The sequence below is a fragment of the Kitasatospora sp. NPDC001119 genome (genome assembly GCF_053598475.1).
This window is the reverse complement of the sequence record NZ_JBSFKI010000038.1, coordinates 1-57,671: the sequence shown is the minus strand read 5'-3', so window position 1 is coordinate 57,671 and position 57,671 is coordinate 1. Positions and strand designations below refer to the sequence as shown.

Here is a 57,671-nt window from a genome sequence, read left to right as displayed (position 1 = left end):
TTCAGCGGCTTCGACCACCGCCCACGACGGCCGGCGGCCGGAGTCAGCGGCCGGGTGCTCCTGGCCGCGTCGGCCGTTGCCACCACAGCCGTCGGCATAGCCCTGCCCGGCAGCACGCCGGCGAGCCTGTGCGTCCTCTTCCTTCCCGTCCTCTCCGGTGTGCTCCTGACGCGGTCGGCCGAGTTGGACATGGCCGCCAGGCCGAGGCAGTTGTTGCGCGACGAACGCAGGATCGCTCTTGTCGAAGCCGCACTGGTCGCACCGGCCGTCGCAGGCACCTCGCTGGCGTTCTTCCACTGGCTCAACGGCGATCCGCTGCTCATCGGTGGCGGCCTCGTCATCAGCTGGTCGTGCTCGGCCGTGGTTCTGATGGCCCTCAGCCGGTGGGGCCGATGGACCGCCACGCGCCTCGTCCTGGCGGGGAGGCGACGTCTGCCACGGGACGTACTGGGCTTCCTGGAGGACGGCCGCCGGTTGGGCGTGCTGCGGCGGGTCGGCGGGGTCTACCAGTTCCGGCACACCGAGTTGAGGTCACGGCTCACCGACGGGGCGCCGGGCGAAATGCCCAGCGGTGCCGCAGGGCCGCACGAGGTGGTACTCAGAAGCAGTGTGCGGAGCTTCGGGGCCCTGATGGCATTCGCGTTCGAACTGTTGGCACTGGTCGCCGTCTTCCTCCTGGTGGTCTCCCCGATGTCCTCGGGATCGGGCTTCCGGGACGACTGGTACCGGACCTGGCTGCTGACGGTGCGCCAGGGGCCTGTCCTGCTCGGCTCGCTCGGCGTCCTCGTCCTGGCGGCACTTGCCCTGCGGGTGGTCGCGACGCGGCTGCGCATCAACGGCGAGGGTGTGGAACTCGACGGTGGCCGCAAGCTGCGGCTGCGATGGGACGACGTGGCTGAGGTACGGGTGCTCAGGATCCGGTCCCACAGGAACAGGGAGACCGGCTCCCTCGGTCTGATCAGCTCGTACTACCTCGTGATGAGACCGATGCCCGGACGGGAGTCGCCGCGATTCCGTACCACCTCGGACGGCTGGGTCCGGGTGTGGGAGCTGGGCCCCACCGAGGTGGTGCCGCTCGACCTGGAGGTCGCGCTGACCCGGTTCGCCGGCGACCGCTGGCGCCGTGACGTCTGAGGTCTGAAGGCTGTGGCCCGCGCCAGGAATGCGCCGGCCCGCCATGATCGGACGCCCCGCGGAACCGACGGCGGCGGAACTCCCGCAGCTCGGCCCTGACCGTCCGCACAGCGCTCCGCGGCTGCTCGGGCCGCCTTGCCTCGCCGCCCTCCGGATGCCTCAGGATTTTCCGCGGAAAATTCCAAGGCATCCGGAGGGGCCCGAGCAGCACCAGGGTGTCGGGGTCCCGGTTCACGCGCTCGTGCGGGGGAGGCTGGACACGTCACTGCCGTGGGCGCACCGGGCACGAGGAATTTTCCGCGGAAAATCGTGCCCGCCTGCCGAGAGCCGCCCGGCAGGGCGATCCGTTCGGTACGGCTTGAGCAGCTGTCGCCACGTGGCTCTGTCGTACGGTCGGCGCCTGCGAGGACCGGCGCTTGGACGGCCGATCGCTAAGGACCGGGGCACTCGGCGGACGTGTACTCGTCCGCGATGTTGAACAGGCTGGCACAGCGTGGGCATTCAGCACAGCCGAAGAGATACCTGATCCCGGCGGCGAGTGCCTCCTGCCCGTCCCGGACGGCAGTGTCGTGCATCCATCGGCCGGTCCTCGAGAGTTCCTCACCGGCCGCCGGCCGCAGGTCACGTCGCTCCACGTCGCCCAGGTTCCAGTCCCGGATCGCCGAGTAGCGCCCGTAGTCACCGATGGCGATCGTCACCTCCGCAGCGCAGTGGGGGCAGGCCAGGTGGTAGAAGTCGTCGGTGCAGTCCCCCAGGGCGGCGCTCCAGTGGTACTGCGCATTGACCGCCAGCAGGTCGCGGAACGCCGCGAGGTAGTCGTCCGGCCGCGACGTCAGATACAGGTCCAGCAGCACACGGAACTCGGCGACAGCCTCGGCACAGTCGGCGAACAGATCGTCGCAGCCGTGGTGCCCTGCCGCGCGCCGTACGATCGTGCCGGCCAGTGCGCGCGCCCGCGGATCGCTCGACGCGAGCCGCACGAGGCGGGGAAGGGCTGCGAAGCTCGCGGGGAAGACGAGGTCGCCTTCCAGGCACAGCCGGTATCCGAGTTCCATCCAGGCCTCGGCATCGCCTTCCCGTTCCACGCGTTCCAGAAGCTCGGGAACGCGATCGGCGTCCCCGTAGCAGTCGTACATCCGTGTCCAGTTCGCCACCCGGGCATTCAATCGTCTGGAGGCCCGAGATGAATCCCCCGGGTACCGGTCGGCTCTCCTGGTAGCCGATCGGCGGGCCGACCGATGACAGGGGCGGACAGCCTCGACCGAACAAGAGCCGCAGAATTTTCTGCGGAAAATCGGTGAGGCCACGAAACGGCCGACCCCTCGGCGCCGGGAGTGGAACCGCGTCCTGCCGATCCGGGCCGGGCACGCATCGCGGTCTGCGGGCACTGTCCGTGCCCGTCCTTAGAGTGGGCTGATGTGAGATCACCTGAAGAGCTGCAGACGATCGACTGGCCGTCTTTGGGGCACTTCTTCGGCGACGGCCGTGACGTCCCTGGCTGGATACGCGCCCTGTACTCCGACGACGGGCACCTGGCGGACAGGGCGCTGTCCGAGTTCTTCGGCCGGGCGTTGCACCAGGGGTCGGTGTCCTCGGCCGCCGTGGCGGCCGTTCCCTTCCTCGCGCACGCGGCGGTGCACGCCCGCCACGAACGGGCGGACGTGCTGGCGGCTCTGGCCGGATGCGGAGGCACCGAAGCGGAGCCGAAGCACGAGGACGAGGTGCGGGGGTGTGCCCGGGTCGCCGCCGAGGTGACCGGGCTGCTGCACCTGTTGCGCGACGAGGACCCGCTGGTGCGCCGCAACACGGTGCGTGTTGCCCGCCGGGCCACCGGCGAGACCGTCCCCGTGGTGCTGCGTGAGCTGACCGCCTGCTACGTGTCCGACCCGGCCGCCGCTGTCCGCGCCGAGGCGCTCACCGTCCTGACGCTGCTCGACCCGGACGGCGGCGCGGCCCGCCGCCGTCTCCGGTCGGCCCTGACGGATCCGGTGCCGGCTGTCCGCGCCGCCGCCGCTCTGGCTCTGCTGGAACGTTCGGAGGAGCCCTACCCGGTCGACGTGGTCGCCGTCCTGGCCGAGGCCGGAGGCGACCCCGGATTCGACCTCGGCAGCCACGAGTTCGCGCCGGGCATCGGCAGCACCGACGAACGCATCTGGATCCTGACCGAGGACGCGGACGCCCTGGCGACCGTGGCCCGTGGCTGGATCGCCCAGGGGGACCACCAGGGCCGGGGCACGCGCCGCGCCCGACACCTGTCGGCGATGTGGCGCGACCGCGAGGACGAGACCATCGGTCTGCTCGCCGAAGCCCTCCGCCACGAGCACGACCTCCGGGACCTCGGCGGCCTGCTCGACGTGATCTCCCAGTGCCTGTTCGGGGTTTCCCGCCCCGACCCGGCACTCGCCGACAACCTCCTCCCCCACGTCCACACCGGCACCCTCGCCGGCCGCCGCGCCCAGATGATCCTCGGTCAGCTCGGCGATCCGCGCCTCCTCACCGATGTCCCCGAGCCGGTCCCGGAGGCGCTGGCCGCGCTGGCGGTCCGTACCCGCGACCCCGAGCACCAGCGCCTCGCCCTACGGCACCGGGACGCCACCCACCTGGACAGCCTCTACACCGATCTCTCCGCCGAGGAGGCCCGCACCCACCTGCCCGACCTCACCCGCCTGCTGCGCGACCGCCCCACCCGGACCCTCGTCCGCCGGTTCAGCGACTGGGCGATCCGGGACGCCGGACTCCTCGACCCTCTGGAAGCCCTCACCCACGCAACCGATGACGAGCTCGCAGTCGCGGCAGCCGTCACCACCGCCCTCCTCACCGACGGCCCCGCCACCGTCCTGCGCCTGCTGGCGCACCGGCTCGCCGAGAACAGCCGACACCTGGAGGAGGCCGGACGCCTGGGCGATGCCGCCGCTCCCCTGCTGCCGCTGATCGAGTGCTACCTCGACGACGGCTACGACTGGACCCGGCTGCACGCCGCCGAGGCCCACTGGCGGATCGCCGGCGATCCGTCCGTCGCGCTCCCCGTCCTGACCGCGCTGGTCGACCCGTCCCGCCCCGTGGGCGTACGGGCCCTCCAGGCACTCCACCGGATCGGACCGCCCTACCCGCCAGACCTGCTACCGCAACTGCCGCACTGGGCGACCAGTGAACGCCGGCTGCTGCGCGAGTACGGCACCGGCTTCCCGGCCCAGCGGCACCGCGACGACCAGCTGCGCGAGACGGCACACCGGATGCTCGACTGACACCGGCACCAGGGGAGACCGAGCCCGACCCTCCGAGGGGACGCCGGAACACCGGGCCGCCCCTCCGCATCCGCCCGGGTCCGCCGGGAGTGCCCTCGACCCGCACGGAGAATTTTCCGCGGAAAATCCGCGACCGCCGGTAGTCGCACCTGAGGACGTATGTCCTGCGGAGAGGCGGCACACTGCGGACGGCCAGTCGTACCGAGTCCTCACAGCTCTCCGCCCCACGGAATTTTCCGCGGAAAATCGGAGGCCCTTCCCTGAGATCGCCGCCGCGTCGGTACGCGACTGTTGCCGTTCGAGGAAGCTGACGGCCCGCCGTGGCGGGAAGGACAAGGGAGGGACGGCGCGGGGGAGGCGCAGTGATGCGGACGGCGCGGGTGGCGGGGCAGGTGGCAGCAGCGGTGGTGTTGGCCCTGGGAGCCGCGGCCTGTACGGGGCATGACGATGGAGGCGGCGTCGGTTGGGGTTACGGCACGGTGCACTCGCCGGCCGTCGTCGTGCGGCCGACGCCGACGGGGCACGGGGTGACACTGTCGGAACCGGCCCCGGCGTCGGCGCAGTGGATCGTGGACGCCACGGCCGAACCGGGTGCCAGCCCGGAGAACTGTCCGGTGCCGTCCCTGGCGGACATGATCGTGCTCGACGACGAAGCCGGACACAGCCGCGCGGCCGCGGTGTGGCTGGGGGACGGCGGCGTCGAGTGCCTGGTCACGATCAGCAATCGCGACGGCATCAACCAGATCGTCCTCGCGACATCGCTCGACTCCCTGGCGGACAGACCGGTCCCGCTGTGGCTCGGAGGATGGGCGATCTTCACCGTCTTCCCCGGTGACGCGGGACGAGTCGTGGTCAAGGACGACGACGACCGCGTCTTCGGCCCGCCGCACCAGCGGTTGGTGGACTTCGGTGGCGGCCGGGAGTTCACGGTCGTCGAGTACGCCTACCTCCGCACAGGCCCGGAGCCCGAGGATCCGGCCTTCTCCGTCCGGGCGCGGGTGTGCCCGGACAGCACCGGCCCGTGCCTCCCGGCGCGCTGGATCGCCCCGTCGGCCTCACCGCTGCCGCTCCGGTCCACTTCCGAGGACCGCCCGCGACGGCACGTAGGGGCGGCGGGGGTCCTCGTGCGGAATGTTCACGGTGGACCGTGCCGGTGAACGGGTTCCGAGAGCGCGGTCCACTCGAAGGTGGGGAACCATCGGGCTGCGGAGTGACGCCGTTGACGACGGTACGGCCGTCCGGAGCGGCGGACGGCGGTGGGGGTGAGCTGCCGGTCGATCCGACGCCGGCGGTGACGGCCGGTCGCCGGCGGCGCGCCGCTCTGCCGGGTGGCCGGTCCACTCCTTCGTCGATTCCGGCGAACAGGGCAACCACCGGATCCCAGGGGTGACAGGATGACCGTCCACATCACGTTCTGGGAGGGGAAAGTGACACTACGTTCGGACGAGTGGGCAGTACTCGAGTCCCTCGCTCGGAAGAAGCAGGGCTGGACGATCGGCGAGCAGCCGTTGGAGGACCGGTACCGGCCGAGCAGTATCGTGCGGACACTGTCGGAGAAGGGCTTGTCCAAGCTCGCCACCGCCCGCCGTCTCGACGCCCTTGCCAGGGACGGCGTCCGGCCCCCCTGGGCCGCGCGCATCACCCGGCTGGGCCGCAGCGTCCTGGAGTATCGGGCCCATCAGGAGAGCCCGCCCGAGCCGGTGCCGCCCGCCCCGACCTCCGCACCGGGTTCGGAGATCAACGTGCGCGCCGTCGACATGGACTTGTTCCGGACGACCCTCGCGGCCGCCGAAGCCGGCTCTCTCACCGACATCGACGTCACCGCGCTGCAGAGCGTCGTGTCCAAGGCCCGGCCGGTGCCGGGAACCCACCGCCATGCCCTGGCCCCGGACAAGGCCGAGCTGGCGGTGGTTCTTCACGTGCTCTTCCTGGAGTCCCTGTACCGGGATGCCTCGGGTTACCACCAACTGCTGCGGGAGCTACCCATGTCGTGGCGTAGAGGGAGGCGGCAGGTCGTGATTCGGACGCCGCTCGACCGTTCCGCCGCGATCACGGCCCTCTGATGGAATCAGGAAGCGCATGACCTCCCGGGGCACGGGCACCTCATCCGCCTTGGGCGCCCAGGCCGCTACCCGGCAGACGAAAGCGCGGTGGCCGTCAGGTCGCGACCGGCCGACCACAATCGCGCCGCCTCCGCCGGGACGGACGGGCGGGCCAGGGACGGGCGTCCTTGTGCGGACCGACGACGCTGTCTCCCTGAGGCAGTGGAATTTTCCGCGGAAAATCATCCGCCCCCAGCCTCAAAGCACCATCTGCAGCACGTTGCCGGGCTGGAAGTCCCGCTGCAGGAACCGCCCTTCGTAGCGCGGCGCGGGCCCGCGGATCACGTCGATCGCGGTGGCCCAGGCCGCGGCGTCGGCGCCCTCGGGGGTCACGACCGTGTCGGCGGTCGTCAGCGCCACGTACTCTCGGGGCCGGACGGCCGGCCGCACCGCGTGGATCGCCACGAGTTGACGGGCCAGCAGGGGCAGACGCGTCGCCTGCCCTCCGTCGTCGAGGACCGTCCGGCCCGGCCGGTGGGTCATGAGGAGCGAGGGGTACTCGCAGTGCGCGGCGGTCGGATCGACGGCGACGAGTCCGGGAGCCGGCACGCCGGTTCCGGCGAGCGTGGTCAGGGCGTCGGCCTCCCTGTGCAGGAGGTCCTCGGCCGGGCCCTGCCGGGTCGGGTCGACGAAGGAGCGCAGTACCAGGTACCGGGTGCCCCCGTCCCGCGTGCCGACGATCAGCCTCCGCATGTCGGCGGTGGCGCCGCCGTGCAGCACCTCAGCTCCGACGATCCGCTCGCCGGACTCCAGGTGTCGGCGCACCCAGGCCAGTGCCAACGGCCGGACGGTCGCCGCCTCGTCATGATCGGTCACCGTGCCACCTCAACATCCGGACGGCGGCACGCGCGAACCCTTCTGGGCCCGTCCGCACGTCAGTGCCGGTGGTGGGTGGGAACGTCAGGCGAACAGGACTGTCCGCACCCGCAGCGAGGGGTGGGGAACCTCAGGGCCGTCCACACATTTCGTGAAGGTCACGGGGGTGAGGGCGAAGAGGTGATCGAGGGTCGTCCAGGCCGCCGGTTCGGAGCCCCGGGGCTGCTCAGACCTCCGCACTGTGTACCGTCCATCGGGTGAATCGTCATCTTGCCGATGCGCCTGATGGGCTCTCCCGCCGGGCTCGATCCTTCGTCTCCGCGCACGGCCTCCGAGTCGGCAGCACGGGGGTCGAGCAGTATCGGAGCCGCTGGCTGGAGTGCGGGATTCCGGCAGCGGAAGTCGACCGGGCCAGGGCCTTCGAGGAACGTTGGGGTGGCATGCTGCTTCCCCCGGCGCCGATGTATGACGGCGGACCGAGAATCCTCCGCCCGGACACGCCGGAGCGGACGCCGACGGACGGGTGGTGGTTCGAGGCTGGAGACCAGCGGACCGCGGTGCCCTTCTCCTTCATGATCGGCCCCCGTGGCGAGTTCGGAATCCACGCCGAGAGATGGGTGCCGCTGCATGCGAGCGTCGAAGGATGGGTCGAGTCGGTCGCGCTCGCACATCACGCCGCCATGTGGGCCATGCAGATCACCAAGGTCACCGGCGAGGACGTCGACGCCCTTCGACTCGGGCTCTACGAACCGGTTCCGGAGGTAGGAGCACTGGCCGATGGATGGTGGCGAGGCACGGACTCACTGATCGCGGTCTACATGTTGCTGACGCCTTTAGTCGACACATAGCGGGGATAGTTGTCACCAAGATCTAAAAGGCCCAGGCGAGCTTGACCCGATCAACCATGCCTCTGGCGCGCGAGCCTCACCGAAGCAATATCGGGCCATCCCTGCTGTCCATCAGCAATCGGCGGATTGCCGCCAGGCGTGGCCGCGTGCTGTCCGGCCCGTCGCAGTACCAGCGCCGGGCCCCGGGCTCCTCTTGCACCTTGGCCGTTCTCCTCGGGCCGCGTTCCGAAGGGTTCGACCCGGCCGGCGCGCATGCATCTGTTCTCCGCCCGCCTGCCAGGGTGGACCAGGATGCATGCACAGCCGATGATTACCGGTGTCGGCGCCCTGCGGCAGCCTTCAGCCTCATGGGCAGCCAGGCGCGGTAGCGGCGCAGGGCCTGGCGCTGCTGGCGTTGCTCCGCGAGGAGGGCGATGGCCGGGTGGATGCGGGGCCTGGGCTCGCTGCCGCGGGCGATGCGGCGCAGTTGGCGGCGGACCTGGGCCATGCTGGCGGCGGAGGCGAGGGGCTTGTCCTTCCAGGTGACTGGTCGCATCTGGCGGTCGGCTTCGCGGCCGACTGCCCAGCGGTTGGGCAGGTCTGGGGTGACGGCGAGGGCGGTGCCCATGCCGATGATTGCGACGCCGCTGGCCAGGACCTGTTCGGCGGTGGTGCGCCGGGTGATGCCGCCGGTGAGCATCAGCGGGACGGGGCTGGTGGTGACCAGGTCCTTGGCCAGTTCGAGGAAGTAGGCTTCGCGGGCCTGGGTGCGGGTGTCGGTGGCGCGGCCGGTCATGGCGGGGCTCTCGTAGCTGCCGCCGGAGAGCTCGACCAGGTCGACGTCGAGCAGGGACAGCCACTCGATCACCTGGCGGGCGTCGTCGGCGTCGAATCCGCCGCGCTGGAAGTCGGCCGAGTTGAGCTTCACGGCGACGGTGAAGGACGGGGAGACGGCGGCGCGGACGGCGCGGACGGTGTCCAGGAGCATCCTGGCCCGGTTCTCCAGGGATCCGCCCCAGGCGTCGGTGCGCATGTTGACCAGGGGCGACAGGAACTGCGACAGCAGGTAGCCGTGTGCGGCGTGGACCTCGACCCCGTCGAAGCCGGCCTGTTCGGCGCGCGCGGCCGTGAGGGCGAAGCGCTTGACGGTGGCGTCGATCTGCTGGGCGGTCATGGTGGTGGGGCGGCCGAAGCGGCCGCTGTGCTTGCCCAGGTCGACGCCGAGGTCGGACGGTCCCCAGACGACGCCGGGCATGTCGGAGGCGACCTGGCGGCCGGGGTGGTTGATCTGCATCCAGATCGCCCCGCCGGCGGACTTGCCGGCCTTTGCCCACTCGATGAACGGTTCCAGGGGTGCGGCCTCGTCCAGGACGACGCCGGCGGGGCCGGTCAGCGCTTCGGCGTGGACCATGACGTTGCCGGTGATCAGCAGTCCGGTGCCGCCGCTCGCCCAGCGCTGGTAGAGCCCGATCAGCTGCTGGTCCGGGAGCTGGCCGGTGCCGGCCATGTTCTCCTCCATGGCCGCCTTGGCGATCCGGTTGGGCAGCACCGCCCCGGAGCCCAGGGGCAGCGGCGTGAACAGTTCGCTGGCCATCTGATTCTTCCTCTTCCATCGACTAGGATGTGTACAGCGTTTACATTAAGGCAAAGAATGTAGGCACCGCAAACATCGGAGAGGGTGACCCATGACACAGGCGAATGCCTCGTACCATCACGGCGACCTGCGCGCAGCGTGCCTGCGCGCCGCCCGGGAGCTCCTGGAGGAGGACGGCAGCGCCGGCCTGTCCCTGCGGGCCGTGGCGCGACGGGCGGGGGTGTCGGCGACCGCCCCCTACCGCCACTACGCGGACCGCGACGCGCTCGTCTCCGCGGTCGCGGCTCAGGGCTACGTCGAGCTCGCCGACCACCTGGCGGCGGCGCACCCCTCACCCCGCACGCCCGAGGACCTCGCCGAGGTCGCCGTCGCCTACGTCCGCTTCGCCCTGGAGCGTCCGGCGCTGTTCCGGGTGATGTTCGCCGAGCCCTGCGACCCCACGAACGACGAGCGGGTCGCGGCGACCGCCGCCATATGGGAGTACGTCCGCGGCATCGTCCACGGCGTCTTCCCCGATTCCGACCCCGAGGCCCTGTCCACCGCCGTGTGGGCCGTCGTCCACGGCCTGGCCTTCCTGCACCTGGACGGCAAGCTCGACACCTCCACCCCCGAGACGGTGTCCGCCCAGGTTCACGCCGCCGTCCGGGCACTGCTCGCCGCGACCCCGGCACAACCCCGGCCGGAGGCCGGGGTGGCGGATCAGGTCGGCGCCTGACAGCGCGGGACGGACCGCTCCGGCCCGTCCCGCGAACCGCGGCCGCCCCCAGAATGTTGACACTGCACACTTTGCACCCTAATGTATGCAGTGAATACATTGGCTTGCCCATGCGAACGGACTTGCACCATGAAGGCAATCACGATCAAGGAACCCGGCGGCCCTGAGGTCCTGGAGTGGACCGAGGTCGAGGACCCGACCCCTGCGGCGGGCGAGGTGGTCATCGACGTGGCCGCCACCGCACTCAACCGGGCCGACATCATGCAGCGCTGGGGCCTGTACCCCCTCGCGCCCGGCACCTCCCCCTACCCCGGCCTGGAGGCGTCCGGCCGCATCAGCGCCATCGGCGAGGGCGTCACCGGCTGGAAGATCGGCGACGAGGTCTGCGCCCTGCTGACCGGTGGCGGCTATGCCCAGAAGGTCGCCGTTCCCGAGGGCCAGCTCCTGCCCGTCCCCAAAGGCCTCGGCCTCGTCGAGGCGGCCGCCCTGCCCGAGGCCGTCGCCACCGTCTGGTCCAACCTCGTCATGACCGCCCGCCTCGAGCACGGCGAGACCCTCCTCGTCCACGGCGGCGCCGGCGGCATCGGCACCGCCGCCATCCAGATCGCCAAGGCCCTCGGAGCCCGCGTGGTCACCACCGTCGGCGGCCCCGAGAAGGCCGCCCGCGCCCTGGAGCTGGGCGCCGACCTCACCATCGACTACCGCACCGAGGACTTCGCCAACCACGGCCCCTACGACGTCATCCTCGACGTCATCGGCGGCGAGTACCTCCAGCGCAACGTCCACTCCCTGGCCCCCGACGGGCGCCTGGTCGTCATCGGCCTGCAGAACGGCCTCGAAGCCCCGCTCAACCTCGCTGAACTGGTCTTCAAGCGCGCCTCCGTCCACGGCACCACCCTGCGCACCCGCCCAGCCGCCGACAAGGCCGCGATCATCGCCGAGGTACGCGAACGGGTCTGGCCGATGATCGAGGACGGGACTGTCAAGCTCGTCGTCGACCGCACCCTCCCGCTCGCCGACGCCACCGAAGCGCACCGCCTCATGGAAGCGGGCGGACACATCGGCAAGATCATCCTCGTCAACGACTGAGCGAAGGAACCCCATGGACACCCGAATCGATCTCGGTGACCTGCCCGTCGACACGAGTGCGCCGGCCCTGGTCACCGGAGCCACCGGCTACGTCGCCGGCTGGATCGTGAAGGGCCTGCTCGACGCCGGGGCCACGGTCCACGCCGCGGTCCGCGACCCCGGCAACGCCGACAAGGTCAGACACCTTCTCGCCGCCGCCGACGCCTCACCCGGGACGCTCCGCCTGTTCGCCTCCGACCTGCTGCAGGATGGCTCGTACCGGGAGGCCATGCAGGACTGTCGGATCGTGATCCACACGGCCTCGCCGTTCGCCCGGACGGTCCGCGATCCGCAGCGCGACCTCGTGGACCCGGCCGTGCACGGCACCCGCAACGTCCTGAACGCGGCGACGGAGGTCGCGAGCGTCGAGCGGGTGGTGCTCACCAGCTCGATCGCCGCGATGGTCGGCGACGCCCAGGAGGTCCGGCGCCTGCCCGGCCGGATCGTCACCGAGGAGGCCTGGAACACGACCTCGTCGCTGACCCACGAGCCCTACAGCTACTCCAAGACCCTCGCCGAGCAGGAAGCGTGGCGGATCGCCCGGGCCCAGGACCGCTGGCGCCTGGTCACCGTCAATCCCGGCCTGGTGATCGGCCCCTCGCTCAACCCCGACCCCACCAGCGAGAGCTTCGCCATCGCACGGCAGCTAGCCAGCGGCGAGGCCCGCTTCGGCGCGCCCCGCATCGCACTGGCCGTCGTGGACGTCCGCGAGGTCGCGTACGCGCACCTGGCGGCGGCCTTCCTACCCGAGGCCGAAGGTCGCCACCTCGTCGTGGCGGAGACCACCGACATCGTCGACCTCGGCCGCAGGCTGCTTCCCGCCTACGGAGCCGCCTTGGGGCTACCGCGCCGAGCGGTTCCCAAGCCCCTCGCGGTCGCCCTCGCGCCGGTGATCAAACTCCCCCGCGAGTACCTACGCCGCAACATCGGCTTCGACCTGCGCAGCGACACCGCCAAGAGCCGTCGTGTGCTGGGCGTGCGCTACCGGCCCGCGCAGGAGTCCATGGAGGAGATGCTCGGCCAGCTCGTCGCGCCCGGAGCGCCGAAGCGCTGAATCGGAGCCGGAGCAGGGTGGCGGACCGCGGGCCGCCACCCTGCTCCGTTTGCCCAGACCCGACGGGCCCGGCCCGCGTCCGAGTCAGCCGGCCAGGTCGGCCACCATGCGCGTGGCGAGCCGTTTGGCCGAGCCGGGGTTCTGGCCGGTGTAGAGGGTGCGGTCGACCTCGATGTGGGGCAGGAGCGGGAGAGTTCCCTTGACGTAGTGGGCGCCGCTCTCGCGCAGCCGGTCCTCCAGGAACCAGGAGGCCTTGCGTCCGAAGCTGTTCAGCTTCTCCTCGACGTTGGACAGCGCGGTGATCCGGTATCCGGCGAAGGGCCAGGAGCCGTCAGGGTTGCCGGCCGCGAGCAGCGCGGCCGGGCCGTGGCACAACAGACCCAGCGGCCTGCCGGAGGCGAGTTGCCTGGTGAGGAGCGCCCCCGACACCTCGTCATGGGAGAGGTCCTCCATCGGGCCGTGACCCCCGGGGTAGAAGACCAGGTCGAAGTCGTCGGCGTCCACCTCGCTGAGGGAGGCCGGGGCGTCCAGTACGTCCTGGATCGTCGCGAGGTAGTCGGCGACCTCGCGCAGGGTGCCCGGCAGGCCCGCCGTACGGCCCATGCTGATCCTGTCCAGGGTGGGCCGCTTCCCGCCGGGGGTCGCGATGGTGATCTCCCACCCGGCCTCGGTGAAGATCTTGTGCGGCATCGCCAGTTCCTCGCCCCAGTAGCCCGTGGGGTGCTTCGTACCGTCCCTCAGCGTCCAGTACTCGGCCGCCGTCACGACGAAGAGGACTCGGGTCATGTTCTCGCCTTTCTGGGTGATGACGGGGCCGCTCTTCCGGTCAGCTGCCGTCGTGTTCCGTTCGCCTCGATCTTCGGCGCCATCGTGGGCGCCTGCCCGGTGAGAGCCGCGGTCCGCGGCCGGGGCTACAGGTTGCGCGTCGCGCGCGGGACCCGACGATAGGAGGAGGGGAGGTTCGGCCGGGGGTTCGTCAGGCGCGGCCGGTGAGGCCGCGCGAGCAGGGCACACGTGTGCCCGCGACATGGAGAGAACATGACTGAGCTTCCTCCGCCGCTTACCCCTTACCTGGAGCCCGCCGCAAAGGAGTTGTGCGAGGCGACCGATCCGCACCCGCGGCTCTACGAACTGCCGCCCGAGCAGGGCCGCGAGATCCTGCTCGGCCTGCAGGTCGACCCGGGCGTGCCCCGGCCCGAGGTCGACGAGGAGTGGGTCGAGGTGGCCACCGGCGAGTGGGGCACCGTCCGCACCCGTATCATCCGCCCCAAGGGCGTCACCGGGCCGCTTCCCGTGGTGTTCTACATCCACGGCGCCGGCTGGGTCTTCGGCGACGACAAGACCCACGACCGGATCTTCCGCGAGCTCACGGTCGGCGCGGGCGCCGCGGGCGTCTTCCCCGTCTACCACCGGGCGCCGGAGGCGAAGTACCCCACCCAGGTCGAGCAGAACTACGCCGTGGGCCAGTGGGTGCTCAAGCACGGCGAGGAACACGGCCTGGACACCTCCCGAGTCGCAGTGACCGGAGAGTCGGTCGGCGGCTGCATGTCGACGGTCTTCGCCCTGATGAACAAGGAGCGCGGCGGCATCGACCTCAAGGCCCAGGTCCTGCTCTACCCGGTGACCGACGCGAATTTCGATACCCCGTCCTACCTGCAGTTCGCCGAAGGCTACTTCCTCACCCGCGACGGCATGAAGTGGTTCTGGGACGCCTACACCACCGACCCCGCCCAGCGCGCCGAACACCACGCCTCGCCCCTGCAGGCCACCCTCGACCAGCTCAAGGACCTGCCGACGACCCTCGTCATCACCGACGAGGCCGACGTCCTGCGCGACGAGGGCGAGCAGTACGCCAACCGGCTTCGCGAGGCCGGCGTCGACGTCACGTCCGTCCGCGTCGCGGCCATGGTCCACGACTTCCTGCTCCTGGACAGCCTCCGCGACACCCGCGCCGCCAACGTCGCCCGCAAACTCGCCATCGACGCCCTCAGGACGGCGCTCCACGGCAACTGAGGGGCCCGCGCCCGCTGTTCAGCGGACGCCGAACGCCTTCATGATCTTGAGCGTGCCGGTCAGCAGCGCGGCCCAGGTCTCGGGGCTGATGCGCTGCGGCGGGTAGAAGCCCTGGATGCGCTGGTGGGCGACGGTCTGTGCCTCGGTGTACTTGAGGATGCCCTCGGCGCCGTGGCGGCGGCCGAGGCCGGAGTCGCCCATGCCGCCCATCGGCGCGTCGATGCTTCCCCAGGCGGCGGCGAAGGCCTCGTTGACGTTGACGGTGCCGGCGTGGACGCGGGCGGCGACGGCCCGGCCGCGGGCCCCGTTGCGGGTCCAGACGCTGGCGTTGAGGCCGTACGGGGTGGCGTTGGCCCGCGCGATCGCCTCCTCGACGTGGCGGAAGGAGTAGATGGAGACGACCGGGCCGAAGGTCTCGTGGTCGTACACCGTCATCTCGGGGGTGACGTCGGTGAGGATGGTCGGCTCGTAGAAGAGGGGGCCGAGGTCCGGGCGGGCCCGGCCGCCGGCCAGGACGGTGGCGCCCTTGGCGACGGCGTCGTCGACGTGTTCGGTGACGGTCCTGAGCTGGGACGGGGTGGTGAGGGAGCCGACGTCGACGCTGTAGTCGTAGGCGGCGCCGATCTTGAGCCTCTTCGTGCGCTCGACGAACGCGGCGACGAACTTCTCGCGGACGGACTCGGCGACGTACAGGCGCTCGACGGAGACGCACAGCTGGCCGGCGGAGGGGAAGCAGGCGTTGACCGCGCCGGCGGCGGCCTTGTCGATGTCGGCGTCGTCCAGGACGATCATCGGGTTCTTGCCGCCGAGTTCGAGGGAGGCCCCGATCAGGCGCCGGCCCGCGTCGCTCGCGATCTGGCGCCCGCTGGCGGTGGAACCGGTGAACATCATGTAGTCGGCGCCTGCCATCAAGGCGCCGCCGATGGAACTGCCCCGGCCGACCACGATCTGCCACACGTCGGCTGGCAGCCCCGCCTCGTACATGAGGTCGAGCGACCAGAGGGCGGTGAGCGCGGTCTGGGTGTCGGGCTTCTGGACGACGGCGTTGCCCGCCATGAGCGCGGCGATGGCGTCGCTGGCGGCCATGCTCAGGGGGTAGTTCCACGGGGAGATCACCGTGACGACGCCCTTGGGGTGGCGCAGTTCGGTGGTGTGGGTCAGCAGCGGGATCGCGCCGCGGCGGCGCTTGGGGCTCAGGTACTTGGCGGCGTTGCGCGCGTAGTAGCGGGAGACGATCCCGATGTCGACGACTTCGAGGAACGCGTCGCGGCGGGTCTTGCCGTTCTCGGCCTGCATGAGGTCGAGCGCCTCCTCCTGGCGGGCGAGGACGAGGTCGTGGAAGCGCAGCATGATCCTCTTGCGCTCCGCGATCGGCGTGGCCGCCCAGGTGGCCTGGGCGGCGCGGGCGCGGGCGAACGCGGCCTCGACGTCGTCGGGGGTGGAGATGGGGAAGTCGCCCAGGGGGTGGCCGGAGTACGGGGCGCTGGTGGTGACGCGCGCGGCGTTCGGTGCGGCAAAGACCCGTGCGGTCAGCCGCTCGATCAGCGCCGGGGTGATGGAGGCGGGCAGGCCCTGGGCGCGGGCGGCCGTGGGGCTGGCGGTTTGTGCGGTGGCCATGGCGGGGGTTCCTTGCTACTTGTTCCGGCGCTGGACCGAGGTGGGGACCGGCATGTGGAGGGCGAGCTGGCCTTCGGTCATCACGTCGAACTGGATGGTCCGCATCGGCTTGAGCGAGCGCAGGTCGTCGGACATCCGGCCCTCGCCGAGCTGGAGGCGGACGTCACGCGGGACGCGCGTCGTGCCGGCGTTCAGCACGTTGGTCTGGCTCAGGGTGGAGTGCCATGCGCCGTTGATCGTCGTGTACGAGGTGAGCGAGCTGACGCGGTCGCCGCTCAGGTGGGCGGTCTGCTTCGGCGTGGTCGCCTGGAGCGACAGGTCGAGGCCGCCGGCGTCGTTGGTGACCCGGGCGGTGGTCCGGCGCTCGTCGATGTCGACGTCGAGGCCGGTGACCCACTTGGGGAAGCCGTAGCCGTCGTGGCCGCGGACCTGGGCGATCTCCGTGCTGACCGGCAGGGACAGCACGTAGGAGTCGAGCTGTTCGTTCTTGAGGCCGGCGACGAGGTCGAAGAACCCGAGCCTGCCGTGCCGCGCGGGCTTCACGGCGATGCCGACGGCGGCCTCGGTGTAGAAGTCGATGTCGCACACGTCGTAGCGGAAGAACATGACCGAGATCAGCCCGAGGCCCGGGGCGATCTCCAGCGGCGCCAGCTCTCCGGGCAGCCGGGTCCGGATCGCGCCGGAGGGCGCGAGCATGGTGATCCGGGCGGTCGAGACGCTGTAGTAGAAGTTCGGGGTCAGCGTGGGTCCGATCGGGGAATCGACCTTGACCTTGGGCAGCTGCCGGAAGAAATCCACCCCGCTGACGCGGGGATCACGGGCGATCTCGTCGAGGTCGGGGTTCATCCGGTACCGGTCGTACAGACCCCCCTTGGGGACGGTGACCGTACGGCCGCCCAGGTCGACCTTGACGGTGGTGTCCTTCTGCGCCGAAGACATGGCACGGCTCCTCACTAGCAATGTAAGCGGTGTACACATGACTATAGGCCGCAATGTAAGCACCGTCAACAATTGGGCGTGCGGGGATTCCGTGAACGGATACGACCACTGGGGTCGGCCTGCCCACCGTGCGGTCGCCGGCCGCTCTCGGCAGGGCGGGAACGCGGCGGCGGGTCGCATGCGGAACGGATTGGCGCGGCCGGACCTGGGTGCTGGGACTGCCCGCCTGCGGTCAGGTAGACGACCGTGTTCCACTGCGAGCGCGCCAGGCCGAACGCGTCCGCGTCACCGATCATGTGGCGCACCAGCGCGGTCGCCGGCGCAACGGCCGCTTTCATCGCGCCGGCCTGCGCCGCGACGTACTCGATCGTCGCATTCACCTAGGTCGCGGCCCTGGACGCGTCACCTTCGCGCATAGCGCCTCCACCGCCGCTGCCCGCACAGGTGACGCGTCCAGGGCCGTGGGTGGGGTGAGGCGGGTGGCAGCGGCGAACACCGTGGCCGTGGTAGGTGTCAGGCCCAGGAGGTGGTCGGTGCTCAGGCGGCCGTTCCGGATCGGGCCGAGGCCGGCCAGTTCGGCGGTGCGGGCCGGGGTGCGGCGGATCCGGTAGGAGAGCCGTAGCAGGAAGCCGGCCATCGATTCCTCGGGCAGCGGGCCCAGGCTGCGGGCAAGCGGACGGCCCGTCACCTGGTCCGTCCTGTGGCGAATTCGGCCGCGGTCCGGGAGTCGCACTGGGCGGCGAGCTCGTCGGTATAGGGGGCCAGGCGTGCCAGGAGGCGGGCTTTGTCGCCCCTGCGCACCCCCAGGAGGTGGACCGTCTCGCGCACCAGATCGGCCCCACCGTCCAGCTGCGGCCCAGTGCCGTCGGCGCGGATCAGCGGGCTGAACAGGTATTCGCCCTCGGTCACGCGGGCCCAGACCAGGACCGAGGCCGGTAGCCGCATCGCGCGGGCGGTGGGCAGGCCGGCGGTTAGGGCGGCCCAGTGCTCCTGGGGGATGGCCCACGTGCCAAGGGCTGCGCGGCGCCGGGCGTAGTCGATCCGCTGGTCGTGCCGGTCGAGTTCGCCAGCGATCGTCTCCACGCCGGCCAGGAACTGTCCCCAGTGCGTGTCCGGGGTTCGTGCCCGCAGCTGTTTGAGGCCGGAGGCGGCGTGTCCGGGCGGGATGGCGAGCAGGAGTGCGCCGTCGGCCGGGGTGCCGCCCAGGGTCATCTCGGCGAGTTTCAGCGCCGCGGCCCGGCGAACGAGACGGCTGTTGTTGCGGCTGGTGGCCGTGAGGCGTGCGGTGAAGCCAGCGAGGTGGCGCTCGTACCAGTGGATGGGCAGGAGCTGGGGGATGTGCGCGGGAGTGAACCGGCAAGGGCGGGACGCCACCCGCAGGACGCCGGAGGTGCCGGCGCCGGCGAGGGCGTGGAAGCCGAACTGCTGGCGGGACAGCGCGCGGGCCAGTGGTGTGGACAGCTGGCGGCGGATGACCCCCGCGTAGCGGAGCCGGTCGGTGTCGAATGCCGTGCGGGCGAGGGTCTGCATCGCCTCGCGCAGGGTGGCCGCGTCCCGCTCGGCCAGGAGGTGCTCGCTCAGCGCGAGCAGGGCCGCCGTCGCGGCGGCCGGTGCAGGGAGGCCGATGACCTCACGGCCATTGTGCCCGTGGGGGAGGTCGGCGGTGCGTCGGCGTACGTCCTGGATGTGCGTGTCGAGTGTGTCCGACACCGCGGTGGGCAGCGGTGCGAGGTCGGCGGCGATGGGCCAGGTGATCTTGATGAGTTGGCTGACGGCCGCTAGGTCCGGGAAGAACAGCGAACCGGTGCCCGTGTCCGCAGCGAGATGGTGGTCGAGGCGTTCCTGGAGCCGAAGGACGGTGGTCAGCTGGGCCGGGTCGAGGGGTCGCCGGCCGAGGTCGGACGTGGTGAGGTCAGCGCCGCACAACGGGCGGGGCCTGCGCGAAGGCGCGTCCAGTGCGAGGTTGCGGCACTGGGCGGGGTGCAGGCCGGCGCCCTGCAAGTGGAGGATGGCGCTGGCCCGCCCGTCGAAGGAGAGGTTGGCGGGCCGCCGGCAGTGCGGGCACAGGTGTTCCAGCAGCCGGCGGTGGCGGGTACAGGCGAAGACGACGGGAAGGTGCCAGCGATGGCGCCAGGCGCCGCCGTGCTCGTGCTCGATGGGGCTGCCGTCTCCGGCCAGGCAGTCGGGGCAGAACCGGCTGGCGGTGGTGAACGCCCATACGTTGAAGCCCACTCGCCCGTCGGTGCGGGTGCTGGCCTGGGCCATCGGCGGGTAGGCGGCGGCGTACTGGCGCAGGCTCAGGGCGGCGACTTCGCTCAAGCTCAGACGGGTGGCGGCGGCGAACGCCGCCGCTCGCTCGGGCCCGAGGTCGACCAGCAGGTGCGCGGGCAGGCGGACCATGCGCCCCAGCCGGTAGGGGGCGAGGCCAGTCAGCACGCCGATGCGCCCGGGTGGTCGGCGAAGGCGATGGGCCAGCCGCAGTACGTAGCCGGCCAGGGACTCCTGCGGCAGGGGCACGAGGCTACGGGCGAGCGGGGCGGGGGCGGGGGTCAACTCACCGCTCCGCTGGGGCCGGCGTCGTCGAAGACCGTGTTGCGCCCTCGCGCCACCTTCTTCCTGGCCGGGGCGGGGATGTGAGGCTGCTCGCCGGAGGCGGCGTCCAGGTCGGGCAGGTCGGTGGGGGTGACTGTGAAGGCGTCGAGCAGGTCGATCGTCAGCCGCTCGCTGCCATCGCGGATCGCGCGGCGGCAGCCGGTCTGGATGAGCTTCTCCAGCAGTCCCACCACCCCGCCGGTGCGGCGGAACAGGTACTCGGGCATGCCACCGGTGGTGAGCATGCCCTCGGTGTCAGTCAGCAGCCGCAGATGTTGTTCGAGCCCTGCCAGGTGCGCGGTCCACGCGGCGATCCGCGCGGGAGTGTCGTAGCCGAACGCGTCGAGGTCGATCAGGTCGAAACGCCGTTCGTGCTGGGTGGCGGCCTGGTCGTTGGGGCTCCTGCCGCGGTCCGGGACCGGCTTGAAGATCCACTGGCCGGTCTTGGCGTCCCGGCGCCCGTCGCGCAGCAGCCCGGAGTTCGGGATGCCGACGCCCACCAGGATCAGGGTGACGGGCATGCTCATCATCTCGCGGATCAGGTCCAGGACGTCCTGGTCCGCCTCCCGGTGCAGCTTCAACCTCGTGATGTCGTCGATCACCAGCGCCTTGGAGCCATGCGCGAAAATCGCGTCCTTCACGGTGCGGACCAAGTCCTCCAGGCGCATGCCCTTGTGGTCCTCACCGAAGAAGTCGAGGATCCGCTGGCAGGTGGAGATCGGGGTCGCCCGGACCGGACAGCGCACGTACGCCACCGGGGCGTGCAGGTCCCGCGTGCCCTCGATCGCCTCCGGGTTGACCTGCCGGTGCAGCTGGAGCCACTCGTCCTCGAACGCGGCGAGCGCCTCGCACACCGTCTCGGTCTTGCCCTGGGCGCCGCCGCCGTTGACCATCACGCCGGTGCGGGTGCCCCACTTGTGGCTGAACGCGCCGTCCTCGATGCGGGTCTTGACCAGGTCGGCGACGGCCTCGCTCATCGGGGTGGCCTGCACCGGCAGACTGCTGTGGGTGGCCAGGCGGTGCAGGTCGTGGATACGGGCCTGCCTGAGGCTCAGCCGCGCGTACTGCGCCGCGGTCAGCCGCGGCGCCGGCACGAACGCGTCCCGGCTCGCCCGCCACCGCTCCCAGCCCTGCCAGTGTGTGCGGTCCAGCGGTGGCCCGGGCAGGAACACCGGCGACGCCCCTTCCTCGCTCCCGCTCAACGGTTCTCCTCCGTCACCATGTCGTCCTCGTCGGGCAGGGAGAGCAGGCTCACTGCCCGCAGCCGCTCCCCCAGCCTGGGCAGGTCGCGCAGCAGGTAGGCCAGCCGCATCACGTCGTAGCCGGCGTCGGCCGCGATCAGCACCGACGGGTCACCTGGGCTCCACTGGTCGGCGGCGACCAGGTGCTCGACCAGGTCCCGCAGCTGTGCGGCGGTGACCGCGGCGAGATCGTCGCCCGGCCTCAGCCGCACCGCGTCCAGCGGGGCGACCCACGAGGTCCGGCCCGACTCCAGAGCGACGACCCACGAGTACGGCCAGCCCGGGATCATCTGGTGCCTGGCGTCGCCCCACCCGTAGGTGTGGCAGAACGAGCGGGCGTCGCTCGTGTCGGCGTCGGACCGAAGCCACGGCAAGACGTCCACCGCCAGCACCAGGCGGCCACCGGCGGCACGGGGCAGCGGCAGACTGGCCAGCTCGGCCCGCAGCCGTTCAACGTCCAGGCGGCCCCGGTTCAGCGCGCCGTACAGGGCCCCGTGGCCGCGGCGGTGCTCGGGAGCCAATGCCAGGCCGACCAGGGTCTTCACCGGGCCGTCGGTGCACAGCACCGCGTCGGTGAGCTCGAACAGCGCGTCACGCCGCCCGGTCAGGCAGTCGTAGAAGACCCCCCGGAAGCGCGACAGCTCCGCGAACGACTCGTACTGCACGCCCTGTTCCACCACGGTCACCAGCACGGCCTTCGCGTCGAGCCTCTGAACCTCTTGGAGGTCCAGAATCAGGCGGGGCCGGGTCCGCTGTCCTGGAAATCCCCATGTGGGTGACCTGCGCTCGCCGTCGGACCGCTACCGCGGCAGGTAAGGATCCTCGACCGTCGGCCTTCTCCGATCACCCTCGGGGGTGAAGGTCAACGATCCACGGAACGAGCCGGCGCCGAAACGCACTGCGAGAAGCAACGGTTGCGCATGCTCGGGCGGCCACGGTTCGCTCCCCGGTTCGCTGCCGTTCCACAGATGGAAGACCACCATCGGCTGCTGCGGATCCCCCGAGAGGTAGCCAAGCGTCTTCCCGTACAAGGGATTGTTCCCTCCGAACAGCACAGAGGGAGGGCCGAACTCCGCCGTCACGTCAGCCCAGGTGCGGTCAGCCGCGGCCCACCCTCGCACCCGGTCTGTGACAGCCTCGTACTCCTCGGCTGTGAGAACCCGATCGGGCCCGAGCCAACCGCGTCGCTGCGCGAACTCCGCGTATACCGAGGCGACTTCATAGCAGTCACCCTGCGCGGGGAAGACCTCCTGGAAGGCCCCGCTGGGGCCGATGGAGGTCCAGAGCCCCTGCTCTTCCCAGCTCTGCTTCAGCTGATTCCACGCCTCGGGCTGGCGCTCGACGAACAGCAGGTGGTCAATCAGGATCCGGAACGCCACCTCACCCCCGTACATCCCGGGCCGGCGCAGGGCGAGGTTGAGCTGATCAATGAGGTGATCACGGATCTCCTCAGCAGCGGCAAGCGAAGTAGGAAGGGTCACGCACACAGTCTTCCGCAGGAAGATCAGCTCGATCACCCGTTCCGCCGACGAAGACGAGTGGATAAATCACAAGCTGAGCAGTTGCGATCGAGCCCTTGGGACTGTTGCCGGACTCCGTGGCTGGTTGACGGTCAGTCACTTTCGATCATTGTTCCGGGAGGTCTCCGCAGAACTGCAAGCGTTGGCTGCGCGTGGGACGTGTGCGAGATCCGGAGCCTGGTCTGGCCCGAGGTCGAAGACCTGGTGGTCGTGGTGCGTAGATACGTCGCGACCCTGCGGGCCGGGACCGCCGTCGAAGAACCGCGTCCGATCCCGCGGCCGCACCGGATCGCGGCCTGGATCATGCGTCTTCCCGATTCCCTGGCCACTGGCGAGCGCACCCGGCTCGACCGGGCCCTGGACGCCTGTCCAGGACCCGGTCGTGGCCGCCGAGCGGGCCGCGACTTCGCCGCCATCACCCGTGAACGACGCGATACCGAGCTGCCGATCTGTATGGCGGTGCCCCGGCCACTGCTGTCCAGGGCACCGGAGCTGATCGTCAGCAGCGGGTTCACGACCGACCGCACGCGGTACTGCCGACCTGTCGTACACGGGCCCGGCCCCGCGCCGAGTGGGGATCGGCCCGAACGAGGCCCTACACACGGCGCGCCGGCAGACCCTCTCGGGCTCGCCAGAAGTCTGCGTCGCGAGGGTCGGCCAGCCAGGCCGTCATGCGCTCGGCGCAGGCTTCGAAGGCCTGGAGCAGCGAGATCTCGTCACCGACGGCGAAGGTGAGGACGTCGGCGTCATGGGTGCCGTGGTCGGTCTCGCACCAGCAGCCCACGTTGACCGAGGCGCTCACCTCGTGCTGCCCCTGGTCCGTCCAGCCCACCTGAAGCTGGAACTCCGGCGAGTCGCTTCCACTCACCGGCTGGACAACGCACAGAAGGAGGATCACGCAGGCCCGGGACTGCGGGCCTGCGAAGACCGCATGGTCCGGCTTCCAGTCCCACGTCGCGGCGGCGGCCTCGGACCGAGCCTCGCCGACGCTGCGAGCCGCGCGCCGCAGTGATCCGACGCCGGCGGCGGACAGCCGGGGGAACAGCGTGCTCAGGGGGACATCGTCGAAGGTGCCTCGGCTCATGGACATGAGCTGATCATCAGCTCGCTCCGGCAGGAGAACAAGGGCTCTCCGCCCTCAGCACCGCAGGAGGCATGCGCCCTGACACATCACGTTCATCTGTACCGTCCGGGTGCTTCAACGAGTACGTCGGCGCCTGGTCAGCTGGTGGCGGTGAACAGGCCGTTGAGCTCCGGGTAGTCGATGGCCCGCCGGAGCGAGTCGTAGCCGCCGGCGCGGTGCAGGTCGAGTGCCGCCCGCCGCGCCGCACCGCGCGCGGCCGCGATCCGGTCGAGTCTCATCCGCCGGGTCTCACTGCGGTTCATGGGAGAGGGGCGGATCGGAAACGATCCGCCCCTCTCCCATGAACCGCATCCCCCGGGCTGTCAGGCCTTCGGAAGCGTTATCCCCAGTTCGAGCATGGCGGGGGAGGCCGGGCCGCCTTCGGAGCGCTCGGTCTTGTAGCCCTTGACGCCCGGGGCGACGGTGCGCGGGTCCACTGCCTCGGAGGGGGCGCCGGTGGTGTAGAGGCCTTCGGGGTCCTGGTCGCGGTCGTGCGGCAGGAGCCAGAAGACGCGCCGGCGGAAGGTGCCGGAGGCGCGCGAGGACTTGGCGTCGGGGCCGAGGATCGCGTAGCCGACCATGCGGCCGTCGCGGTGGTAGGCCGGGCGGCCGCGGCGGGTGGTGAGGCGGTCCAGCGACTGACGGACGTAGTCGAGGTCGGAGGTGTCCTCCAGCCAGACGAGGTCGGTTTCGTGGGCGAGCTCGGCCGGGTCGATCAGCGCGCTCACGCGTGGTGCTCCTCTGTGTCGTCGGTGATCAGGCCGATGCCCGGGTAGTACTTGCGGCTGTTGGACAGGACCATCTCCTTGGGAGATGTCATACCCAGTGTCTCGCGAACTCGTGCGGCGAAGGCACGCCCGGATACGGGATTGGCCCCCTCGAAGCCGCACCAACGGGTGTAGGCGCCGAAGAGCTGGGACTGTTCGGCCCGCATGCCCTCGCCTGTGACGCACGCCTCCTTGAGGAAGCGGCCCACGTGGTCCTCGGTCTCGGCGTAGGCCGTGGTCGCGGTCTGGACGGCCTGGGGGCCGGCGAGGTCCTTCTCCCCGGCGAAGTAGCGGCGGGCGCCCTCGATGAGCCAGGCCAGGATCCCGGGCCCTTCCTCGGCGACGAGGACGTGGGCCAGGTTGTCGATCTTGCGCTCCTCGGGCACGACCCGCTCGAACGGGATCAGGCGCATGCGCCGCCAGAAGGCGAAGCCGCCGGTGCCGACCTCGGGGCGGTGGTTGCCGAGCAGCCAGAGCTTGTGGGTGGGCTCGAAGGAGAAGAAGTCCTGGCGCATCCGGCGGGCCTTGATCTTGTCCCCGCCGGTGAGCAGCTTGACCCGGGCCTCGTCGAAGCGGTCGCCGGGCTTGAGCTCGGAGCAGACGATGATCCGGCGGCCGTGGAGCTCGGCGAGGTCGGTGGGGTGGCCGTCGAAGGTCTTGGCCATGAGGAAGCCGGGCGGGGCCGCGTCGGCGTAGTCGCCGAGGAGCTGGATCATGACGTCGAGCAGGACGGACTTGCCGTTCTTGCCCTGGCCATAGAGGAAGGGCATGACCTGGGCGCCGACGTCGCCGCTGATGGAGTAGCCGAGCAGCAGGTGGAGGAAGTCGCGGGTCTGGCGGCCTTCCTTGTCGTCGCCGAAGGTGTCGGTGAGGAAGCGGTCCCAGCGCGGGGTGGGCATCCGGGCGGGGGCCAGGGTGGTGGAGCGGGAGTGGTGGTGGACCTTCGGGTCGGGCGGCACGATGGCGCCGGTGCGCAGGTCGACCACGCCGCTCGGGGTGCACAGGGCGTACGCGTCGGCGTCCAGGAGAGCCGCGTTGAGGACCATCCCCGGGGCGGACTTGGCCTGGGCGAGCATGGCGTTCATACCCGAGGTGGACAGGGCGCGGCGGCGGTGCCGACGCAGGTCGGTGTTGGTGTAGACGCCGCGGGGGTCGTGGGTGGCGATGCTCTCGGCCATCTCGCCGGCGGCCCACAGGACGGTGTCGTCCTCGTCGAGCTGCCAGCGGTGGGCGGCCCAGCGGTACCAGCCGAGTCCCGGGACGTGGCGGTAGTCGCGTCCGTAGAGGTGGACGAAGAGCTTGGCGTTTCCGCGGTCCGACAGGGAGTCCGGCAGGAGGCCCTGCGGGCTCGCCTGTGGGCCTGCGGGGGCGGGAGTGGACCGAATGACCGGTGAGGCCGTCGAGGGGCCCTGGACGGCCTGAACAGGCGTCTGCTGGGCCGCCACGGGGGCAGGTTCCTCCAAGAGGCTCTCCTGCACGGCGGTGCCGTGCCAGGGGGCCTGCGAGGGACCCGGGACCGGCGGGTACTCCAGGATCTGCTGCGCTGCGGCCACGGGGTCGAAGACCGTCCTCTTACGGGTGCTGTCGCTCATCCGCGCGCCTTCCCGATGTGCAGGGGCTGCCGGGCACCGGCGGCGAGGCCGGAGCGGATGACGGCGGAGCTGTGCCGGTCCTGGGAGGGGCGGGCGGTGTGTGCGGCATCGGTGAGCAGCCGCTCGGCGGCCGCGTGGGTGAGGTGCCCGGCGGCGACCAGGCCTCCGGCGGTGAAGGCGGCGCGGTTGAGCTTGCCGGTGAACCCGACCCCTTCGGCCGTGCCCGCGCAGTCGGTGACGTCCTGCAGAACGGTGTCGAGGACCCGATCGGCACCCCGCTTGCCGCCGCCGGCGGCCACGACGGCCTGACGGCCCCGGTGGGGGACGGCCTGCTGGGGGACGCTGTGCGTACCGGGCTGGTCCTTGAGGTGGCCGGTGCGGATGAGTTCCTCGGCGAGCCACCTGGGGAGCGGCGCGGGGACCGTGGCACCGGGCAGCGGGGTGTAGACACCGTTGGCGGTCGCCGTGACGGGAGCGACGATGTAGCCGCCGTGGGCACGGACGTCGACCTGCCAGGCGAGGGCCCGGCCGGCGGAGGAGCCCGCGGAGCAGGCGAACCGGTGGTGGGCCTGGTCGCGGTACCAGATGTGCAGGCCCCCGGAGGGGGTTCGCACCCTCAGGGTCGCGGTGTCCCCGGCCGGGTCGGGAGCTCCGCGCAGAGCTGCCAGCAGGGCGAGGGTGTGGTAGCCGTTCTCCAGGCCCTCGAGGTTGACGTGCTCGTGGATCGGGATGCCTGGCAGGATCCGGTCCCGGGAGGGGACAGGGCCCGGGTGGCTGTCGACGTCGATGACGACCAGGCCCGCGGGGCCGCAGGCGACGCCCGTACCGAAGTCCGGGTTGACTCGCCACCAGGCGGTGATGACGTCCTGGTCGACGGTGGCGGCGTGGAAGCCGTGGCACCAGCGACCCACCCGGGGGCAGATGCACTCGGTGGGGGAGTGCGGGGAGTCCTGGCAGGCCTGACAGTTGGCCGGCGGGGTCTTGCGTCCGGGAGCCAGCGGATGGACGGGCCACCCCTGGGCGGCACACCAGCGAGCGACGGCGAGCGCCTCCGGCTGACGCTCCGCTCGGTCGCTCCCCACGGCCTTCGGCGCCGTCACGCTGGTCCCTTCCCCTTGGTTCGGTAGCTGATCGGTAGCTCGGTAGCTGCCCGGACTTGAGTCGCCGGCTGAGTCGCTGAAGGCAAAAAGCCAGGTCAGAGCACTGGCGGATGCCGGATCAGCGACTGAAGCGACCGAAGTCCAGAAGATAGCTCACACAGACTAGCCGAGCGAGGACATACGAGCCCGAACCGGCGGAGCCCGTGGGAAGACTGAGCGACCGAACCGTTGGCCAGCGACCGAGTCGCTTCGGTCGCTGGTTCCGGTGCTCCGACGTTTCCGCAGGTAGAAGCCGTTTTCCAAGCCCATCAGCGACTGAAGCGACTCAAGCCCGGGTCTATAACGCGCACACGCACACGGGAATGTCTTTATATACCCGAGCTTGAGTCGCTTCGGTCGCTGATCGGGTGAGTATATGGGTTCTGACCTGGGGTTTTGTCCAGCGACTGAAGCTCAGCGACTGAAAGCGACTGAGCCCCTCCGGACAGAACGGCGGCGTGTCGCGCGTGTCAGGCACGGCTGAAGGTGCCGGGTTCGGTCGCTTGGGTCGCTTCAGTAGCTCCGCCGAGGACGAAGGGGAGCCGGCGGACTGCCCAGGAGTTCTGCTGCCGAGGGTTGCCGAGCCGCCGGCACCGGAACCGGTGAAGCCCCGTGGGCAGCGACCGAGCGACCGAAGCGACTCTGGTACCGACTTGCCGCAGGATCCGGTTCCGGCTGCCCTGCCTCAGTCGAGGGGAACGAGTCGGTACCGGCCCGAGACGTCCTCCGGACCCTGCACCGCCAGCACAGGCCGTCGTTCGCCGCGGGCCGGTCGCAGCGTGCGCTGCCGTCGCCGGTGCAGCGTTCGGCCGGGACTGCCGTGGGGGTGGTGGCCTTCGGGGTGTGCCGGCAACCGCCGCACAGACCTGACGTTCCCACCGGGCGGGGGCGTTCACAGCCGGGACAGCACTGGCCGAGCCTCGGGAGGCGGTCAGGCCCGGTGGGGGCGGTGCCAGCGGGTGCTGAGGGCACCACCGGTGGGCGGGACGCGGCCCGGCGGTCGGTGATGACTTCCCGGCACGTCCGGCACGCAGTACCGGAGGACCACAGCACTCCGGTCTCGCAGTCGGGGTCAGGGCACCCCCAGCGGGGCAGTGCGACGCCCAGCAGCCAGCGGCCGACGTCCCGGATGTCCGATGGCGTCGTGGCGGCCAGGCGGGCCGTCAGGCGGGCTCGAAGCCTCGCGTCGTCGGTGCCCGCGCGCAGCTGGCGGCCGGCCTCGCGGCCGATGAGCCGCTGGGTGAAGGTGTTGGCCCGGGGCAGGAGCCAGCGGACGGGTTCGAGGGCAGCGTGGACGCGGGGGCTGTAGGTGAGTTCGGGGGCGTCGCTGTCGGGGTGCTCCCCCGCGCGGAGCGCGAGACGCGGGCTCGGCAGTCGAGCCGCCACCGGCTCACCCGGGGGCACCGGTTCCGTGCGCACGGCCGGGCGGCCGGGCACCGACGCATCTACCGGTATCTCGCCTCCGGCGGGTGGGACAAGCGGACGTTCGTCCTCGGGTCGGTCAGTCATAGGGTCTTCTCTGTACGCGAGCGATCCGTCATCAACGCGGGGACCCGATCCGTCACCAACAACAGGAGACGCGGGTGTGGCGAAGAGGTCGAACGGGTCGCCGGGGCGGGGTTCCGGTTCGACCGTGGCGAGGGTGAAGAGGTGCCGGCCCTGGGTGCCGGCGCGGCGCTCGACGGTGATCCAGCCGGTGGCCTCCAGGCCGTCGATCACCTTCCCGGCGGCTTCCGTGGTGATCGGGCTGCCCGCGCGGCTGCCCGTGTGGTGGCGCAGGTAGCCGGCGAGCTCGGCCTCGGTCAGGGCGATCTTCAGGGCCACGGCGTAGGCGATGGCGGCGTACGCGCGCAGTTGGCGCGACGTGAGGTCCTCGCAGGCGGCGACGGGCAGCCAGACGAAGCGCTCCGAGGACGTCATCGGCCGCACCCGGCGCAGGCAGGTGGTGCCCCAGCCGCCGGGCATGGAGCGGCGGGTGTTCTCCGGCAGTTCGATCACGCCGTCGGGCGCGCTGGAGCGGAGCTGGGAGATGCCGCGTTCGACGGTGGACTTCGACAGCCCGAGGTAGGACGCGAGGGTGCGGGCGCCGGCGGTGCAGCCTTCGGGGCGCTGGGCGAGTGCCTTGATCTTGACGTAGACGCTGAGCGCCGCGTCCGCGTAGAACGGGGACTCCACGATGCGGATGGGGACTTTGACCCGTTGCCGGCGCTGTCGCGGGGGCAGCCCGTTCCAGGCGGCGATATCGTGCGACGGCTGGAAATCGCGTGGATTTTGCTTCATTATATTGCCTGTACATGTGACATGTCCGGCCCGTACGGGAGTTCGATCACTCCAGTCGGGTGGCACGGTCCCTGTGTTCGTGTCATGTGGATGTCTCCGTATCGGGAGGCAGAAGCCTTCATCGGCTTCGGTTCGGCAGAACCTCGTTGTTGTCCGGGTTGGCGCCCGGACGGGCTCGGCCCACTGAGTTGGCGCTCGGTGGGCGGTTTGATCTCTGGACCGCGTTCCAGGTGCCTGGCAGCGCCTGAAACGCGGTCGTCGGGGCGGCGGCCACCCGTGGCGGGGGCCGCCGCCGCCCCGTTTCTGCGGACTGTCAGGCGAGCGGGGCGGTCGCGACCTTGGCGAAGAACGCGAGACGCTCGTCCTGCCAGGCCGTGACGTTCACACAGCGCCCTTCGCCGGAATGCGGGGCGTTGGAGGTGGTCTTGATCCAGCAGGGGCTGTCGAACTCGACGTAGCGGTGGAACACGGCGTCCATCGAGACGGGTACGGTTCCGCTCCTGCCCGGCTCCAGCGAGTGGAGGGCCTGGCGTGCGGCCTCCAGCAGGACCATGCCGGGGACGTGGTCGACGGGGTGGTCGAACAGCACGGGGTGCGCGGTGTCGACCCTGAGCTGCCACCTGCCGGACTGGTCGGTGGGGGTGAGCACGACGTCCCGGGCCCGGTCGCGGCCGACGATGCTCGGGGTGACGGGCGTGGTGGGGGCGGGCGCGTCGGCGAACATGCGCTCGACGTCGCCGCGGCCGGTGCGCAGCCGCTGGTAGAGCGCGGGCGCGTGGTTGCCGAAACGGGTGCTGGCCGTGGCCAGCGGGACACCGTCGCGAAGGACCTGGAAGTCCATGGTCAGGGCCACCGGGACCGAGCGGCGGTAGCTGATCTCCGAGGCCGTCACGTGGAGTTCGATCTCGGCGGGGGCGTTCGTGACGGACATGGCCAGGGCGCCGGGGCTGAGCTCGTAGGAGAAGTGCGACCAGCTCATCTGGTGTCCGAAGGGGACGCCGTAGGCGGTGTGCGTCAGGAGCAGCAGGGTCTGCCGGACCGTCTCGCAGAGCATCAACGGATCGTGCAGTCCCTGCTCCGAGAGGTAGAAGCTGTGGCTGCGCGGCCACTGGGCGGTGACGACGAAGGTGTCCTGGCCGGTGCTGCGCCAGCCGCTGAGGAACACCTCGGAGAACGCGGCACGGTGGACGTACTCGCGGGCCACCGTGGTCGTGAGGACCGGACCTGTGGCCGTGACCGGACGAACGTGTTCGAGCAGCATGATTGCCTCCCCCTAAGCAAACCAAGGCCTCCGGACGGCAATGACCGGGGCCGGATGTAAAATAAAGGGTGTTCGTTATGTTTGTCGACCGAGGGCGGGAGGACTGATGGCGGAACCCAAGCAGGAACGGGCGCTGAGGACGCGGGAGGTGATCCTGCGTTCGGCGGCGGAGGTGTTCGACGAGTGCGGCTTCAGCGGTGCGAGCATCAGCAAGATCATGGATCGCGCCGGCGTGACCCAGGGCGGGATGTACTTCCACTTCAAGTCGAAGCAGGGCCTCGCCCTGGCCGTGATGAACAGCCAGCAGGACCACGTGGAGATCCCGGCGGGGGAGGAGGGGCTGCAGCGGATCATCGACATCACCTTCCACGTCGCCCGGGAGCTGCGGCGCAACGTCGTGTTCCGGGCCGGTGTCCGGCTCGCCGTCGAGCAGGGGGAGATCGGCCTGCAGGACGCGACCCCGTACGAGCAGTGGGTGGACCAGTTCCACGAGCAGCTGCTGGTGGCGCGAGGCCGCGGCGAGCTGCTGCCCGACGTGGACGAGAAGGAGTTCGCCCAGGTGGTCGTGGGCTCCTACAGCGGCACCCAGCTCTTCTCGCAGATCGCGACCGGGCGGGAGGACCTCGCCCACCGCGTGGCCGCGCTGTGGCGCTACCTGCTGCCGGCGGTCGCCACCCCGGAGGCGCATGCGCGCCTTCGGGCCCGGGTGGAGGAGGCCGAGTGGGCCAAGGCGTAACGGCGCGTCGCGTCGTGCTGACCGGTGCCACCGGCTTCGTCGGTTCGGCGGTGCTGCGCGAACTCCAGGGCCGGCGCGCGGGGGACCGGTCGGATGCCGCCGCGTCACGGACGGTCGTCCGGACGGTCGGCAGGCGCCCAGCCGCCGAGGCCGACGGCGAGTGGTTCGCCGCGGACCTGGCGGACCCGGCCTCGCTGCGCGGGGCCTGCGAGGGGGCGGACGTGCTGCTGCACCTGGCCGCGTCGCTGAGCCCGGACGAGTCCGAGTGCGCCGCGGTCAACGTCGCCGGGACCGAGGCGCTGATGGCCGAGGCCGTACGGGCCGGTGTGGGGCGGATCGTGCACCTCTCCACGGCGGCGGTCTACGGGCCGGGGCCGCACCGGGGTGCCGCGATCGGTGAACTCGATCCCGCTCCGGTCTCGGCGGCCAGCCGGACCCGACTCGCCGCCGAGCGGCCCGCGTTGGCGGCCGGGGCGACGGTGCTGCGGCCGGGACTGATCGTGGGCCCGGGGGACCGCTGGGTGGTGGCCGCGCTGGCCGAGCTCGTCGAGCGGGTGCCCGCGCGCTGGGACGGCGGGCGGGGCCTGCTGTCGATGGTCGGCGTGACCGACCTCGCCCGGCTGGTCACCGACCTCGCCGCCCGGCCCGCCCCAGGGGCCGGCGAGGTGTTCCACGCCAGTCATCCGGTGCCGGTGCGCAACCGGGACCTGATGGCGGTGCTGGCCGGACACGGGGTCCTGCCGGGGGTCGAGCGGGACCTCGGCTGGGCCGAGTGCGTGCGGCGCCTGGAGGAGGTACCCGGGCGCGTGAGCGAGCGTCAGTTCGCGCTGCTGGCAAGCGATCACTGGTACCGGTCCGAGGAGGTGTGGACCACGGCCGGATGCCGGCCGGGCCCGGGCCCCCTGGTCCGGATCGGGGAGGCGGCGCGGTGGTACCGCTCGCACCTGGCGGCGCTCCGGTCTGGCTGATCCCGTCCTCCCGCCCTCCCGGGTACCCGGGAGGGCGCCTCACCGGCCGGGGTCGGAGATCCGCGGCCGGACGAGGCGCCACACCCGCGTCAGCTCGGCGGTGACGGCCTCGGGGGACGCGTCGGGCCCGTCGTCCCGGATCAGGGTCTCGGCGCCCGCGACGAGCATCCGGGCCAGGGCCGTGACGTCGTCGGGCGCCGCTGGGGGGAGCAACTCCACGTTCTCGTGCGCCAGTTCGGCCAGCCGCTTGATCTCGGGAAGCCAGAACGTCGACCAGTTGGGCGAGTCCGACCGCTCGCGTCCCAGCCGCGCCGTCGCCTGGACGAAGACGTCCTTCTCCAGGAGGCGGGACAGTTCGACCGTCAGGTTGGTGAGCAGGTCCAGCGGCGGGGCCGGCAGCGCTGTCACCCGCTCCAGAGTGCCCTGCACCGCGAACCTGCCTCTCTCCGCCACCGCGTCGGCCAGTTCGCCCTTGGTCTTGAAGTGGAACGTCAGCGCTCCCATCGACAGGTCGGCCGCCTGCTTGATCTGCACCAGGGATGTGCCCTCGTAACCGTTGTGGGCGAACCGCGACGCCGCCGCCCGTACAAGGACGTTGCGGGTACGCATCGCCCTCTCCTGCTTCACCATGCTCTCTCCGAGCCCAAGACCGTTAGCCAGTAGCAAGACTGCGCAGCGCACGAGCCTCCCGGCAAGCGCGAGTTGCCGAAGATGCGCCGGGTTCGATGGAAACCCGGCCGGTTCGGCCGACCGCTGCTGCCCGCGGAGGCGCGCTCCACCCGACGATGCGTCAGTACGACAAGGTACCCCCAACAAAAAAAAGAGGGTGTTCGCTATTATTTTGCCGTGCGCGCCAGTCTAGTGCGAGCACGGGGAGGTCATGTCATGCTCACAACCGCACTGCCGGGCTCCGGTGTCTCGGTCCTGGGGTTCGCCGAGAGGATCTTCGACGCGCTGCCGCGCGTGGACCAGCGCCGCTGGGCGCACGTCTACCTGCGCGGCATGCTCGAGACCCCGGGGCGCAAGTCGGTGCGGCGCCTCGCGGCCGGGGCCGAGGACGCGCCCAGGGTGCTCCAGTCGCTGCACCAGTTCATCAACGGCAGCCCCTGGGAATGGGCCCCGGTCCGTGCGGAACTGGCCAGGTGGACGGGGCAGGGCCTTGCCGCCCGGGCGCTGGTGATCGACACCGCCGTGCTCCGCAAGCGGGGCGAGCACTCCTGCGGAGTGCACCGCCGCTTCGTGCCCGCCAGCGGCCGCTCGGTCACCTGCCAGGTCGGCCTCGGGGCCTTCCTGGCAACGCTCGACGAGGCCGTTCCGGTCGACTGGAGACTGCTGCTGCCGTCCTCGTGGACCGAGGACGCCGAGCGCAGGGAGCGCACGAGGATCCCCGACGACGTGGGCCGCTGCTCGGCGGCGCGGCAGGCGCTCGAACTGGTCGACGCGGTGGCGGCAGCCGGGGTCGTTCCCGTGCCGGTGGTGGCCGACTTCAGCGGTGAGGGCGGGGCCGAGGCGCTGGTGCACGGACTCGGGCTGCGCAAGCGGGACTTCGTGGTCGCGGTCCCGGCCGGCCTGCGGGTCACGGTCGGCGGCCGCAGTGGCGTCCAGTCGCAGCGCGCGGGCGCGGTGCAGCCCGCCGTGGCGGAGGTCCGCTCCCTGCCGTTCGGCGGGTGGGCGGACGCGGCGGGGCGCAGCGCCGTGGTCTCCCCGGCCGGGCAGGCCCGCGTGGTGACCGTCCTGGGCGGCACCGTCGGACTGGCCGACGTACCCGGGAGCCCGCGGCAGTACCGGCTCTTCAGCGTCCGCACCCCCGGCTCGCGCGGCCCGGCACGGCTGTGGCTGACCAACCTGACCCACGCCCGGCCGGAGAACCTCTGCGACCTGACGCTCCATCACGCGATGGCGCAGCGCACGACGGCCCGGCTGGAGGCCGACTTCGGGCTGACCGACTTCGAGGGGCGCTCGTTCCCGGGCTGGCACCACCACATGACGATGGTGTCCGCCTCCTACGCCTACCAGCGGCTCGGCCGGGGCGTCGCCGCGCAGGCGCTGGCAGCGGCAGGGTGAGCCGGCGGGTGCGGCCGGGGCCCGGTGACTTCCCGAAGTCGCGGGATGTGCGCCTCCGGGCTCTGAAAACATAGCGAATGTTCTTTATGATTTGAGGGTCGGGCGCACGACCGCCCGGTCAGGATCACGGGTCCACGAGACCCGTCGCTACGGCATGGGGGACGTTGCGTGTCAACGGCAGTGGAATTCCGCATCCTGGGACCAGTGGGCGTCCGCGTCGGCGGGCAGGAGGTCCATCTCGGAGGGACCAAGCCCAAGACCGTGCTCAGCGCGCTGCTGCTGGCCGGGGAGCAGGTCGTCAGCGATGACAGACTGAGCTACGTGCTGTGGCGCGACCGGCCGCCGAGAACCAGCGACGCGCAGATCTACACGTACATATCGCGGTTGCGGAAGGCCTTCGCCGGACACGCCAACATCGCCCGCCAGGGCCAGGGTTACGCGATGTCCATCGGCGCGGCGATGTTCGACTGGAAGCAGTTCACCCAGCTCTCCGCACAGGGGCGGTCCGCCCTTGCCAACCGCCGGTACCGGCTGGCCTCGCGGTACTTCACCGATGCCCTCGACCTGCAGAGCGGACCGGTGCTCACCGACACCACCGAGTACCTGCTCAGCGAGGAGGCCGCCGCGCTGACGGAGGCGAGGGTGGTGAGCATGGAGGGGCAGATCGAGGCGAACCTGGCCCTGGGACTCTACGAGGACGTGGTGCCCGACCTGTTCCGGCTGGTGGCCAAGTACCCGTTCCGAGAACGGGTGAGGGCGCAGCTGATGCTCGTCCTGCACCGCTGCGGCCGCCAGTCGGAGGCCATCGCCCTCTACCACCAGGGACGCCGGCTCCTGGCCGAGGAACTCGGCGTGGACCCGGGCATCCAACTGCGCGAGGTCTACCAGGGGATCCTGATGGGCCGCCCCGAACTCGGCGACGCGGCCTGATGACCGCCTACCGCCACGAACCGTACGGCCGGCAGACGTGCGCCTGGCAGGCGCAGATGACCGAGGCCGCCACCCACATCGCCGCCAGCGGGCCGGGGCTGTCCACCAGTGCCACGGACAGCCCGGACACGATCGCGACCAGCACGACCATCAGCAGCCAGGACCGGCGGCGGTACCGGCCGAGCCGCCCGGCGACCGCCGCGTCGAGGCTGTCGTCGAGCAGCGCGTCGACCGCCTCCGCGACGCGGTCGTCGATCAGGTCGCCGAACTTGTCGTTGAGATCACCACGCGACGTCTGAGCGGTCGTCATCATCGGCCTGTTTCCCGTTCTCGGCTGGTTGGTCGGTACGTCCACAACTCTGCCGGTCGCGGTCACCGCGGGCAGTCATGGAGACCCACGAGCCCGCGGTGGGTTTTCCCTACCCCATGTCCGTGGGTTGCCCTTGTGCCGCCGACGCGGCCCCCACACCTACTGTTTCCCGGAGTTCAGCAGATGGATGAGCAAGGAGTGTGGGCCGGCCGTGGACGAGCAGAACCGCCGATGGGCCGGCCCCGACGGACGACGGGGCTGAGAACTGATGATGGACAACCCGAGGCCGACGGCCGTACCCGGGAGCCGGGGCCTGTCGCACAACCCCCTCAGGGCACTGCGCACCCCCGAACTGTGGCTGGCGTCCGCGCACCTGGCCACCGACGGGGTCATGGCGCTGGCCGGCTTCGCCGTCCTGGCGCTGCTGGCGACCGGCATCATGCTGCTGCCCGTCGCCCTCACCGGAATCCCCCTCGTGGTCGGCGCCGGATGGGCGCTGCACCGGTTGGCGCGGGTCGAACGCAGCAGGTTCGCCATGCTCACCGGAGTGGAGATCGCCGGGCAGCAGGCCCCCGAGCTGTCGATGCGTCCGCTGCAGTCCACGGCCTCGGTCCTCGGCAGCGAGCCGGTCTGGCGGCAGGCCGCGTACTTCACCCTGCTGATGCCGGTGTCGCTGCTGAACTTCTTCGCGGTGGCGCTCCTGTGGGCCGGCCCGGTGATGCTGGCGCTGCTGCCCTTCTACTACTTCGGCCTGCCGAACGGACAGGCGGCGATCGGCCCGCTGGTCGTCGACAATCCGCTGACCGCCCTGGCGGTCGCGACGGCGGGCCTGATCCTCGGTGCTACGGTGTCACCGGTCGCGGTGCGCGCCCTGCTGGCCCTGGACACGGGCATCGCCCGGTCCCTGCTCGCCCCGGGTCGGGACGTGGAGCTCACCCGCCGGGTCGAGTACCTGACGCAGAGCCGGGCCAGGGCCATGGACGCGGCGGAGGCCGAACGCCGGCGCATCGAGCGGGATCTGCACGACGGCGCGCAGCAGCGGCTGGTCGCCATGGCGATGACCCTGGGACGGGTCAGCTCCCGGCTCAAGGGTTCCGGCCAGGAGGCCACTGCGGAACTGGTCGACAGTGCTCGCGACGAGGCCCGCCAGGCCATCGTCGAGCTGCGGGACCTGACCCGGGGCCTGCACCCGCCGGTGCTCACCGACCGGGGCCTGGACGCCGCGCTCTCCGCGGTGGCCGCCCGCTCGCCGATCCCGGTGACGGTCGACGTCGAGGTGGAGCCGAGGCCGTCCGCCACCGTCGAGGGAGCCGCGTACTTCGTGGTGACCGAGGCGCTGGCCAACGTCGGCAAGCACTCCGCGGCGACCAGCGCCTGGGTGCTGGTGCGGCGGATCGGCGACCGGCTGATGGTCGCGATCGGCGACGACGGGATCGGCGGTGCCGATCCCGCCCGGGGCAGCGGCCTCACCGGTCTGGCGGACCGGGTGGCCGGGCTGGACGGAAAGCTGACGGTCACGAGCCCGGTGGGCGGACCGACCACGATCGAGGTGGAAATGCAATGCGTGTAGTGATCGCCGAGGATTCCGCACTGCTGCGGCAGGGCATGGTGCTCCTCCTCGAGGAACAGGGCATCGAGGTCCTGGCGGCGGTCGGTGACGGAGAGGCCCTGCTGCGGGCGGTGGCCACACACCGGCCCGACGTGTGCGTGGTCGACGTGCGGATGCCGCCGACCTTCGTGGACGAGGGCCTGCGCGCCGCGCTGGTGATCCGCAACCGGTGGCCGGACGTCGGGGTGCTCGTGCTGTCCGCGTACGTCGAGCAGAGCTACGCCGTCGACCTGATCGGCGACGACGGGCAGGGAGTCGGCTACCTCCTGAAGGACCGCGTCTCGGACGTCGACGAGTTCGTCGGCGCGCTGAAGCGGGTGCTGTTGGGGGACACCGTGCTGGACCCCGAGGTCGTCAAGCAGATGCTGGCCCGCAGCCGCAGGAAGGACCCGCTGAGCTCGCTGTCCCCCCGGGAGAAGGACGTGCTGTCCGCCATGGCGGAAGGCCGCTCCAACTCGGGGATCGCCGCCCAGCTGGTCGTCGGGCCCGCTGCAGTCGAAAAGCACATCAGCAACATCTTCACGAAGTTCGGCCTGCACCCGGAGGACGGCGAGAACCGCCGGGTCCTGGCTGTCCTACGCTACTTGGGAGCTTGAAAGCATGTCCTCTGGCAAGAACAACAAGTCGCTCATCACGGGTACCGCGCTGCTCGTCCTGCTCGTCGTCATCGGGGCGGGCGCCTGGACGATGCTCAAGGTGCTGCCCGGTCAAAAGGACTTTTCCCAGACCGACCAGGCCGACGCCGCCTCCGTCACGCTGCTGACCGTCAACGCGGCCAACGCGGGTGTCTCACTGAGCCCCGGCAACGACTCCGCGGTGCACGTCACGGCGACCGGCAAGTACACCGACAGCCCGCCGACCGTCACCACCAGTACGTCCGGCGGGACCATCACCGTCTCGCAGTCGTGCTCGGGCGACTGCGACATCAAGCTCGACATCACGCTGCCCGCCCAGCTCGCGGCGAAGGTGTCCTCCGGTGACTCCTGGACCACCGGGCACGACCTGGCCGGCAGCCTCGACATCACCACCCGCTCGGGCGCCATCGACCTCACCAACCCCTCCGGCCCGCTGACCCTGAAGAGCGGCAGCGGCCAGATCAAGGTGGCAGGCGCGGGCTCGGACACGATGGACGCGACGTCGAAGGACGGCGAGGTCCGGGCCGCCTTCCGCGCCGCCCCGACCACGGCGAACGTGACCACCCACGACGGTGGCGTGGACATCACCCTGCCGTCCTCGGACTACTACATCCAGGCGCAGAGCGCGAACAGCTCCCCGAAGATCGACCTGCCGATCGACCGGAACTCCAAGCACAGCGTCATGGTGAAGACCAACAGCGGCGGTATCGACATCCACCGCTGAGAGACCACCGCCACCGGTGAGCAGCACGGCGACCGCCGTTCTCGCGGCCGCCGGAGCCGGTGGCGGTCCGGACGGAGCCCAGACCATTACCCCCGGTGGTCTGGGCTCCGTCACCACCCTTCCCGGGGACACACGGACGCCCCCGGTCCGCGCGGGGAGCGGCGGCCGGAGGCGTCGTGACGGGCAGGGTGTCGAGCAGTGGGTGTTCAACCGCTCCCGGCGAGCGCCGGGTCGGCGGGGACGGTGACCGCCGTCACCAGGAGTCCGCGGCAGGCGGACCAGGCCCCCTCGAAGCCGGCCAGCCGCACACCCGACACGACGGGGCCCGGTACCAGCAGACGGGCCGTGAAGACCGGGGAGTCGGCCTCGAAGGTGATGACGGCCTGGTCGAAGTCCAGCCAGCTGCCGGTCAGCGGGTACCAGGCCTTGTAGACGCTCTCCTTGGCGCTGAAGAGCAGTCGGTCCCAGCGCACGTCGGGGCGGCGGTCGAGGAGGACCGCCACCATCGACCGCTCCTCCTCGACCGCCACCATCCCCAGCTTGAAGGGCAGCGGTTCGTCGGGTTCGGCGTCCAGGCCCAGGGAGGCCACCGTGGCCGCGGGTGCCACCGCGGCGGCCCGGTACCCGGGGCAGTGGGTCATGGAGCCGACAAAGCCGGGCGGCCAGGACGGGGCGCCGGACGGCCCCGGCACCAGAGCCGCCGGGGGCGTCCCCAGCCGTGCCAGCGCGGTTCGGGCGCAGGCGCGGACGGTGGCGAACTCCCGGCGCCGGCGCCGCACGGCGTGCGTGAGCACCGCCCGCTCCTCGGGGAAGAGCGGGACCCCGTCGAGGTCGGCGAACGCCTCCGCGACCTCGACCGGCGGGGAGAACAGGTCCGCGACCAGCGCGCCGCCGCTCACACCAGGACGCTGCCGTTGCCGGGCCGCCGTCCGCGGGTGCGGCGGTTGTCCAGGTTCACGAAGGTGCGGTGCAGCCAGCGGTCGAAGCCGTCGTAGCTCGGCTCGAACGCGGTGCGTCCGTGGAGGGTGACCCGGTTGTCGACGAAGGCCATCTCGCCTTGCTGGAGGACGAGCGTGCGCGCGGTCCGCAGGAAGGCGTCGCGCAGCGCGGTCAGGGCGGACCCGGCCTCCTCGTCCAGCGCCTCGGTGGCGTGGAAGTCGACGCGGACGTTGGGGTCCGCCGGGCTGCCGCTGAACACCGGGTGCACCGGGCCGGAGTCCCCGCTGCCGAAGGACGGCGGCGGGGACGTGCGGAAGCGCGGCTGGCCCAGCACCTCGACGACGTGCTCGGGCAGCAGGCCCAGGGTGTTGCGCACCGAGGTGACGAGCGTGCCGGCGGTGCGGGTGCGGTCGTTGCGCAGGCACAGCAGTCCGACGAAGTCGGGGCGGTGCGGGTGGAACGCGTTCTCCACGTGGAGTTCGAGCGGGACGGAGCCGGCGTTGCTCTGCGAGGTCTCCCGGCCGGGGACGGGCACGACGTTCTGGACGAGGGCGCCGAACTTCTCCTCGCGGTAGGCGACGATCTCGCCGAGGTTCAGCGCGACGAGCGCGGCGATCGCGGCCGGCACGGCTGCCTCGCGCTCGACCGAGTCCGGTACGGCCGGGGTGAACGGCAGCTCCTCCTCGACGACCGGCAGGTTGCGCAGCGCGAGGATGCCGTCCTCGCCGGGGTCGTGGCGGTAGGCGCGGATCACCTCCTGCAGGCGGTGCGGCAGCCGGCACGAGAGCTCCCGTGCCGCCTCGACCCACACGGGGTCGTCGATCAGCCGCGGCGCGGTGTAGGCCAGTTGCGTCGCCAGCAGCGCGACCTCGCGCCGCTCCTGCTCGGACAGCGTCAGCGTGAGCCGGTTGTCGGCGGGCGCCAGAACCGGTTCAGGCAGCAGTGTGGTCATGGGGTTTCCTCTTCTCCCGATCTTCTAGGGGCCGTACGGGCGGTCAGGGCCTCAGCTGGACATCGCCACCAGGACGCGGCGGTCGCCGGTGAAGGGCCGGCGGCCGTGGGCGACCAGGAGGTTGTCGATCAGCAGCAGGTCGCCGGTGCGCCAGTCCACGTCGACCGCGGCCTCCAGGCCGCGGTCGCGGATCTGGGTGACGTACTCGGGCGGGATGGCGCCGCCGTCGGCGAAGCTCACCGACTGCGGCAGCTCGTCGGCGGGCATCACCCTGGCCAGGGCGGCGGCGTCCGCGCCGAGCATCGCCGGGTGCCACTGGTCGGCCTGGTTGAACCAGACCTCCGCGCCGGTGACCGGGTGCCTCACGGTGGCGGGGCGGTTCTGGACCACGCGCAGGGCGTTGCCGGGACGCCACTGCCACTCGGCCTCGGCGCCGGCCAGGAACCGCTCGACCTCCGCCGGGTCGTCGGTCTCGAAGGTCTCCTGCCAGCTCTTGCCGAGACCGCGGCCGCCGTGCAGGTTCTGGGTGTAGCGGACGCCGCCCGCGAAGGCCTCGCGCACCTCGGCGTCCAGCGACTCCAGCCACAGCGCGGCGTCGACCACCGGGGTGGCCCCGCCGGTCCCGGGCTGGACGGCGCAGAAGAACAGCAGCCGCTCCGGCCAGGCATGGGCGTACGAGAGCTCGTTGTGCATCGAGATGACGAACTCGGCCGGGTACTCCGTCGAGGTGTACACGTTCCGGCCGACCTTGGTCCGCGGTGAGTTCCCGTGGACGTAGGCCGCCCGGTTCGGCAGCAGTTCGTCCATGACGGTGCCGAGCGTCTCCTCGGTGATGCCGAAGCCCCGGAACACCAGTGCCTTCCGTTCGGTCAGCAGCGCGGCGACATCCGTTCGCCGGAGCTCGGCGAGGAGCCCCTCCGCGTCGCCGGCCACGCCCGGACTCTCCGGGCCGATCTCCAGGGGCTTCCACGCCAGGCGATCCGTCATCACAGCCTTTTCCCTTTCTCCGCCATCGGCGGCACCTCCGCCGCGAGCAGCGCACGGAATCACTGAGTAGAGAGGATCTTTCGCTTTTCTATATTCCGTCTACAAAATTCAATCCGTTGAATATAGGGCCGATCCAATCGCTCTGACCTGGGTATATGCGTAAATTCCGAGTGTCCATGTCACATATCTGGAGGCTCGTCCGCGCCGCTCGGGGTGAGATATAGACCACCTATAGGGCCATTCGGAGAGTAGGTATTCAAGCATTGCCGCCGTCCGTCACCAGGCGGACGAAGACACGTATTGGGAGCGAAATGTCCGAGCAGAACGCGCAGGAGTACCTGGTCGTGCTCAACGACGAGGAGCAGTACTCGATCTGGCGGGCCGAGCGCGAGCTGCCCGCCGGCTGGCGCGCCGAAGGTACCCGCGGCACCAAGGAGGAATGCCTGTCCCACATCGGCACGGTGTGGACCGACATGCGCCCGCTGAGCCTGCGTCAGCGCATGGCCGAGAACGCCGCCTGACCCTCCCCCCTCCCCACCCCCTTTCCCCGTCCCTCCTGACCACGCTCGGAGCACTCGTGGCACGTCAGACGCCCCTCACCCGTCTCATCGCGGACCTGGCAGCCCAGGCTCCGGACACGGTCGCCGTTCGCCACGGCAACCAGGAGATCACCTACGCGGCGCTCGACGAGGCGGCCAACCGGCTCGCGCACTACCTGCGCGATGCCGGTGTCCGCCCGGAGAGCCTGGTCGGCACCCATCTGCCGCACAGTGCCGAGCTGCCGTCGGCCGTCCTCGGCGTCTGGCGGGCCGGCGCGGTCGCCGTGCCGCTGGACGCCGACGGGCCGGCCGCGCACCTGCGCCGGATCCAGCAGGGCAGCGCCGTCGGCGTCGTCCTCACCCTGGAGCGGTTCGCGGCCGAGGTGGCGGGCGAGGGCGTGCGGGTGGTGCTCCTGGACGCGGACGAGGAGGACATCTCGTTCTTCCCGGCGACCGACCCCGGGGCGACCTCGGAGAGCGCCTGGGTGAGCCGGGGCCCGGACGGCACGGCTCTGGTCGTCGAGCACGCGGCCCTGGCCAACCAGGTCCGCTGGACGGCGCGCCGGCACGGGATCGGCGCCGCCGACCGGATCCTCCACCTGGACCGCGCCGTCGACGCCCCGTGGCCGGTGTTCACCGCACTGGCCGCCGGCGCGACCGCGGTGCTGGCGACGCCGGAGGAGGCCGCCGAGGCGGGACGGCTGGCGCACCTCGTCGCCGGACAGGCGGTGACCGTCCTGCCGGCCACTCCCGACCTGCTCGCCGACCTGGTGGGCGGCCAGGAGACGGCGGACCGCTCCGCCGTCAGGCTCGTGCTCGCCGTGGGCACCCCGCTGGAGGCGGACCTCGGCCGGTCGGTTCTCAAGGCCCTGCCCGGGGCCGCGCTCTGGCACGTCTACGGACCGGGCGCCCTCGCCGTCACCGCCCACCCCTTCGACGCCGGGCAGGACGGGCCCCACGCCGTCCTCGGGCGTCCGATCGACAACGTCCGCGTCCTCGTCCTGGACGAGGAGGGCAGCCCGGTCCCGCCGGGTGTCCCCGGCGAGATCCACGTCGCCGGCCTCGGTGCCCCCCACGGCTACCTGGGCGCCCCCGCCCTGACCGCGGCGGCCCTCGTCCCCGCCCAGTACGGTCCCCCCGGCTCCCGCCTCCACCGCACCGGCGACCTGGCCCGCTGGCGCACCGACGGCGCCCTGGAGTACCTGGGCCGCACCGGAGAGGTCACCGCCACCGCCGGCGACGACCGGCAGGCACCGCGCACCGCGGGGCGCCCGCCCTACACGGCCCCCGCCACCGAGGCCGAGCAGATCGTCGCCCAGGCGTGGTCCCGCCTCCTGGAGGTGGAGCGGGTCGGCGCCGACGACAACTTCTTCCAGCTCGGCGGCTACTCGCTGGTCATCACCCAGCTCGCCGAGCAGCTGCGCGCGGCGACCGGCCGTCAGATCGCCCTTACCGACCTGTTCACCGCGGTGACCGTGCGCGAGCAGGCCCGCCTGATCGATCCCGACGGCGGCGCCGACCGGGCGACCCCGCCCGCCGTCACCGCCGTGCCGCGCGACACCGCGCTGCCACTGTCCTACGGCCAGCGCCGCCTGTGGTTCATGGACTCGATGCAGCCGCAGAGCCCGGAATGGGTCTCCTCGCTGTCCCTGCGCGTGGCCGCGGACACCGGGCCGGAGGCCGTCCGGGCCGCCCTCGACGCCCTCGGCGAGCGCCACGAGGCCCTGCGCACCCGCTACCTGAGCCAGGACGGCGAGCCGCTGCAGGTCGTCGAGGCCCACCGGCCGATCGAGCTGAAGGTCGTCGAGGGCACCCGCGAGGAGCTGCTCACGGCCTGCCAGGAGCAGTTCGACACCGGCTTCGACCTCTCCTCCGGGCGCCTGTGGCGGGCCCTGCTCTGCGGTGAGGGCGACGGCGACCGGCTGCTCCTGATCACCTTCCACCACATCGCCTGCGACGGCTGGTCCACCGCGGTCCTGGAGAGCGAGTTCCGCGAGCTGGTCGAGGCGCACCGCGCGGGCCGCAGCGCCGAGCTGCCCGAACTCCACCTGCAGTACGCCGACTTCGCCGCCTGGCAGCAGGAGTGGCGCAGCAAGGAGAGGCTCGCCGAGAGCCTCGACCACTGGCGGAACGCCCTGGCCGGGGCCGCCCCGCTGGAACTGCCCGTCGACCACCCCCGCCCGGCCGAGCGCGACGGGCGCGGCGGTGTCGTCACCTTCACCGTCCCCGGCCCGCTGGCCGCCGCGGCCAAGGCGTTCGGCCGCCGGCACGAGGCCACCCCGTTCATGACCCTGCTCACCACCTTCGGCACCCTGCTCGCCCGGCACACCGGGCAGTGGGACGTCGTGGTGGGCGCGCCGGTCGCCGGCCGCACCCGCGCCGAGACCGAGCCCATGGTCGGCTTCTTCCTCAACTCCCTGGTGCTGCGCTGCCGCCTCGACGACCGGCAGTCCTTCGCCACCGCCCTGCAGGACGTCCGCACCTCCTGCCTGTCCGCCTTCGCCCACCAGGACCTGCCGTTCGAGCACCTGGTCGAGGAGCTGCGGCCCGAGCGCGACCTCTCCCGGACCCCGCTGTACCAGGTCGCGTTCAACATGCACGACGAGCAGCTGGCCGCGGGCATGCCCGACCGCGAGGACATCGGCTTCCTGCGCGACGCCCGCCGGGTCGCCAAGACCGACCTGACCCTGTACGTCCGCGCGGAGGCCGACGGCAGCTGGACCGGCGCCTTCGAGTACGCCAGTTCGCTGTTCGAGCACGCCACGATCGAGCGGCTGGCCGACCACTTCCTGCGGCTGCTGGAGTCCGCCGTCACCGACCCCGGTTCGTCGCTCGCCGAGCTGGACATCCTCACCGACGCCGAGCGCGAGGAGCTGTCGACCGGCTGGAACGACACCCGGCAGACGTGGGAGCCCGGCTCGGTCATCGACCTGTTCGAGGCCCGTGCCGCCGAGACCCCCGACGCCCCCGCCCTGATCAGCGGCGGACAGGTGCTCACCTACCGGGAGCTCGACGAGCAGGCCAACCGGATGGCCCACCACCTCATCGCCAACGGTGCCCGCCCGGACACCCTGGTCGGCGTCTGCCTGGAGCGGGGCCCCGGGCTGGTCACCGCACTGCTCGGCGTCTGGAAGGCCGGGGCCGGCTACGTCCCGCTGGACCCGGCCAACCCGGCCGAGCGGCTGAGCCACGTCCTGGCCGACTGCGGCGCCCCCGTCCTGGTCACCGAGTCCCCGCTCACCGCCCTCACCGAGTCCTTCGCCGGCGCCCGGGTCTTCGTCGACCGGGACGAGCAGGCCATCGCGGCCCGCCGCGCCGACGCCCCGGCGCGTCCCGGCGACCCGGACCACCTCGCCTACGTCATCTACACCTCGGGCTCGACCGGCAAGCCCAAGGGCGTCATGGTCACCCAGCACGGCCTGGTCAACCACCTGCGCTGGGCGGCCCGCGACCTGGTCACCGGCGAGGGCGGCGCCCCGCTGTTCTCCTCCGTCGCCTTCGACCTCCCGGCGACCAATCTCTACGTCCCCCTGATCACGGGGCAGCCGGTGCACGTCCTGCCGGCCGACCTGGACCTGTCCGGCCTCGGCCCCGCCCTCGCGGCGGCCGGCCCGTTCAGCTTCGTCAAGCTCACCCCCGGCCACCTGGAACTGCTCAGCCACCAGCTCACCGCCGAACAGTGCGAGCGGCTCGCCCGGCTGATCCTGGTCGCCGGTGAGGCGCTGACCGCCCGCACCGCCAACCACTGGCGGGAGATCCTCGGCGCAGGCCGGCTCATCAACGAGTACGGGCCGACCGAGGCGTCGATCGGCTCCACCGCCCACCCGGTGGTCACCGCCTACGACCAGCCGGTGCCGCTGGGCGGCTCCCTGCCCAACACCACCGGCTACGTCCTGGACGGCAACGGCCGGCTCGCCCCGGTCGGGGTCGCCGGCGAGCTCCACATCGGCGGCGACGGAGTGGCCCGCGGCTACCTCGGCCGGCCGGACCTGACCGCGGAGAAGTTCGTTCCGGACCCGTTCGGCCCGGCCGGCTCCCGGCTGTACCGCACCGGCGACCTGACCCGCCGGCTCCCCGACGGCGCCATCGAGTTCCTCGGCCGCATCGACGATCAGGTCAAGCTGCGCGGCTACCGGATCGAACTCGGCGAGATCCAGGCCCAGTTGACCGCGATCCCGGGCATCAGGGACGCCGTGGTCGTGCTGCGCACGGACGACCGGGGGGAGAAGTCCCTCGCCGCCTACGTCGTCCCCGAGAGCGGCACCGCCGACCCGCAGGCCATCCGCGCCCACCTGGCCGGGGCGCTGCCGGAGTACATGGTCCCCGCCACCGTCGCGGAGCTGCTGGCCATCCCGCTGACCTCGAACGGGAAGCTGGACCACCGGGCCCTGCCCGCCGTCGAGGCTCCGGCCGGCGACCACTGCGCGCCGGCCACCCCCACCGAGGAGCGCATCGCCGAGATCTGGGCGGACATCCTCGGCCTGGAACGGGTCAGCGTCCTGGACAGCTTCTTCGAGATCGGCGGCCACTCGATCCTCGCGATCCGCATGACCGCGCAGCTCCAGGACGAGTTCGACGTCAACCTCACCATCCGAACGGTGTTCGACATGCCTACGGTCCGCGGACTGGCCGAGGCGATCGAGAACGAGATCAAGGCGGAGATCGAGCGGCTTGCCGACTCCGAGCTCATCGACAACTAGCGCTGGCGGGAGACCAGGGATCATGAACACCGGCGACAAGTCGTCCACCAAGCAGAACGCGGCCAACCTGCGGGAGGAGCTGCTGCGCCGCCGCCTGGCGGGCAAGCGCGGCAACCACCGGCCGGCCATCACCGCCGCCGACCGCGAGCAGCCGCTGCCGCTCTCGTTCGGTCAGGAGCAGATGTGGGTCCTCAACCGGATGGACCCCGAGAGCCCTGAGTACCTCGTCCCGCTGGCACTGCGGCTGACCGGCGCGCTGGACGTCGGCGCCCTGCGCACCGCCTGGGACCGGATCGTGGCACGGCACGAGATCCTGCGCACCCGGTACGCGCTGGTGGGCGAGCGCCCGGTGCAGCGGGTCGACGCGGCCCGGCCGCTGGACATCGCCGTCGTCGACCTGTCGCACCTCCCGGCCGACGACCGGGAGGTGCGGGCCCGCGCCCTGGCGGAGGAGGAGGCCGCCGCCCCCTTCGACCTGGAGCGCGAGTGGCCGGTGCGGGCGAAGCTGTTCACCCTGGCCGACGACGACCACCTGCTCGTCGTCACCCTCCACCACATCGCCTGCGACGCCTGGTCGGTGGGCATCGTCACGCGGGAGCTGGACCGGTTCTACCGCGCGGCCGTCACCGGCCAGGACGACCAGCCGGCCCCGCTGCCCCTCCAGTACGCCGACTATGCGGCCTGGCAGCGCGGCGAACTGAGCGGCCCCGCCCTGGAGCGCCAGCTCTCCTACTGGCGCGAGCAGCTCGCCGGTCTGCCGGTACTGGACCTGCCCACCGACCGTCAGCGGCCCGCCCTGCGCGACCCGAGCGGCGCCTCGGTGCCGTTCAGTATCCCGGCCGACCTGGCCGGGCGCGTCGGCGAACTCGCCCGCCGGCACGGCGTCACCCGCTTCGTCGTCCTGCTCACCGCCTACCAGGTGCTGCTCTCCCGCTACACCCGCAGCACCGACATCCCGGTCGGCGTGACCGTCTCCGGACGCAACCGCCCCGAGCTGCAGGAACTCGTCGGCTACGGCATCAACGTCCTGGTGGCCCGCGCCGCCTGGACCGGCGACCCGTCCTTCGCCGAACTGGTCACCGCCGGCCGCGGCACCGTCCTCGACGCGTACGAGCACCAGGCCGTGCCGTTCGCCCGCCTCGTGGACGAGCTGCAGCCCGAGCGCGACCTCTCCCGCACCCCGCTCTACCAGGTCGACTTCATCATGCGCGAGCAGCGTGACGCCGGCCTGGAGTTGCCCGGCGTCTCCGTGCGGCGCGAATCCGGTGAGGGCATCGCCAAGGTCGACCTCACCCTGGACGTCGAGGACGTCCAGGACGGCCCGCTCAACGCCCGGCTGGACTTCGCCACCGCGCTGTTCGACCGGACCACCGCCGAGCGCTTCGCCCGCCAGTACGTCCAGGTGCTGGAGAGCGCCACCGCCGACCCCGGGGCGCCGCTGTCCACCTTGGAGATCCTCCCCGAGGAGGAGCGCCGCCTGGTGCTCGGCACCTGGGCCGACGGCGGAGCCGCCGAGCGGCCGCAGCTCACCGTCGACCTGATCCGCGCCCAGGCCGCCGCCACCCCCGACGCGGTCGCCGTCGTCGTCGGCGAGGAGCACCTCACCTACCGCGAGCTGGACGAGCAGTCCAACCGGATCGCCCGGTGCGTGCTCGAACTGGGCGCCCGCCCCGACATGCTCATCGGCGTCTGCCTGAACCGCGACGTCCACCTCGTCCCCACCCTGGTCGGCATCTGGAAGGCCGGCGCCGCCTACCTCCCGCTGGACCCGAGCGTCCCCATCGACCGCCTCCGCTTCATGCTGGAGGACACCCAGGCGTCGATCGTGGTCACCACCGGTCAGCACATCCCCACCCTGGCCGGCATCCACTACGGCACCTTCCTCGTGCTGGACCAGGACCAGTACCTCGTCGACGAGCAGCCGGACACCGACCCCCTCGTCCCGCTCGACCCGCAGGCGCTGGCCTACGTCATCTACACCTCCGGCTCCACCGGGCGCCCCAAGGGCGTCATGATCCACCAGCACGGCCTCGCCAACTACCTGCGGTGGACCGTCGGTTCGTACGCCGCCCACGGGAACGCCGGCGCGCCGCTGTTCTCCTCCATCTCCTTCGACCTCGGCATCCCCGACCTCTTCACCCCGCTGATCACCGGCCAGTCGGTCCACCTCATGCCGATGGACCTCGACACCGCCACCCTCGGCCCCGCCCTCGCGGCGGCCGGCCCGTTCAGCTTCATCAAGCTCACCCCCGGCCACCTCGACCTGCTCACCCACCAGCTCACCCCCGAGCAGGCCCACGGCCTCGCCGGCCTGGTGATCGCGGCCGGCGACACCTTCCCCACCTCGCTCGCCGACCGCTGGCAGCGGCTCGCCGGCCCCGGCGGCACCATGGTCGGCTCGGAGTACGGCCCGACCGAGATCACCATCGGCAACTCCGGCAGCCCGATCACCGACCTGCCCGCGGCCGAACTCATCCCGCTCGGGGAGCCCATCCCCAACAGCACCATGTACGTCCTCACCGACGACCTCGCCCCCGTCCCCGTCGGGGTGCCGGGCGAGATCTACATCGGCGGCGACGGTCTGGCCCGCGGGTACCTGGGCCGCCCGGACCTGACGGCGGAGAAGTTCGTCCCCAACCCCTTCGGCCCGGCCGGGTCCCGCCTCTACCGCGCCGGCGACCTGGCCCGCTGGCTCGCGGACGGCTCGCTGGACTTCCTCGGCCGCATCGACAACCAGGTCAAGATCCGCGGCTACCGCATCGAACTCGGCGAGATCGAGGCCCGCCTGCGCCTGCACCCGACCGTCGGGGACACCGTCGTCAGCGTGCGCGAACCCAGCCCCGGCAACAAGCGGCTCACCGCCTACGTGGTCGCCGCCGACGGCGACACCTTCGACCCGGAGGTGCTGCGCGCCCACCTGGCCGCCGCGCTGCCCGAGTACATGGTGCCGACCGCCTTCGTCGCCATCGACAGCATCCCGCTGACCGGAAACGGCAAGGTCGACCACCGCGCGCTGCCCGCCCCGGGCGAAGCGGCCGCCGGCGGCCACCGCGCGCCGGCCACCGCCCTCGAGGAGGAGCTGACCGGGATCTGGGGCGAGGTGCTCGGCCTGCAGCGCATCAGCGTCCTCGACAGCTTCTTCGAGCTCGGCGGCGACTCCATCGGCGTCGTCCGCCTGGTCGGCGCCCTGCGCACCGCCGGCTACGACCTCACCGTCCGGGACGTCTTCCAGCACCGCACCGTCGCGTCCCTCGCCGAGCACCTCGCCGGCCAGGCTACCGACGGGTCGCTGGTCACCGCCGTGGAGCCGTTCGCGCTGATCGGCGACGAGGACCGCGCCGCGCTGCCCGAGGGCGTCGTGGACGCCTACCCGCTGTCGCAGATCCAGACCGGCATGCTGGCCGAGATGCTGGCCGCCCAGGACGACGGCGCGGGCAAGGACGTCTACCACAACGTCAACCTCTTCCGGATGGCGGACGGTCGCCCGCTCGACCAGGACGCGCTGCGTGGAGCCCTGCGGGAGGTCCTGAACCGTCACCAGGTGCTGCGCACGTCCATCCACCTCAACGGCTACTCCCAGCCGCTCCAGCTCGTCCACGCCGAGACCGGTGACCTCCCGCTGCGCGTCGAGGACCTGCGCGGCCTGGACACCGCGGAGCAGGAACGCCGCGAGGCCGCCGGCCTCGCCCACGAGCGCGACAGCGCCTTCGACCTGACCGTCGCCCCGCTGCTGCGCGTCGGCGTGAACATCGAGTCGGACGACGCCTGGTCGCTCACCCTCAGCCACTGCCACGCCGTCACCGACGGCTGGACCCTGAACACGCTGCTGATGGAGCTGGTGGAGTGCTACCGGGAGCTGCGCGACGGCCGTGAGCTGCCCGCCTACGAGGCGCCGGCCGTCCGGTTCGCGGACTTCGTCGCGGCCGAGCTGGAGTCGCTGGCCTCCGAGGAGGACCGCGCCTTCTGGCAGGACGTGGTGGCGGAGCACGCGCCGCTGCGGCTGCCGGAGTCGTGGGCCGACCCGCAGGGCGGTACGCGCGACCGGCACGGCGTACGGGTGCCCTTCCTCGACCTGGAGGAGGAGCTGCACCGGCTCGCCAACGACGCCAAGGCCTCGGTGAAGAGCGTGCTGCTGGCGGCGCACCTCAAGGTGCTGGGCATGCTCAGCGCGGAGGAGGCCATTCACGCGGGCGTGGTCTACCACGGGCGTCTGGAGGCGCCGGGTGCGGAGCGGGTGCTGGGTATGCACCTGAACACGCTGCCGTTCCCCGCCACCCGCCCGTCGGGCACGTGGCGTGAGCTGGTGGAGCGGGTCTTCGCGCAGGAGTCGGAGATCTGGGCCCACCGCCGCTACCCGCTGCCCGCCATCCAGCGCGACAGCGGCACCCGCGAGCGGCTCGTCTCCGTCCTCTTCGAGTACCAGGACTTCGGCCAGCTCGGCACCGCGAGCGTCGGCACCTCGGTCCAGCAGGACATCGGCGGCAACGAGTTCGCGCTCAACGTGACCGCCTCCGACGGGCACATCGCCCTCAACACGACGTCGGACGTCGTGAGCCGGGCCGCACTCGAGCGGCTGGGTGCGCTGTACCGGCTGGTGCTGGAGGCGATGGCGGCGGATCCGGACGGTGACGCGTCGGGTGTGGTGCTGCCGGAGGCGGAGCGTGCTGTTCTGCTGCGTGGTGGTTCGGTCGTGGAGTGGGGTGCGGGTTCGGCTCTGGAGTTGTTCCGGGCTCGTGCGGTTGCTTCGCCGGATGCGGTTGCGGTGGTGTTCGGTGGGGAGCGGGTGTCGTATGGCGAGCTGGACGCGTGGTCCTCGCGGATCGCGGGCCGGCTGCGTGGGTGGGGGGTCGGGTCCGGATCGGTTGTGGGTCTGTTTGTGGACCGTGGTCCGGGTGTTGTGGCGGCGATGCTGGGTGTGTGGAAGGCGGGGGCTGCGTATGTTCCGGTCGATCCGTCGCTTCCGGCCGAGCGGGTGGGCTACATGCTCGCCGACTCGGGTGCCGCGCTCGTCCTGACCGACGCCGATCCGGCTGGTCGTCTGGGTGAGTACGCGGGTCCGTGGCTGGAGCTGGACGGTGCGGGTGATGACGCCTGGGACGGGGTCGTTCCCGCTTCGGACGACCTCGCCTACGTGCTCTACACCTCCGGATCCACCGGTCGTCCCAAGGGTGTGATGATCGGCCACGGTGCGCTGGTGAACCTGCTGGGTTCGATCCGTGACGACGTGACGGGCGAGAGCGCGGGCACGTGGCTGGCTTCGACGTCGGTGTCGTTCGACATCTCGGGTCTGGAGCTGCACCTGCCGCTGATCACAGGCGGGAGCATCGTCCTGGCCTCGGCCGAGCAGGCGAAGGATGCCGCCGCGCTGGTGGAGCTGGTGGCCCGTAACGAGGTCACGCATGTCCAGGCGACTCCGTCGGGCTGGCGTCTGCTGCTGGCGTCGGGTTTCGAGGACGTGTCGGTGACCGCCCTGGTGGGTGGTGAGGCGCTGACCGTGGGTGTGGCGCGGGAGCTGCTGCCGAAGGTCGGTCGCCTGGTGAACGTCTACGGTCCGACCGAGACGACGATCTGGTCCGCTCAGGGCGAGGTCCCGGCGGAGGTGGAGCGGGTCTCGATCGGCGGCCCGCTGGCCAACACCCAGCTCTTCGTCCTGGACGGCGCTCTGGAGTTGGTACCGCAGGGTGTGACCGGCGAGCTGTTCATCGGTGGTGACGGTCTGGCCCGCGGTTACCTGGGCCGCCCGGACCTGACGGCGGAGAAGTTCGTCCCGAACCCCTTCGGCCCCGCAGGTTCACGCCTGTACGCGACCGGTGACCTGGCCCGTGTCCTCGCGGACGGCACCCTGGAGTGCCTGGGTCGTGCCGACGGCCAGGTGAAGGTCCGCGGCTACCGCATCGAGCTCGGCGAGATCGAGAGCGCCCTGCGCGAGCACACCTCCGTCCGCGACGCCGTCGTGACGGCCCAGGAGGACGCGCACGGGGACAAGTCCCTGGTCGCCTACGTCGTCAGTGCCGACGGTTCCGGCCTGGACACGGTCGTGCTGCGGGAGTTCCTGGCCCGCTCGCTGCCCGAGTACATGGTGCCGACCGCCTTCGTCGCTCTGGACGTCATCCCGCTGACCAACAGCGGCAAGGTCGACCACAAGGCCCTGCCGGTCGTCGACCAGACCGCTTTCGCCACCGCCGAGATCGTCGCCCCGCGTACCCCGCTGGAGGAGCGTCTGGCCGCCATCTGGTCGGACGTCCTGGGCGTCACCCGGGTCGGTGTCGAGGACAGCTTCTTCGAGCTCGGCGGCGACTCCATCCGCGTCGTCCGCCTGGTCGGCGCCCTGCGCGCCGCCGGCTACGAGGCGTCCATCCGGACGGTCTTCACCCACACCACCATCGCCGGCCTCGCCGGTGTTCTCGCCGGGAACGGCGGCGCATCGCTGGTCACCGCGGTGGAGCCGTTCGCACTGATCAGTGACGGGGACCGGGCCGCGCTGCCCGAGGGTGTCGTGGACGCCTACCCGCTGTCGCAGATCCAGACCGGCATGCTCGTCGAGATGATGGCCGCCCAGGGCCGGGGCGAGTCCGCCTACCTGAACATCAACTCCTTCCGCATCCCGGACACCACGCCCTTCGACCTCGACGCCCTCACGAAGGCCGCCGCCGTCGTGACCGGCCGCCACGAGGCCCTGCGCACCTCGCTGGACTTCGAGACGTACGGCCAGCCCCTGCAACTGGTGCATGCGGAGGCGACGATCCCCGTCCGCATCGAGGACCTGCGGGGTCTGACGGCCGACGAGCAGCGTGCCGCACTACTGGCCTTCACCGCCCGGGAGGAGGCCGAGTCGTTCGACCTCGGGACCGCTCCGCTGCTGCGGATCGCGGTGCACCTGGAGTCGGACGAGGCCTGGCGACTGACCTTCACCTACAACCACGCCATCGCCGAGGGCTGGAGCTACCACTCGCTGCTCATGGAGCTGCTGGCGTCCTACCAGCACCTGCGCGACGGCCGTGAGCTGCCCGCCTACGAGGCGCCGGCCGTCCGGTACGCGGACTTCATCGCTGCCGAGCTGGAGTCGCTGGCCTCCGAGCAGGACCGCGCCTACTGGCGGAACGTCGTCGCCGACCACACGCCGTTCGAGCTGCCGTCGGGGTGGCGCGCCCAGGGCGGTGCGAAGGAGCCCTACCGCCTGGAGGTCGACTACCGCGACCTGGAGGACGGGCTGCGCCGGCTGGCGCGCCGCACGAGCACCTCGCTGAAGAGCGTGCTGCTGGCCGCCCACCTCAAGGTGCTGAGCATGCTCAGCCCGGAGCGGGCCTTTCATACCGGTGTGGTCTACCACGGGCGTCTGGAGGCGCCGGGTGCGGAGCGGGTGCTGGGCATGCACCTGAACACCCTGCCGTTCCCCGCCACCCGCCCGTCCGGCACCTGGCGTGAGCTGGTGGAGCAGGTCTTCGCGCAGGAAGCGGAGACCTGGGCCCACCGCCGCTACCCGCTGCCCGCCGTCCAGCGCGACAGCGGCACCTCCCAGCGCCTGCTCACGGTGATGTTCGACCACCAGAACTTCCACCAGGTCGACACCGGCACCGTGGACGCCGGCGCGGGGCTGGGCGTCGGCGTCAACGAGTTCGCGCTCGCGGTCATCGCCACCGGCGGTGTCCTCGCGATCAAGTCCAGCACGGACGAGCTCGGCCGGGATCGCGCCGAACAGCTCTCCGCCATGTACCGGCTCGTACTCGAAGCCATGGCCTCGGACCCCGAAGGCGACGCCACCGCCGCCTACATACCCCACTTGGAGCAGACCGCAGTGCCTCGGATGCGTACGGAACCAGACCAGCGCGAGCTGTCCCTCGACCTCTTCCGCGCTCGTGCGGTTGCTTCGCCGGATGCGGTTGCGGTGGTGTTCGGTGAGGAGCGGGTGTCGTATGGCGAGCTGGATGCGTGGTCGTCGCGGATCGCGGGCCGGCTGCGCGGGCAGGGGGTCGGCGCCGGTTCGGTGGTGGGCCTGTACCTGGACCGCGGCCCCGGTGTCCTGGCGGCGATGCTGGGTGTGTGGAAGGCGGGTGCCGCCTACCTTCCGGTGGACCCGTCGCTTCCGGCCGAGCGGGTGGGCTACATGCTCACCGACTCGGGTGCCGCGCTCGTCCTGACCGACGCCGACCCGGCCGGCCGGCTCGGTGAGTACACCGGTCCGTGGCTGGCGCTGGACGGCGGTTCCGAGGAGAGCTGGGACGGCATCGTCCCGGCCGCCGATGAGCTGGCGTACGTGCTCTACACCTCCGGATCCACCGGTCGTCCCAAGGGTGTGATGATCGGCCACGGTGCGCTGGTGAACCTTCTGGGTTCGATCCGCGACGACGTGACCCCCGGCCGCCCGGGCACCTGGCTGGCCTCGACCTCGGTGTCGTTCGACATCTCGGGTCTGGAGCTGCACCTGCCGCTGATCACCGGCGGGAAGATCGTCCTGGCCTCGGCCGAACAGGCCAAGGACGCCGCCGCGCTCGTCGAGCTGGTGGCCCGGAACCGGGTCACCCACGTCCAGGCGACTCCGTCGGGCTGGCGCCTGCTGCTCGAGGCCGGCTTCGACAACTACGCCGTCACCGCGCTCGTCGGCGGCGAGGCGCTGACCGCCGGCCTGGCGCGGGAGCTGCTGCCGCAGGTCGGCCGCCTGGTCAACGTCTACGGTCCGACCGAGACGACGATCTGGTCCGCCCAGGGCGAGGTCCCGGACGGCGTCGAGCAGGTCTCGATCGGCGGCCCGCTGGCCAACACCCGGCTCCACGTCCTGGACGTGGACCTGAACCCGGTGCCGCAGGGTGTGACCGGCGAGCTGTTCATCGGTGGTGACGGTCTGGCCCGCGGGTACCTGGGCCGCCCCGACCTGACGGCGGAGAAGTTCGTCCCCGACCCCTTCGGGCCGGCCGGCTCCCGCCTCTACGCGACCGGTGACCTGGCCCGTGTCCTCCCGGACGGCACCCTGGAGTGCCTGGGCCGCATCGACGGCCAGGTGAAGATCCGCGGCTACCGCATCGAGCTCGGCGAGATCGAGAGCGCCCTGCGCGAGCACACCTCCGTCCGCGACGCCGTCGTGGCCGCGCACGAGGACGCCCAGGGTGACAAGTCCCTGGTCGCCTACGTGGTCCCGGCTGACGACTCGGCTCCGGACACGGCCGCGCTGCGGGAGTTCCTGGCCCGCTCGCTGCCCGAGTACATGGTGCCGACCGCCTTCGTCGCCCTGGACGTCATCCCGCTGACCAACAGCGGCAAGGTCGACCACAAGGCCCTGCCCGCCCCGGACGCCGACGCGTTCGCGCAGTCCGCGTACGTGGCGCCGCGTACCCCGGTGGAGGAGAGGCTGGCGGCCGTCTGGTCGGACGTCCTGGGCGTCACCCGGGTCGGCATCGAGGACAGCTTCTTCGACCTCGGCGGCGACTCCATCCGCGTCGTCCGTCTGGTCGGCGCCCTGCGCGCCACCGGCTACGACGTGACGGTGCAGGACGTCTTCGAGCTGCGGACCGTCGCCCGCCTGGCTCAGAAGCTGAGCGGTCAGGAGGCCGGCGCATCGCTGGTCACCACGGTGGAGCCGTTCGCGCTGATCGGCGACGAGGACCGGGCCGCGCTGCCCGAGGGCGTCGTGGACGCCTACCCGCTGTCGCAGGTCCAGACCGGCATGCTCGTCGAGATGATGGCGAACCCGGGCACCGCCGTCTACCACAACCTCAACTCCTTCCTGATCCCGGACACCCGGCCCTTCCAGCCGGAGACGCTGCGCGCCGCCCTCGCGCACGTCGTGCAGCGGCACGACATCCTGCGCACCTCGGTCGAGATGACCGGCTACTCGCAGCCGCTCCAGTTCGTCCACGCCACCGCCGAGCTGCCGCTCTCGCTGCACGACCTGCGCGAGCTCGACGCGGCCGGGCTCGACGCCGCCCGCGCGGAGTTCGCCGCGCTGGACCGCGCCACCCCGTTCGACGTGACCGCCGCCCCGCTGGTTCGGCTCGCCGTCCACCTGGAGTCGGACGAGGCCTGGCGCCTGGTCCTCAGCCACTGCCACGCGGTGACCGAGGGCTGGACCGCCAACTCCCTGATGACCGAGATCGTGGCCGCCTACCAGCAGCTGCGCGACCGGGGCGAGGCCACTGACGAGGAGGCGCCGGCCGTCCGGTACGCCGACTTCATCGCGGCCGAGCTGGAGTCGCTGGCCTCCGAGCAGGACCGCGCCTTCTGGCGGGACGTCATCGGCCGGCACGCGCCCATGCTCGTGCCCGCCGGCTGGGGCGAGAGCACCGGCACCGTCGAGCGGCACTGGGCCCACGCACCGTTCGCGGACCTGGAGGAGGACCTGCGCCGACTCGCCGCCCGCGCGCGTACGTCGCTGAAGAGTGTGCTGCTGGCCGCGCACCTGAAGGTGCTGGGTTCGCTGACCTCGGAGGAGGCCTTCCACACCGGTGTGGTCTACCACGGGCGTCTGGAGGCGCCGGGTGCGGAGCGGGTGCTCGGTATGCACCTGAACACGCTGCCGTTCCCGGCCACCCGTCCGTCCGGCACCTGGCGCGAACTGGTGGAGGGCGTGTACGCCCGCGAGTCGGAGATCTGGGCCCACCGCCGCTACCCGCTGCCCGCCATCCAGCGCGACAGCGGCACCGGCGAGCGCCTGATCACGATGCTCTTCGACCACCAGGACTTCCACCAGGTCGACACCGACACTGTCGACGTCGACGCCAACATCGGCGACGGCGTGAACGAGTTCGCGGTCAACGTCACCGCGGCCCGCGGCCGGATCTCCATCGGCAGCACCACCGAGGTGCTGAGCGGGTGGAACCTGGCGCGGCTGGCGGAGATGTACCGGCTGGTGCTGGAGGCGATGGTCGCGGACTTCGACGGGGACGCC

At 71.6% G+C, this 57,671-nt stretch carries 41 protein-coding genes and 2 pseudogenes (1 of these 43 running past the window's edge); 19 read left to right on the top strand and 24 right to left on the bottom strand.

Annotated elements, in window-relative coordinates:
- A protein-coding gene (locus ACWDD9_RS34715) for a hypothetical protein (RefSeq protein WP_449813833.1) crosses the window boundary here: on the top strand, positions 1-1,134 show its end. The gene continues 1,398 nt to the left of window position 1, outside the view; 1,134 of the gene's 2,532 nt are visible here — the last part of the coding sequence; the start codon falls outside the window, past its left edge; its stop codon occupies positions 1,132-1,134.
- Between the two features lie 431 nt (positions 1,135-1,565).
- Here the strand turns inward: ACWDD9_RS34715 and ACWDD9_RS34710 are convergent, their stop codons facing one another.
- Positions 1,566-2,288, bottom strand: a complete 723-nt coding sequence (locus ACWDD9_RS34710) for a hypothetical protein (RefSeq protein WP_449813832.1) — start codon at positions 2,286-2,288, stop codon at positions 1,566-1,568.
- Between the two features lie 264 nt (positions 2,289-2,552).
- Between ACWDD9_RS34710 and ACWDD9_RS34705 the strand changes: the two genes are divergently transcribed.
- From ACWDD9_RS34705 to ACWDD9_RS34695, 3 genes are all read left to right on the top strand, one after another.
- Positions 2,553-4,379 (top strand): hypothetical protein, encoded by a 1,827-nt coding sequence (locus ACWDD9_RS34705; protein WP_449813831.1) that lies wholly within the window; start codon positions 2,553-2,555, stop codon positions 4,377-4,379.
- Between the two features lie 527 nt (positions 4,380-4,906).
- Positions 4,907-5,536, top strand: coding sequence for a hypothetical protein (locus ACWDD9_RS34700; protein WP_449813830.1), 630 nt, complete (start codon positions 4,907-4,909; stop codon positions 5,534-5,536).
- Positions 5,537-5,773: 237 nt separating this feature from the next.
- A complete protein-coding gene (locus ACWDD9_RS34695) occupies positions 5,774-6,442 on the top strand; it encodes a hypothetical protein (protein WP_449813829.1) in 669 nt (222 codons plus the stop codon).
- A 252-nt stretch (positions 6,443-6,694) separates the two neighbouring features.
- On the opposite strand, the pseudogene ACWDD9_RS34690 reads toward ACWDD9_RS34695, so the two are convergent.
- A pseudogene (locus tag ACWDD9_RS34690) lies at positions 6,695-7,297 on the bottom strand (phosphotransferase family protein); the annotation flags it as partial.
- A gap of 440 nt (positions 7,298-7,737) precedes the next feature.
- On the opposite strand from ACWDD9_RS34690, the gene ACWDD9_RS34685 reads away from it, so the two are divergent.
- Complete coding sequence (locus tag ACWDD9_RS34685) at positions 7,738-8,145, top strand: hypothetical protein (RefSeq protein WP_449813828.1); 408 nt, start codon at positions 7,738-7,740, stop codon at positions 8,143-8,145.
- A gap of 310 nt (positions 8,146-8,455) precedes the next feature.
- Here ACWDD9_RS34685 and ACWDD9_RS34680 read toward each other — a convergent pair whose 3' ends face one another.
- A complete protein-coding gene (locus tag ACWDD9_RS34680; RefSeq protein ID WP_449813827.1) occupies positions 8,456-9,718 on the bottom strand; it encodes an NADH:flavin oxidoreductase/NADH oxidase family protein in 1,263 nt (420 codons plus the stop codon).
- 91 nt (positions 9,719-9,809) lie between these two features.
- Here ACWDD9_RS34680 and ACWDD9_RS34675 point away from each other — a divergent pair, with 91 nt between their 5' ends.
- From ACWDD9_RS34675 to ACWDD9_RS34665, 3 genes are all read left to right on the top strand, one after another.
- Positions 9,810-10,433, top strand: a complete 624-nt coding sequence (locus tag ACWDD9_RS34675) for a TetR/AcrR family transcriptional regulator (RefSeq protein ID WP_449813826.1) — start codon at positions 9,810-9,812, stop codon at positions 10,431-10,433.
- Between the two features lie 129 nt (positions 10,434-10,562).
- The gene (locus tag ACWDD9_RS34670; protein WP_449813825.1) at positions 10,563-11,522 is read left to right on the top strand and encodes an NAD(P)H-quinone oxidoreductase; all 960 of its coding nucleotides are present in this window, start codon (positions 10,563-10,565) and stop codon (positions 11,520-11,522) included.
- 13 nt (positions 11,523-11,535) lie between these two features.
- Positions 11,536-12,615 carry an NAD-dependent epimerase/dehydratase family protein gene (locus tag ACWDD9_RS34665; protein ID WP_449781437.1) on the top strand — a complete coding sequence of 360 codons (1,080 nt, stop codon included), beginning with the start codon at positions 11,536-11,538 and terminating at the stop codon, positions 12,613-12,615.
- Between the two features lie 84 nt (positions 12,616-12,699).
- On the opposite strand, the gene ACWDD9_RS34660 is transcribed toward ACWDD9_RS34665, so the two are convergent.
- Positions 12,700-13,401, bottom strand: coding sequence for a type 1 glutamine amidotransferase domain-containing protein (locus ACWDD9_RS34660; RefSeq protein ID WP_449813824.1), 702 nt, complete (start codon positions 13,399-13,401; stop codon positions 12,700-12,702).
- 252 nt (positions 13,402-13,653) lie between these two features.
- Between ACWDD9_RS34660 and ACWDD9_RS34655 the strand changes: the two genes are divergently transcribed.
- Positions 13,654-14,628 carry an alpha/beta hydrolase gene (locus tag ACWDD9_RS34655; RefSeq protein WP_449813823.1) on the top strand — a complete coding sequence of 325 codons (975 nt, stop codon included), beginning with the start codon at positions 13,654-13,656 and terminating at the stop codon, positions 14,626-14,628.
- 18 nt (positions 14,629-14,646) lie between these two features.
- On the opposite strand, the gene ACWDD9_RS34650 is transcribed toward ACWDD9_RS34655, so the two are convergent.
- The 15 genes and pseudogenes from ACWDD9_RS34650 to ACWDD9_RS34580 all read right to left on the bottom strand — a co-directional run bounded on the left by ACWDD9_RS34650 (position 14,647) and on the right by ACWDD9_RS34580 (position 30,699).
- The gene (locus ACWDD9_RS34650) at positions 14,647-16,245 is read right to left on the bottom strand and encodes a succinic semialdehyde dehydrogenase (RefSeq protein ID WP_449813822.1); all 1,599 of its coding nucleotides are present in this window, start codon (positions 16,243-16,245) and stop codon (positions 14,647-14,649) included.
- A 15-nt stretch (positions 16,246-16,260) separates the two neighbouring features.
- A complete protein-coding gene (locus tag ACWDD9_RS34645; protein WP_449813821.1) occupies positions 16,261-17,184 on the bottom strand; it encodes an acetoacetate decarboxylase family protein in 924 nt (307 codons plus the stop codon).
- 65 nt (positions 17,185-17,249) lie between these two features.
- Positions 17,250-17,564, bottom strand: coding sequence for a hypothetical protein (locus tag ACWDD9_RS34640; RefSeq protein ID WP_449813820.1), 315 nt, complete (start codon positions 17,562-17,564; stop codon positions 17,250-17,252).
- On the bottom strand, positions 17,561-17,872 hold the full coding sequence (locus ACWDD9_RS34635) for a hypothetical protein (protein ID WP_449813819.1): 312 nt from the start codon (positions 17,870-17,872) through the stop codon (positions 17,561-17,563). Before ACWDD9_RS34635 ends, ACWDD9_RS34640 begins: the two co-directional genes overlap by 4 nt.
- Positions 17,869-19,737, bottom strand: a complete 1,869-nt coding sequence (locus ACWDD9_RS34630; protein ID WP_449813818.1) for a TniQ family protein — start codon at positions 19,735-19,737, stop codon at positions 17,869-17,871. Before ACWDD9_RS34630 ends, ACWDD9_RS34635 begins: the two co-directional genes overlap by 4 nt.
- A complete protein-coding gene (locus ACWDD9_RS34625; protein WP_449813817.1) occupies positions 19,734-20,978 on the bottom strand; it encodes an AAA family ATPase in 1,245 nt (414 codons plus the stop codon). Before ACWDD9_RS34625 ends, ACWDD9_RS34630 begins: the two co-directional genes overlap by 4 nt.
- 77 nt (positions 20,979-21,055) lie before the next feature.
- Positions 21,056-21,706 (bottom strand): annotated as a pseudogene (locus tag ACWDD9_RS34620) (transposase); the annotation flags it as partial.
- 111 nt (positions 21,707-21,817) lie between these two features.
- A complete protein-coding gene (locus tag ACWDD9_RS34615; RefSeq protein WP_375875789.1) occupies positions 21,818-22,534 on the bottom strand; it encodes a hypothetical protein in 717 nt (238 codons plus the stop codon).
- Between the two features lie 598 nt (positions 22,535-23,132).
- Positions 23,133-23,627: a hypothetical protein gene (locus ACWDD9_RS34610; RefSeq protein WP_449813816.1), complete on the bottom strand. Its 495-nt coding sequence runs from the start codon at positions 23,625-23,627 to the stop codon at positions 23,133-23,135.
- A 131-nt stretch (positions 23,628-23,758) separates the two neighbouring features.
- Complete coding sequence (locus ACWDD9_RS34605) at positions 23,759-23,923, bottom strand: hypothetical protein (protein ID WP_449813815.1); 165 nt, start codon at positions 23,921-23,923, stop codon at positions 23,759-23,761.
- A gap of 60 nt (positions 23,924-23,983) precedes the next feature.
- On the bottom strand, positions 23,984-24,388 hold the full coding sequence (locus ACWDD9_RS34600; RefSeq protein WP_331768794.1) for a DUF6009 family protein: 405 nt from the start codon (positions 24,386-24,388) through the stop codon (positions 23,984-23,986).
- Positions 24,385-26,019, bottom strand: coding sequence for a DNA primase family protein (locus ACWDD9_RS34595; protein ID WP_375875787.1), 1,635 nt, complete (start codon positions 26,017-26,019; stop codon positions 24,385-24,387). Before ACWDD9_RS34595 ends, ACWDD9_RS34600 begins: the two co-directional genes overlap by 4 nt.
- Positions 26,016-27,119: a bifunctional DNA primase/polymerase gene (locus ACWDD9_RS34590; RefSeq protein ID WP_449813814.1), complete on the bottom strand. Its 1,104-nt coding sequence runs from the start codon at positions 27,117-27,119 to the stop codon at positions 26,016-26,018. Before ACWDD9_RS34590 ends, ACWDD9_RS34595 begins: the two co-directional genes overlap by 4 nt.
- 552 nt (positions 27,120-27,671) lie before the next feature.
- Positions 27,672-29,504, bottom strand: coding sequence for a hypothetical protein (locus tag ACWDD9_RS34585; protein ID WP_449813813.1), 1,833 nt, complete (start codon positions 29,502-29,504; stop codon positions 27,672-27,674).
- Positions 29,505-29,751: 247 nt separating this feature from the next.
- The gene (locus ACWDD9_RS34580) at positions 29,752-30,699 is read right to left on the bottom strand and encodes a ScbA/BarX family gamma-butyrolactone biosynthesis protein (RefSeq protein WP_449813812.1); all 948 of its coding nucleotides are present in this window, start codon (positions 30,697-30,699) and stop codon (positions 29,752-29,754) included.
- A 106-nt stretch (positions 30,700-30,805) separates the two neighbouring features.
- Between ACWDD9_RS34580 and ACWDD9_RS34575 the strand changes: the two genes are divergently transcribed.
- Together ACWDD9_RS34575 and ACWDD9_RS34570 are read left to right on the top strand one after the other, a co-directional pair.
- Complete coding sequence (locus ACWDD9_RS34575) at positions 30,806-31,435, top strand: ScbR family autoregulator-binding transcription factor (RefSeq protein ID WP_375875783.1); 630 nt, start codon at positions 30,806-30,808, stop codon at positions 31,433-31,435.
- Positions 31,420-32,403, top strand: coding sequence for an NAD-dependent epimerase/dehydratase family protein (locus ACWDD9_RS34570; protein ID WP_449813811.1), 984 nt, complete (start codon positions 31,420-31,422; stop codon positions 32,401-32,403). Before ACWDD9_RS34575 ends, ACWDD9_RS34570 begins: the two co-directional genes overlap by 16 nt.
- A 39-nt stretch (positions 32,404-32,442) precedes the next feature.
- On the opposite strand, the gene ACWDD9_RS34565 is transcribed toward ACWDD9_RS34570, so the two are convergent.
- A complete protein-coding gene (locus tag ACWDD9_RS34565; RefSeq protein WP_375875781.1) occupies positions 32,443-33,012 on the bottom strand; it encodes a TetR family transcriptional regulator in 570 nt (189 codons plus the stop codon).
- Positions 33,013-33,288: 276 nt separating this feature from the next.
- On the opposite strand from ACWDD9_RS34565, the gene ACWDD9_RS34560 reads away from it, so the two are divergent.
- Both ACWDD9_RS34560 and ACWDD9_RS34555 read left to right on the top strand, forming a co-directional pair.
- A complete protein-coding gene (locus tag ACWDD9_RS34560) occupies positions 33,289-34,467 on the top strand; it encodes an IS701 family transposase (RefSeq protein ID WP_449813810.1) in 1,179 nt (392 codons plus the stop codon).
- A 204-nt stretch (positions 34,468-34,671) separates the two neighbouring features.
- Positions 34,672-35,397, top strand: a complete 726-nt coding sequence (locus tag ACWDD9_RS34555) for an AfsR/SARP family transcriptional regulator (RefSeq protein ID WP_375875779.1) — start codon at positions 34,672-34,674, stop codon at positions 35,395-35,397.
- 7 nt (positions 35,398-35,404) lie between these two features.
- Here the strand turns inward: ACWDD9_RS34555 and ACWDD9_RS34550 are convergent, their stop codons facing one another.
- Complete coding sequence (locus tag ACWDD9_RS34550) at positions 35,405-35,710, bottom strand: hypothetical protein (protein WP_449813809.1); 306 nt, start codon at positions 35,708-35,710, stop codon at positions 35,405-35,407.
- A gap of 265 nt (positions 35,711-35,975) precedes the next feature.
- Between ACWDD9_RS34550 and ACWDD9_RS34545 the strand changes: the two genes are divergently transcribed.
- From ACWDD9_RS34545 to ACWDD9_RS34535, 3 genes are read left to right on the top strand one after another with little or no spacing between them, the layout of a single operon-like run.
- Positions 35,976-37,277 (top strand): sensor histidine kinase, encoded by a 1,302-nt coding sequence (locus tag ACWDD9_RS34545; RefSeq protein ID WP_380660046.1) that lies wholly within the window; start codon positions 35,976-35,978, stop codon positions 37,275-37,277.
- On the top strand, positions 37,268-37,912 hold the full coding sequence (locus ACWDD9_RS34540; protein WP_380660045.1) for a response regulator transcription factor: 645 nt from the start codon (positions 37,268-37,270) through the stop codon (positions 37,910-37,912). The genes ACWDD9_RS34545 and ACWDD9_RS34540 overlap by 10 nt, the downstream gene beginning before the upstream one ends.
- Positions 37,913-37,916: 4 nt before the next feature.
- Positions 37,917-38,675, top strand: coding sequence for a DUF4097 family beta strand repeat-containing protein (locus ACWDD9_RS34535; RefSeq protein WP_449813808.1), 759 nt, complete (start codon positions 37,917-37,919; stop codon positions 38,673-38,675).
- 206 nt (positions 38,676-38,881) lie between these two features.
- Here the strand turns inward: ACWDD9_RS34535 and ACWDD9_RS34530 are convergent, their stop codons facing one another.
- From ACWDD9_RS34530 to ACWDD9_RS34520, 3 genes are read right to left on the bottom strand one after another with little or no spacing between them, the layout of a single operon-like run.
- Positions 38,882-39,574, bottom strand: a complete 693-nt coding sequence (locus ACWDD9_RS34530) for a 4'-phosphopantetheinyl transferase family protein (RefSeq protein WP_380660043.1) — start codon at positions 39,572-39,574, stop codon at positions 38,882-38,884.
- Positions 39,571-40,566 (bottom strand): TauD/TfdA family dioxygenase, encoded by a 996-nt coding sequence (locus ACWDD9_RS34525; protein WP_375875772.1) that lies wholly within the window; start codon positions 40,564-40,566, stop codon positions 39,571-39,573. Before ACWDD9_RS34525 ends, ACWDD9_RS34530 begins: the two co-directional genes overlap by 4 nt.
- A 51-nt stretch (positions 40,567-40,617) precedes the next feature.
- The gene (locus ACWDD9_RS34520; protein ID WP_449813807.1) at positions 40,618-41,553 is read right to left on the bottom strand and encodes a TauD/TfdA family dioxygenase; all 936 of its coding nucleotides are present in this window, start codon (positions 41,551-41,553) and stop codon (positions 40,618-40,620) included.
- A gap of 311 nt (positions 41,554-41,864) precedes the next feature.
- Here ACWDD9_RS34520 and ACWDD9_RS34515 point away from each other — a divergent pair, with 311 nt between their 5' ends.
- The 3 genes from ACWDD9_RS34515 to ACWDD9_RS34505 form a co-directional block, all read left to right on the top strand.
- On the top strand, positions 41,865-42,074 hold the full coding sequence (locus tag ACWDD9_RS34515) for an MbtH family protein (RefSeq protein ID WP_375875770.1): 210 nt from the start codon (positions 41,865-41,867) through the stop codon (positions 42,072-42,074).
- A 56-nt stretch (positions 42,075-42,130) separates the two neighbouring features.
- Complete coding sequence (locus ACWDD9_RS34510; protein WP_449813806.1) at positions 42,131-46,792, top strand: amino acid adenylation domain-containing protein; 4,662 nt, start codon at positions 42,131-42,133, stop codon at positions 46,790-46,792.
- A 22-nt stretch (positions 46,793-46,814) separates the two neighbouring features.
- Positions 46,815-57,671 (top strand): amino acid adenylation domain-containing protein (locus ACWDD9_RS34505; RefSeq protein WP_449813805.1); only part of this gene is annotated, 10,857 nt, incomplete at its 3' end.

What these genes read in the sequence shown, in the direction of transcription:
- ACWDD9_RS34655 (WP_449813823.1), top strand. Translation starts at nt 13,654, where the DNA reads ATGACTGAGCTTCCTCCGCCGCTTACCCCTTACCTGGAGCCCGCCGCA.
- ACWDD9_RS34675 (WP_449813826.1), top strand. Translation starts at nt 9,810, where the DNA reads ATGACACAGGCGAATGCCTCGTACCATCACGGCGACCTGCGCGCAGCG.
- ACWDD9_RS34695 (WP_449813829.1), top strand. Translation starts at nt 5,774, where the DNA reads ATGACCGTCCACATCACGTTCTGGGAGGGGAAAGTGACACTACGTTCG.
- ACWDD9_RS34680 (WP_449813827.1), bottom strand. Translation starts at nt 9,718, where the DNA reads ATGGCCAGCGAACTGTTCACGCCGCTGCCCCTGGGCTCCGGGGCGGTG.
- ACWDD9_RS34670 (WP_449813825.1), top strand. Translation starts at nt 10,563, where the DNA reads ATGAAGGCAATCACGATCAAGGAACCCGGCGGCCCTGAGGTCCTGGAG.
- ACWDD9_RS34540 (WP_380660045.1), top strand. Translation starts at nt 37,268, where the DNA reads ATGCGTGTAGTGATCGCCGAGGATTCCGCACTGCTGCGGCAGGGCATG.
- ACWDD9_RS34535 (WP_449813808.1), top strand. Translation starts at nt 37,917, where the DNA reads ATGTCCTCTGGCAAGAACAACAAGTCGCTCATCACGGGTACCGCGCTG.
- ACWDD9_RS34685 (WP_449813828.1), top strand. Translation starts at nt 7,738, where the DNA reads ATGCTGCTTCCCCCGGCGCCGATGTATGACGGCGGACCGAGAATCCTC.
- ACWDD9_RS34580 (WP_449813812.1), bottom strand. Translation starts at nt 30,699, where the DNA reads ATGCTGCTCGAACACGTTCGTCCGGTCACGGCCACAGGTCCGGTCCTC.
- ACWDD9_RS34650 (WP_449813822.1), bottom strand. Translation starts at nt 16,245, where the DNA reads ATGGCCACCGCACAAACCGCCAGCCCCACGGCCGCCCGCGCCCAGGGC.
- ACWDD9_RS34525 (WP_375875772.1), bottom strand. Translation starts at nt 40,566, where the DNA reads ATGACCACACTGCTGCCTGAACCGGTTCTGGCGCCCGCCGACAACCGG.
- ACWDD9_RS34645 (WP_449813821.1), bottom strand. Translation starts at nt 17,184, where the DNA reads ATGTCTTCGGCGCAGAAGGACACCACCGTCAAGGTCGACCTGGGCGGC.
- ACWDD9_RS34665 (WP_449781437.1), top strand. Translation starts at nt 11,536, where the DNA reads ATGGACACCCGAATCGATCTCGGTGACCTGCCCGTCGACACGAGTGCG.
- ACWDD9_RS34595 (WP_375875787.1), bottom strand. Translation starts at nt 26,019, where the DNA reads ATGAGCGACAGCACCCGTAAGAGGACGGTCTTCGACCCCGTGGCCGCA.
- ACWDD9_RS34520 (WP_449813807.1), bottom strand. Translation starts at nt 41,553, where the DNA reads ATGACGGATCGCCTGGCGTGGAAGCCCCTGGAGATCGGCCCGGAGAGT.
- ACWDD9_RS34550 (WP_449813809.1), bottom strand. Translation starts at nt 35,710, where the DNA reads ATGATGACGACCGCTCAGACGTCGCGTGGTGATCTCAACGACAAGTTC.
- ACWDD9_RS34560 (WP_449813810.1), top strand. Translation starts at nt 33,289, where the DNA reads ATGCTCACAACCGCACTGCCGGGCTCCGGTGTCTCGGTCCTGGGGTTC.
- ACWDD9_RS34605 (WP_449813815.1), bottom strand. Translation starts at nt 23,923, where the DNA reads ATGAACCGCAGTGAGACCCGGCGGATGAGACTCGACCGGATCGCGGCC.
- ACWDD9_RS34660 (WP_449813824.1), bottom strand. Translation starts at nt 13,401, where the DNA reads ATGACCCGAGTCCTCTTCGTCGTGACGGCGGCCGAGTACTGGACGCTG.
- ACWDD9_RS34575 (WP_375875783.1), top strand. Translation starts at nt 30,806, where the DNA reads ATGGCGGAACCCAAGCAGGAACGGGCGCTGAGGACGCGGGAGGTGATC.
- ACWDD9_RS34610 (WP_449813816.1), bottom strand. Translation starts at nt 23,627, where the DNA reads ATGTCCATGAGCCGAGGCACCTTCGACGATGTCCCCCTGAGCACGCTG.
- ACWDD9_RS34565 (WP_375875781.1), bottom strand. Translation starts at nt 33,012, where the DNA reads ATGCGTACCCGCAACGTCCTTGTACGGGCGGCGGCGTCGCGGTTCGCC.
- ACWDD9_RS34515 (WP_375875770.1), top strand. Translation starts at nt 41,865, where the DNA reads ATGTCCGAGCAGAACGCGCAGGAGTACCTGGTCGTGCTCAACGACGAG.
- ACWDD9_RS34545 (WP_380660046.1), top strand. Translation starts at nt 35,976, where the DNA reads ATGATGGACAACCCGAGGCCGACGGCCGTACCCGGGAGCCGGGGCCTG.